Consider the following 57671-nt stretch of genomic DNA (forward strand, 5'->3'; position numbering starts at 1 on the left):
TGGTCGATCAGCTCTTGGGGAATGGATGGAAGGTCTCGCGGGGCCTCACGGCCCGGTTTCTTTTTGGTCGGCATACATGCACCTCTATCAACATGTTATGCCCGAACACAAAATTTATGACAGTCCCAGCCTGATGCCCATTTTTCTGTAGACCTGGTCCAAATGTGGGAGGGGGCTTGCTCCCCATAGCGTTGGGTCAGATACAAATAAGTTGCATGACCCACCGCCATCGGGAGCAAGCCCCCTCCCACATTTGGATATCCATTTTTCTGATAGGTATCACACTGCTTTTGCTTTGCTTTTGGGCCTTCAAAAGTGAGCCGCTGTAAGAGCGGAACCCTAAGCAGCCGTTACCGAAGCAATGGATATGTACACAACCAAACAAGCCCACCACCGCATAGGCATCGGAAAATTCCCACGCGCGCATGCCCTTATGCCGTCTATATCGCACAGGGCCGTAATGCTAGCGTGCGTGACCTACCGGAGGTCACCGAATGAACACTGCACTCAAAATCCTGTTGGCGGCATCAGCACTGAGCCTGTTCGGCTGCGGCACCGTCAATACAGTCATGCGCGAAGACCACGTCGCCGTGCAGGCGCTCAAAAAACAGAAAACCTACTGCCAGTCCATCACCCGCGTCTACAGCGGGGTCGCGTATGACCTGTGTCAACTGCACGCTCCCCCCTCGACCACCACCGGTGTGTGGGTGAATTTCGTGCCGCTGATCGTCATCGATGTGGTGGCCTCCGGCGTATTGGACACCCTCGTCCTGCCCTACACGGTCTATCGGCAAAGCACCGACGGCAGCCTCGAGCTGCGCTAGCGCCTTGCCGCTTACAGTTTCCTGCCTCTTTTAAGCTATAATCCCGCCCTTTAGCTGTTTCCTGCCCAGGCGGGAGGCACACTTTTTTCAGGCGCGATGCGCCTGCATGCAGACTAAAAGAGGCTAGACCCCTGTGGCATTGACGATTCTTGGCCTGTCCGGCGCCCTTAGCCATGATCCTTCCGCAGCCCTGTATATCGACGGCAAGCTGATTGCGGCCGCCGAAGAAGAGCGCTTCGTACGCGACAAACATGCAAAGAACCGCATGCCCTATGAATCGGCGAAGTTCTGCCTGGAACAGGCCGGCATCAAGCCTTCGGACGTCGATGTCGTGGCTATTCCGTTCGCGCCGATCAGCCTGTTCGGCGAGGCGCGCTGGCACTATGCCAAGCGTTATTGGTATGCCCCGGACCGCGCCCTCGATGCAATTCTGATGGGCAACCGTCGCTACAAGCGTTATCGCAACAAGATCGTCTGGTGCCTGGAGCAACTGGGCTTCGATCCGAAGAAAATCAAGATCGAACCGGTTGAACACCACCTGGCCCACGCGTCCAGTGCCTATCACTGCTCGGGCTTCCAGGAAAAAACCGCGATCCTGGGCATCGACGGCAAGGGCGAGTACGCCACCACGTTCTTCGGCTATGGCGAGAACGGCAAGATCCACAAGATCAAGGAATTCTACGACCCGGACTCCCTCGGTGGCCTGTACGGCGCGATCACCGAGTTCCTTGGTTTCGAGATGCTCGACGGTGAGTTCAAGGTCATGGGCATGGCGCCGTATGGCGATGCCAGCAAGTACGATTTTTCGCGCCTGGCCTCCTTTGAAAACGGTGAGCTGGTGATCAACACCGACTACGCCAACGTCATCGGCCTGCGCCGCTACAAAGAGAAGGGCAAAGGCTTCTACTTCTCGCCAAAACTGATCGAGTGGCTGGGGCCAAAGCGCGAAGGCGATATTGCCGACGAGCCGTACATCCACTACGCGGCCAGCATGCAGGCGTTGTTCGAGAAGCTGGCCTTGCAGATGATCGACCATTACCTGGGCGACATCCTCAAGGACACCGGCAAGCTGGCCTTCGCTGGCGGTTGCGCGCTGAACGTCAAGCTGAACCAGAAGATCATCGCCCGTGACGACGTGAAAGAGCTGTTCGTGCAGCCGGCCTCCGGTGATGCCGGCACTGCCGTTGGCGCTGCTGCTTACGTGTCCCACGCCCGTGGCGTGCCGGTGGAGAAGATGGAGCACGTCTACCTCGGCCCTTCCTACAGCAACGAAGACGTGATCGCCGCCTGCGCGAAACACGAGAGCAAGCCGGTGTGGCGCAAGATCGAAAACATGCCCAGGCGCATCGCCAAAATCATGGTCGACGGCAACCCGGTGGCCTGGTTTCAGGGCCGCATGGAGTTTGGCCCGCGTGCGTTGGGCGGTCGTTCGATCATCGGTTGCCCAAGCGCGACCGGCGTGGCCGACCGCATCAACCACCAGATCAAGTTCCGCGAGCGCTGGAGGCCTTTCTGCCCGTCGATGCTCGACACCGTGGCCCCGCAGATGATCAAGGTCGATCACCCGGCGCCGTTCATGACCTTCACCTTTGAAGTGTCGGAAGAATGGAAAACCCGTGTGCCGGAAGTGGTGCACGAAGACGGCACCTCCCGCGCCCAGGTGCTCAAGCGCGAGTACAACCCGCGCTACTACGACATGATGAAAGAACTCGAAGTGCTGACCGGCAACGGCGTGTCGCTGAACACCTCGCTCAACCGCCGTGGCGAAGCGATGATCTGCTCGCCCAAGGACGCGCTGGACATGTTCTTCGGCTCCGACCTGCAGTACCTGATCATGGAGGACATCCTCGTGGTCAAGGACGGTGTGGACCCTTATGACGCCGTGGTCTAAATGCTGAACCGCTTCCAGGGTTGGCGTGAGCGAGGCTGGGTGCCGGTCGAGGCCGAGGATTACGCTCAAGCCTGGCAGCGATTTGGTGGCAGCGTGGCGACCCATCCTCGGGTCGTCGAGCGTTTGGCCGGCCTGGCGCAGATTCCGGTGCGTTACCTGGGCTGGGAGCAGGACGGCGAACTCAAGGGCGCAATTGCCACCTGGGGGCGCGACCTGGCGCTGTCCAAGGACGTGCTCAAACGCTACGGGAAAAAAGGCCTGTTTGACCTCGGTAATGCCGAGATCATCCTGCCGATTGCCGCCGATGCGCAGTTGCCGGTGCGCCATCGCGGGCGCTACCTGTCGGCCTTGAACGAAGGGCGCGTCAGCACCCTCAAGCCCCAGGCCGAGCAACTGGCCATGGCGCGCACTCCCGAAGACCTGTCAAAGAAGTTTCGCTACAACCAGCGCCGCGAATTGCGCCTGCTGGAAGAGGCGGGCGGCGTGGTGCGGGCGGTGAGTGAGTTCTCCAGTGCGGAGCTGGCGGCCATTTATTGCGACCTGTTCCAGCGCCGCTGGGGCTTTGCCGCCACCGGCGCCGAGCGCCTGGCCGAAGTGCTGGCCTTGCTCCAGGCGTTTCTGGTGGGTTCGGTGCTGTTTCTCAACGATGCGCCGATAGCGGTGCAGTTGGTGTATCGCGTCGAGGCGCCCGAATGGGTCAGCATCGAATACGTCAACGGCGGCGTCGATCCCGAAACCCGTGCGTTCAGCCCCGGCAGCGTGCTGAGTTTTCTCAACACCCAAAGTGCCTGGGAGCAGGCTCGCACGCTCAACAAACCGCTGCGTTTCTCTTTTGGGCGCGCCGACCGCGAATATAAAGAGCGCTGGTGCAACCCGGTGCCGGTGTTCAGCCTATGAGCCGCAAACAGCAACTGCTCAAGCGTCATCGCCGCAACAAACGCATCGCCTTGCTGGCGGGCTTGTTGCTGTTGATCGCGGTGGGAGTGCTGGTGGCGTGGTGGCTGCCGCTGATCCTCGCAGTGCTGCTGTGGGTGGCCCACGAAGCCTGGTTTGCCGACCATCTGTTCTACTCGCCCAAGGATGACTACCAGTACCGCTTTGCGCCACACAGCCGTCACGGCCACCTGCGCCTGGAGGCCGGGTGTCTGCTGTCAGACACACCGCTGACGCTGGCGGGTGATGAAACCCTGATCGTCCAGGTGCAGCTTGAAAGCAGCTGGCTCGGACGTTTTCTCGATCCTGCGGTAGATGTGTCGGGCGATCGCCAGGCCTTCGAGCGCGGCGTGGCCGGCACGCGTTACCTCAACCTCACCGGTACAGCGGCGGCCCTGGCTGCGGGTGAGGTTCGCGTGCGTGGGCGATTCTGCCGCCTTGTCGGCCAGCCGACGCTTTGGGTGTTCCGCCAGCCGGACCCGGCGCGCCAACGCGTGATGGTGATCGCGCCCCATGCCGACGATGCCGAGCTGGCTGCGTTCGGCCTGTATGCCCAGGCGGATGAAAGCTGGATCGTCACCCTCACCGCCGGTGAAATCGAAGCCGAACATTATCAACAGATGGGCCTGCCGCAGGCCGATGCCGCGCGTTTGAAGGGACGTCTGCGCGCCTGGGACAGCATTGCCGTGCCGCGCTGGGCCGGAGTGCCCGAGGCGCAGTGCGTGCAACTGGGCTACTTCTGCCTGCAACTGCCGGCCATGCAGGCCGCGCCGGATCAGCCCCAGGCTTCGCGCGAGGCGCAATGCGCCGATACGCGGCTGTTTCGCCAGTTCAATGGCGTTGCGTTGCCCAGCGATGTGGACGGCTTGCCGACCTGGCACAACCTGATCGCCGACCTGCGCGCGCTGCTGCTCAAGGCGCGCCCTGAGGTGATCGTGTTGCCGACGCCAGTGCTCGATCCGCACCCGGATCACATCTGCGCCCATAACGCCGTCATCGATGCCTTGCAGGGCCTTGAGTGGCAGCCGAGCACAGTGCTGGGCTACGCCAACCATTTGCACGATAACGACCGCTGGCCCATGGGCGATTCGGGCGCCGGTGTGGCGTTGCCACCGCATTTCGATACCGACCGGGTGCTGCAGCCATATAGCCGGGTGCTCAGCCACAGTCAGCAGCAGGACAAGGCCATGGCGCTGGGCATGATGCACGACCTGCAACCGCGCGCGCCGTTCAAGCGCCGTGTCCGTCGCCTGTTGCAACAACTGCTGGCCGGTCGTGGTCCATCGCCCTACGGCGAGAACGAGTTTTTCCGCAAGGCCGTGCGCCGTCACGAACTGCTTTGGGTGCTGAAGCAGGACTGAAATTGACTTTATCGTCGGGCGGCTTGCAGCGGCCCGATTGCCCCATGGAGTGTTATGAAGCCTCGTTTCAAGGTTTTGCAATTACAGCCGGACTACAACGTCAAGCTCAACGATTTTGCCGACCTCGGTGAGCAGATCGTCAAGTCGTTGCCGCCTGAGCGTTTCGAGGTCACCTCGGCATTTCTGAGCGGGCACCCGCGGCCGGGCCAGCCGTTGAGCGTGGCCGATCATTCCAAGTATTTCCAATTTCCCGAGAAAGCCCTGAAGGGCATTCGCCTGGGCGCCATGTGGGCAATCTACAAGTATTGCCGTGAGCAGCAGTTCGACGTGGTCATCTGTAACCGCTTCAAGTCGGTGAACATGATGCTGTCGCTCAATCGCTGGCTGAAGATCCCGTTGTGCATCGGCATTTCCCATGGTTTTGGCGAGTATGAGCGCGCTTATCGCCGGCGCCAGACGCGCCGGTTGGTGAGCCCGGCCTGGCGGTTTGTCGGCGTGTCGGCGGCCGTGCGTGATTACCTGGTGGGTCTGGGCTGCGGTTTTACCCGCGAGAACACCACCTTTGTCACCAATGCCATCGACATTCCCCAGGCCGAGGCCCTGCAGTTGCCGCGCGAGCAGGCGCGCCAGGCGCTTGGGCTGGCGCCAGACGCCCGGATCATCGGTGCGTTGGGGCGACTGGTGCCGATCAAGGGCCACACGCACCTGTTGCAGGCGTTCGCACGGCTCAAGGACAAATACCCCAACGCGCAGCTTGGCATCATTGGCTCCGGCCGCGCGGAGGCTGACCTGCGCGCCGACATCGAGCGCCTTGGGCTCACCGGCCGCGCGCACCTGCTGGGCTTTCGCGAGGATGGCCTCCAGTACGTGCGCGCCTTCGATATCTGGACCATGCCGTCGCTGCAGGAAGGCCTCGGCCTGGCGCTGCTCGAAGGCATGAGCGGGCACCTGCCGGTGATCGCCTCCAACGTCCCGGCCATGCTGCCGCTGGTGGAAGGGGCGGGCGGCCTGTTCCACGAGCCGGGCAATGTCGAGCAACTCAGCGCGGCCCTGGACACGTACCTGGCGATGAGTGACGAGCAGCTGCGCGCCAAGGGCGAGCAGGTGTTTCGCTATCTCGAAGAGCATCACGCCCTGGCGGAATTCCAGCAGAAGTACCTGGACCTTATCGACACCGGTTTGAAACAAGTAGGTAGAGCATGACAACGCAACAACCCCTGGTCTCGGTCATTATCGCGTCCTACAACCATGGCCGGTACATCGAGCAGAGCATCCTCAGCGTGCTCGGTCAGACGTACCCGAATATCGAACTGCTGGTGGTGGACGATGGTTCCAGGGATGACAGCGTCGAGCGCATCCGGCGTCTGCAGGCCGAGCATGGCTTTGACTTCCAGGAGCAGCAGAACCAGGGCCTCACCGCCACCCTCAACGGCGCGATTGCGCGGGCCAAGGGTAGCCTGATCGCACCGTTCGGCTCCGACGACATCATGCTGGCTGACCGAATCGCCACCCAGGTGGCGTATATGCAAGACAAACCGAAGGTGGGCATCTGCGCCGGCAATATCGAGCTGATCGATGGCGACGGCAACCTGCACCCGGAGAAAAAACAGCGTCGCGACGTACCGTTTCGCAGCCTGGATTTCGATGACATGTTCATGGATCGCAAGCCGTTCCCGCCGGCGCCGACCATGCTGATTCGCCGGCATGTGCTGGAGGAGGTCGGTGGCTTCGACCCGCTGATCCCCCTGGAAGACTTGCTGATCCAGCTGAAGGTCACCGCAGCGGGCTACACCATCGACGCCCTTGGCGTGGTGATGGCGCAGTATCGCCAGCATGCGAGCAACACCTACAAGAACCATCGCTACATGATTGACAACATTCTCAAGACCTACGCCCACTTCAGCCATCACCCGGCCTATGACGCGGTGCGCTACAACTTCCTGAACTCGATGTTCCTCAAGACCGCCGACCGCGACCGACCGCTGGCACGGGAGATTCTCAAGCAGATCCCGCTCAAGTTCTGGGGCCGCAAGACCTTGCGTGGCCTGGTGCGGCTCTACCTGACGCCGCTGCGCGCCTAGGCGCTGGGCGCGGCCAGCACGTGCGCGCGGATCTTCGCCGTGGCGCCTGTGCTGGCAACCGTCGCGTAACCCTTGGTCAACTGTTCGAAGTGGGTGTCGAACAGCCAGTTGCGATCCTGCGGGTAGCGTTGCATATGGCGCAGGTTGCGCTGGCGCAGGGCGTTGCGCAGGGGCGATGGGAAGATGCGCAGGTCGGCAATGTCGATCAGGCCGAACTCACCGTCGTCCATCAGCAGGACGTTACCCAGGTGCAGCGAGCGGAAGTACACGCCGCGCTCATGCAACTGCGCCATGAACTGACCAAAACGCTCGATCAGCGACTCACGCAGGCTGCTGTCCAGGCTTTGCATGGCCTGGCGCAGTGTCAGGCCGGGCAGCGGCGAATAGGTGACGGCGCTGCCGCCATCGGTGAGGGCGTAGATCGCACGTATCTTCGGTGCGGGAATGCCCAGGCTGCGCAGCTGTTCGGCGTTGCTGGCGAACCGCTCGGAGTAGGGGTTGAAGCTGCCTGAGGTGTACCAGCGACGGGCGCGGAACACCTTGAGAAAGCGTCCGTCGACCAGGCGCAGAACCTTGGGCCCCAGGCCATCGGCCTCGATCACCTGGGCATCGCTGCACAGCTGTTCAAAAGCGACTGGCTTGAGGCTGTGCACGGGCAGGCGCAGCAGGCTGTGACGGCGTTGGGCAATGCTCAAGCCGGCGATCAGCGCCAGCGGAATCCACAGCAGGAACCAGTGCTCCTTGGGGCGCGACAGGATGCCGCCGCCTTCGGTCAGCCCCGCGCCGATTCCGTAGGCGAGCAGGGATGAGGCGAGTATGAACAGCGGCTGCGCGCGCTCCTTGCAGCTTTTGTACAGACCCCAGCCAAGCATGAATATCCACGGGATGAACCCGATGATGCCGACGTAATACAACACGCCGAGGGCGAAACTGTGCGGCTCGCGCAGCACGTAGCCGTCGGCCAGGGTCAGGTACAGCTCCGAATCGTAGCTGTGGCCGATCCACGGATGGGCTGCAATTCGCTCCAGCGACATGCTCCACAGTTCGAACCGAAATGAGCTGCCGCGTTGAGTGATCAGTTCCGGGTACACCAGCAGCAGCCCGGCGGCGCTCACCACAAGGGCCGCGATCAGCACGGCCGAGCGACGGTTGCGGCTGACAAAACTCATCCACAGGATGGCCAGGGTCATGGCGACCAGAGGTGTGCGCGAACCGGTCGCCAGTACCGCCGCCGTCATTACTGCCAGGCCCGGCACGCTGAACCACAGCACATGCAGGCGCCGTGTGGTCATGCACACGTACAGCCAATACACGCAGAAAAAGCCGAATATATGGGAGCTGAGCAGCGGGTTATCCAGAGCGCCACGGCCGCCAATCATGCGCATGCCGGGTTGGAAGCCTTTGACGAACGGCACCAGGTTGAACACACACATCACCAGGGCGATCACCGCGGCGGCGAAGAAGACCGGCTTGAACAGGTCGTTGCGATAATGCAGCAGCAGCCCGCAGCCGCCGAACAGCATGAAGGTGTTCAGCGGACGTTTGAACAAGTCGGTGTCGATGCTGGGCTCGGGGCTCCACAGCAGGCTGGTCAGGGCCCAGGCGGCAAACACCAGAAACGCGATTGCCAGCGGTTCGCGCAGCAGTTCCCGGAACTCCCTGGGGCGCTGGAACAGCATGAACAACGTCGGCACAGTAAACAGGAGGTAGACGATTCGATGCAGCACATTACGATTGGAGACAAAGAACAGCGCGCTCAGAAGAAGCAATAAGCCAATGGGCAAAATCCACATGACCAGAAAGTCGAAAACGCGATTTGAGCCATAATTGAGACGCTTGGAGTGCATACGCAAAAGCCATTCCAGAGAAAGAAAGCCGACCATCGTAAAGCAGGCGTTATTGGTTGTCGTCGGCAGCACGCGCGGGCGCGCGGGTCATGCCAGGTGCAAGTACAACAGAGAAGCTGTGCTAAAGTCAGCCTCCTTTTTCAAAACGCCGCGTGTTATGACCGATTCCAGTCCGAGCGCAAGCCCTTCGAGCTTGAAAATATACTTCCGTCTACTCAGCTATGTCAGGCCCTACGCGGGACTGTTTGCACTGAGTATCCTCGGATTTCTGATTTTCGCGTCGACTCAACCGATGCTGGGGTACATCCTCAAGTACTTCGTCGACGGCCTGTCCAACCCCGAAGCGGTGCTGTTTCCCAGCGTGCCGTACCTGCGCGACCTGCAGTTGCTGCAGGCCGTGCCACTACTGATTATCCTGATCGCGGCCTGGCAGGGCCTGGGTTCGTTCCTGGGCAATTATCTGCTGGCCAAGGTTTCCCTGGGGCTGGTCCACGACCTGCGGGTACAGCTGTTCAACAACCTGCTGACCCTGCCCAACCGTTATTTCGACAACCACAACTCGGGGCACCTGATTTCCCGCATCACCTTCAACGTGACCATGGTCACGGGGGCGGCCACCGATGCGATCAAGGTGGTGATCCGCGAAGGCATGACGGTGATTTTTCTGTTCGCCTCGCTGCTGTACATGAACTGGCGCCTGACGCTGGTGATGATCGCCATCCTGCCGCTGATCGCGGTGATGGTCAGCACGGCCAGCAAGAAATTCCGCAAGCAAAGCAAAAAAATCCAGGTGGCCATGGGCGACGTCACCCATGTGGCCTCGGAAACCATCCAGGGCTACCGTGTGGTGCGCAGCTTCGGGGGCGAAGTCTACGAGGAAAAGCGTTTTCTCAAAGCCAGTCAGAGCAACACCGACAAGCAGCTGCGCATGACCCGCACCGGCGCCATCTACACCCCGGCCCTGCAACTGGTGATCTACACGGCCATGGCCGTGCTGATGTTCCTTGTGCTGTACCTGCGTGGCGATGCATCGGCGGGTGACATGGTGGCCTACATCACCCTGGCCGGCCTGTTGCCCAAGCCGATTCGCCAACTGTCGGAAGTCAGCTCCACCATCCAGAAGGGTGTGGCGGGCGCCGAGAGCATTTTTGAACAGCTGGACGAAGACGTCGAAATCGACCACGGCACCATTGAACGTGACAAGGTCAGCGGCCGCCTGGAAGTGCGCAACCTGAACTTCACCTACCCCGGCACCGAGCGCCATGTACTCAAGGACATCAGCTTTACCGCCGAGCCTGGGCAGATGATCGCCCTGGTGGGCCGTTCGGGCAGCGGCAAGTCGACCCTGGCGAGCCTGATCCCGCGCTTCTATCACCATGAAAGCGGCGAGATCCTGCTCGACGGCGTGGAGATCGAAGACTACAAACTGCTCAACCTGCGCAAGCACATCGCGCAGGTCACCCAGCACGTGACGCTGTTCAGCGACACCGTGACCAACAACATTGCCTACGGCGACCTGGCCGGCGCGCCGAGGGCCGATGTCGAAGCGGCGGCGACCGATGCCAATGCCAAGGACTTCATCGACCAGTTGCCCAAGGGCTTCGACACCCAGGTCGGCGAAAACGGCGTGCTGCTGTCCGGCGGCCAACGCCAGCGCCTGGCGATTGCCCGGGCGCTGCTCAAAAACTCGCCGCTGCTGATTCTCGACGAGGCCACCTCGGCCCTCGACACCGAGTCCGAGCGCCACATTCAGGCGGCGCTGGACAAGGTCATGCAAGGCCGCACCACCCTGGTGATCGCGCACCGCCTGTCCACCATCGAGAAGGCCGACCTGATCCTGGTGATGGACGATGGCCGGATCGTCGAGCGGGGCACTCACGCTGAGTTGCTGGCGCAGAACGGCTACTATGCCCGCCTGCATGCCATGGGCCTGGATGCACCGTTGTCGGCCGACATCACCTGATTCGATGAGGGCACACAGGGCTTCTGTGTGAGGTTTATTGTGGGAGGGGGTTTGCTCCCGATAGCGGTGGATCAGCCAGCATTTATGCAAGCTGACACTCCGCCATCGGGAGCAAACCCCCTCCCACATTTGCTTGCGGGTGGATTCACTGCTCCACAAGCCTTCTATAACCCTGTGCTAATATCGCGCCCCTGTTCATTTTTGTAGTGGGTTGCTCCATGAAGTTGTCCATGCCGCGATTCGATCAAGCCCCTGTCTTGGTGGTCGGCGATGTCATGCTCGACCGTTACTGGCATGGCGGAACCTCACGGATTTCCCCTGAGGCGCCGGTGCCGGTGGTCAAGGTCGAGCAAATCGAAGACCGTCCAGGCGGCGCTGCCAACGTTGCCCTCAATATTGCCGCCCTCGGCGCCCCGGCCTCCCTTGTGGGTGTGACCGGCGACGACGAAGCCGCCGACAGCCTGGCCAACAGCCTGCGCGGTGCCGGGGTGCGTGCGCTGTTCCAGCGGATTGCCCATCAGCCGACCACCGTCAAACTGCGCGTGATGAGCCGTCACCAGCAATTGCTGCGTATCGATTTCGAAGAACCCTTCGCCACCGACGCCCTGGCCCTCAGCGGTCAGGTCGAGTCGCTGCTCGAAGGCATCAAGGTGCTGGTGCTCTCCGACTACGGCAAAGGCGCGTTGCAGAACCACCAGATGCTGATCCAGGCCGCCAGGGCCAGGGGCATTCCGGTACTGGCCGACCCCAAGGGCAAGGACTTCTCGATCTATCGAGGCGCTAGCCTGATCACGCCGAACCTCAGCGAGTTCGAAGCCATTGTTGGCGGATGCGTCGACGAACACGACCTGGTGACCAAGGGCGCGGCGCTGATGGCCGACCTCGACCTGGGTGCCTTGCTGGTGACCCGTGGCGAGCACGGCATGACCCTGTTGCGCCCCCACCATCCGGCCATGCACTTGCCCGCGCGGGCCCGTGAAGTGTTCGACGTCACCGGCGCCGGCGACACCGTAATCTCCACCCTGGCGGCGTCCATTGCCGCCGGCGAAGAACTGCCCCACGCGGTGGCCCTGGCCAATCTGGCGGCCGGTATCGTGGTCGGCAAACTGGGTACGGCGGCGATCAGCGCACCTGAGCTGCGCCGCGCCATCCAGCGCTCCGAGGGCTCCGAACGCGGCGTGCTGACCATCGAGCAATTGCTGCTGGCCATCGATGATGCGCGCGCGCACAACGAAAGCATTGTGTTCACCAACGGCTGCTTCGACATCCTGCATGCCGGTCACGTGACCTACCTTGAGCAGGCGCGCGCCCAGGGCGATCGTCTGATCGTCGCGGTGAACGACGATGCCTCGGTCAGCCGTCTCAAAGGTCCGGGCCGACCGATCAATAGCGTCGACCGGCGCATGGCCGTATTGGCCGGCCTGGGCGCGGTGGACTGGGTGATCAGCTTCTCGGAAGGCACGCCGGAAAACCTGCTGGCACAGGTCAAGCCGGACGTGCTGGTCAAGGGCGGCGACTATTCGGTCGATCAGGTCGTGGGCGCCGATATCGTCAGTGCCTATGGTGGCAAGGTCAAAGTGCTGGGCCTGGTCGAGAACAGCTCGACCACTGCCATCGTCGAGAAGATCCGCAACAATGAGTGAAACGTGCGTACTGATTACCGGGGGGGCGGGCTTTATCGGCTCGCACCTGGCCGATGCGTTGCTCGCCAAGGGTTACTCGGTGCGGGTGCTGGATAACCTGTCCACCGGCAAACGCAGCAACCTGCCGCTGGACAATCCGCGGGTGCAACTGCTGGAAGGCGATGTCGCCGATGCCGAACAGGTGGCCCAGGCCGCCGTTGGCGTAAGCGCTGTGGTGCACCTGGCCGCGGTGGCTTCGGTGCAGGCTTCGGTGGACGACCCGGTGGGCACGCATCAGAGCAATTTCGTCGGCACGCTGAATGTCTGTGAAGCCATGCGCAAGGCCGGCGTGAAGCGCGTGGTGTTTGCTTCCAGCGCGGCGGTGTACGGCAACAACGGCGAGGTTGCTTCGATTGACGAAGAGACCACCAAGGCGCCGCTGACGCCCTATGCCTCGGACAAGTTGGCCGGTGAACATTACTTTGATTTCTACCGCCGTCAGCATGGCCTTGAACCGGTGATTTTCCGCTTCTTCAATGTCTTCGGGCCGCGCCAGGATCCGTCATCGCCGTACTCCGGGGTGATCAGCATCTTCAGCGAGCGCGTGCAAACGGGCGCACCGATTGCCGTGTTTGGCGATGGCGAGCAAACCCGCGACTTCATGTACGTGGAAGATCTGGTGGATGTGCTGGTGCAGGCCATCGAAGCGCCGCAAGCGCCGTTGGGTGCGATCAACGTGGGATGGAACCGCACCACCACGCTCAAGCAGGTGTTGCAGGCGCTTGAGCAAGTGGTGGGCACGTTGCCGACGGTCACCTACGGCCCGGCGCGCTCCGGGGACATTCGCCATTCGCGAGCCAATAACCAACGATTGCTGACCAGCTTCAAGCTGCCTGAACCGACCCCGCTCAAGGTGGGCCTGGAGCGCTTGCTCAACGCCTGACCGCAATCCCTGTGGTCAGCGGGCTTGTTGTGGCGAGCGGGCTTGCCCCGCGTTGGGGTGCAAAGCGCCCCCAATCCAGCAAAACGCGGAGTACCTGATACGGCTCAGCGCCTGGTTTTGGGGCTGCTGCGCAGCCCAACGCAGGGCAAGCCTGCTCGCCACAGAGGCTTCAGTTTGCTGGGCGAGAGTGCCAAGTCGAAGAACTGGCGGGGGCTCTCACATTATTTTTTCTTCGGCACCATCTTGCGCAGCACGCGCTTGGCCAGACGCTTGAGTTTGGATTCCTTTTCCGGCTCTGCCAGGCCTTGCTGGCGCAGCCAGTCCTTCCAGCGAATCCGCTCGTCGCGTACCAGCCAGCCGTCCTGCTGGGCGAAGCTTTCCGCCAGGTACAGGCCCCGCGTGCTGGCCGGGTACAACTGGTCTTTCTTCAAGGTATAGAGCTCGGCCACTGGCTGGCCATCCTTGAGCGGCATCAGGTAGAGGTCCGGGCGCTGGCGGTCCAGGCGCGCGACCAGTTGATCACCTTCCAGCCGCTCATCCACATGGAACAGGCTCAGGGACTTGGCCTCCTTGGGCACTTCCAGGCGCAGGTCATAGATCAATTGCAGTGAGGCTGTGGGCAAGTGCACATAGGCCCGTGGGCGCTCGATCAGTTGCATGGTCGCGCAGCGTACCGGGCGGGCCGCGCCCGACAGCGGGCTCAAGCGAAACGGCAGCGCTTCGCGATAGTGCAGGGCGGCGGAGTAGGGCGCCGGCAGCCAGGTGTCGTTGAAGCGCCCGCCGAGCCAGCCTTCCGGGGTTTCCAGCAGGCATTCCTCGGCGATTTCCTGGATGGCGGTGTGCAGCGGCAGGTTCAGTTCGTGGGCGGGGACGTAGCCGGAGATCAGCTTGAGCACCACATCGCCACGGTCCTGGCGACGCTGGCGCACCAGCACCCAATAGTCCCTGTTTTGCCAGTGCAGCGTCAGGCGCACCGACACGCCCAGGTTGGCCAGCTCCAGGGCGAAACGCTCGGGGTCGGCCACCTCCACCGGCTTGCGCCGTTGCAGGGTCTGCGCAAAGTTGAGCGGCATGCCGACGCTCTGGTAGCTCAGGCCTTCGGGGCTGGCTTCGACGTGCAGCGGCAGGGTCTTGAAGTTACTCGGGTTCTTTCTTATGAGCGTTCGCGGCATGTCGGCTCCTTCTTGCGACGGGGTCGGCCGCGTCGGCGGCATCAGAGTTGACGAATGACCTGGGCAGCGGTCGCCACGTTATGGGCCAGGTGCAGCGGATTAATGGTCCCGACAATAGCACTGGCGACGCCCGTTTGCGCAAACAACAACATGAAACTGGCACGAATTGGATCCATTCCAGGGTCAAGGCACACATGGCCGCTGGCCAGGGCTTTTTTCACCAGAATGCCCCTGCCGTGGGCCGCTGCATAATCAATGACGGCTTTCTCGGATTGTTCGTTCAGATTGTAAGTGACCATCGCGCAGTCCCCCTGCTCCAGGGCCCTGATGCCACCTTCGACGGTTTTGCCGGAGAAGCCGAAACCGCGAATCTTGCCCTCTTTTTTCAGCGCGGCCAGGGTCTCATACACTTCGCAGTCGTTGAGGATGTGCAGGTCATTGCCGTCGGAATGCACCAGTACCAGGTCGATAAAATCCGTTTCAAGGCGTTTCAGGCTGCGCTCGATGGAAAGGCGCGTGTGGGCGGCGCTGAAATCGTGGCGAGAGACGCCGTTCTCGAACTCTTCGCCGACCTTGCTGACGATCACCCAGTCCTTGCGCTGCTCCCGCAGCAGCGGCCCCAGGCGCTCTTCGCTCAAGCCATAGGCCGGCGCGGTGTCGATCAGGTTGATGCCCAGCTGGCGCGCCTGGCGCAACAACATGCGCGCCTCCTCGTCATTGGGGATCTGGAAGCCATTGGGGTACTTCACGCCCTGGTCGCGGCCGAGCTTGACGGTGCCCAGGCCCAGCGGCGAGACCCGCAGGCCGGTGCTGCCGAGGGGGCGGTGCAGGTCGTGCAGGGTTGGCAGGCTCATGGCAACAGTTGCTCCCAGGCGGGTACGCCGATGGCAGGTTTTGGCAGGGCGGGCAGTGGCTCGCCGCCGGCGGGGCGGATGCCGTCACGTTCGAGGCTGTTGATTACGCGATCGGCAAAGTCCGGCGCCAGCGCCAGTTTGGTTGGCCAGCCCACCAGCAGGCGACCCTCTTCGGCGAGGAAGGCGTTGTCGGGGCGCACCAGGCCGGACTGCAAGGGCTCGGCGCGGTCGACGCGCAGGGTGGCCCACCGGGTCTGGCTCATGTCGATCCACGGCAGCAGTTGCGCCAGCTCTTTTTGCGCGGTGGCGATCTGTTCCTGTGGGGTGCGCGTCACGCCGTCGGCCTCGGCGATGTCGCCGCCCATGTACCACACCCAATTGCCGTCGGCGGCCGGGTGGGTGGTGATGGTGATGCGCGGTTTGGTGCCGCCGCCCAGGCAGTGGGCGTACAGCGGCTTGAGGCCGGGGCCCTTGGCGATGATCATGTGCAGCGGGCGTCTTTGCATGGCAGGAGTGCTCAGGCCCAAGGCCTTCAGCAGCTCGGCGGTACCGCCGCCGGCGCTCAACACGATGCGCTGGGCGCGGATCTCACGGCCATCCACCGTCAGACCCACCAGCGTATTGCCCTCGCGCAGCGGCTCGATCCGTTGCCCGGCGAGCAGCCCGTCACCGGCCAGTTGCGCCAGGCGTTCGATCAGGCTGGGCACGTCGACGACCAGTTCCGCCAGGCGATAGACCTTGCCCTTGAAGCGGCGGTCCTGCAGGGCCGGTGGCAGCGCGTCGCCCTTGACCTGATCGACCCGGCCGCGCACGGCCTTGCTGGCGAAAAAACTGGTGAGGTTGCCGGCCAGGGTGCCGGGAGACCACAGGTAGTGAGCCTCGGAGAGCAGGCGCACGCCGGACAAATCCAGCTCACCGCTGCCGGCCAAGGCTTCGCGCCAGCGGCGTGGCATGTCGGCAATCGCCTCGGAGGCGCCGGTCAGCGCGCCGTGCAGCGCATATTTCGCACCGCCGTGAATGATCCCCTGGGATTTCACACTCTGCCCGCCGCCCAGGGTGGCGCTTTCCACCACCACCGTGGAAAAGCCCTGGCGGCGCAGGCGCGCATTCAGCCAGAGGCCGGCAACCCCGGCGCCGACGATCAGGACGTCGGTGGAAATATCGGATGGCATGGGCGACCTCAGTGTTCAAGACAAGGGGCGCAGTATACAGGCTGTAGCGTGGCGGTCAGTGCCCGGCGGTTTTCGAGAACAGTTGGATCACTACCACGCCCAGCACAATCAGGCCCATCCCCAGCATTGCCGGCACATCGAGTTTCTGCCCGTAGATGAACAACGCCGCGATGCTCACCATCACAATCCCCATCCCGGCCCACACGGCGTACGCCACGCCCACCGGCACCGTGCGCACCACCAGGGTCAGCATCCAGAACGCCACGCCATACCCCACGATCACCAGCAGCAGCGGGATCGGCGTACTCCAGCCCTTGATGGCTTTCATGGACACGGTGGCGATCACTTCCGAGCAGATGGCGATGGCCAGATAGTAATAGGCGGCATTCATGGGGCAGTCCTCGGCGTGCGGCGGTATCAGGATGGGCATTCTATAGGCTCACTATTGAAAAAGCCGATAAACTCCGCCGCCATGAATAGAACTCTCTACAGCTGTCTGTTTTACCTGGCGCTGCCGTTGGTGGCTTTACGTTTGTGGCTGCGTGCACGCAAGGCGCCGGCCTATGCACAGCGCGTGGGCGAGCGGTTTTCCCTTGGCTTGCCGGCGATGCAGCCCGGCGGGATCTGGGTGCATGCCGTGTCGGTGGGCGAAAGCATTGCCGCAGCGCCCATGGTCCGTGGGCTGCTGGAGCGTTATCCGCAGTTGCCGATCACGGTCACCTGCATGACACCGACCGGTTCCGAGCGTATCCAGGCGCTGTTCGCCAACGAGCCGCGCATCCAGCATTGCTACCTGCCCTATGACGTGCCGTGCGCGGCAAAGCGCTTTCTTGATCGCGTGCAGCCCAGGCTTGCGGTGATCATGGAAACCGAATTGTGGCCCAACCATATCCACGCCTGCGCCCGGCGCGGCATTCCGGTGGCGTTGGCCAATGCGCGATTGTCGGCGCGCTCGGCCAAGGGCTACGCGCGGTTTGCCAGGCTCACCGCGCCGATGCTGTCAGAGATGAGCCTGTTGGCCGTGCAGACGCAAACCGAAGCCGAACGCTTCCGAAGCCTCGGCGCGCGAGCGGACACGGTGGAGGTGACCGGCTCGATCAAGTTCGACCTGACCATCGACCCGCAATTACCGGTACGCGCCGCGGCCCTGCGTGAGCAATGGGGCGCCACCCAGCGCCCGGTATGGATCGCCGCCAGCACCCACGAAGGCGAGGATGCGGTGGTACTCGCGGCTCATCGTCAACTGCTCGACAGCTATCCCAATGCGTTGTTGATTCTGGTGCCGCGCCATCAGGAGCGCTTCGGCCCGATGTTCGAGTTGTGCGAGCAACAGGGCTTTGCCACGGTGCGCCGTTCCAGCGGCGAACCCGTCACGGCGCAAACCGCCGTGTTGCTCGGCGATACCATGGGCGAGCTGCTGTTTCTGTATGCATTGGCCGACAGCGCTTTTGTCGGCGGCAGCCTGGTAGCGACCGGCGGGCATAACCCGCTTGAGCCGGCGGCGCTGGGGTTGCCGGTGATCATGGGGCCGCACCTGTTCAACTTTCTGGAGATCACCGCAATGATGCGCGAGGCCGGGGCGTTGCGTGAGGTGGATGATGCTGACGGTCTGGCCGAGGCGGTACGCCAGTTGTTCGAACTGCCGCAGGATGCCCGCCGCATGGCGCAGGCGGGGCTCAAGGTGATGCAGGCCAATCAGGGCGCGTTGCAGCGTTTGCTGGATGGCCTTGGCCGACTGATCAACTGACATAGCACAGATAAAAAGCTGTGGGAGGGTTGTCAGGACCCGGGCCGGGCCTTGAGCTGTTCGGCGGCGGCTTTGGCGAGGTCCGGTGGCAGGAAATCGCGGTCCGGGTTGTAGTCGGCCTTGAGGTAGCGCGTCAGTTCCTGCAGGTCACCCGGGTTCAAGGTACCCGATGCCTGCTTCAGGCGCAGGTTGTCGAGAATGTAGTCATAGCGGCTGTTGTTGTAGTTGCGCACCGACGCGTAGAGCTGGCGCTGTGAGTCCAGCACGTCGACGATGTTGCGCGTTCCCACCTGGTAACCGATTTCCGTGGCTTCCACCGCGCTCTGGTTGGAGATGATCGACTGGCGGCGCGCCTGCACCTGTTCCACATCGGTGTTCACCGCGCGGTGCAGGTTGCGCGTGTTTTCCACCACTTGGCGGCGCAGGCCTTCGCGCTGTTGCTCGGACTGGTCCAGGCGCGAATAGGACTCGCGCACCTGCGAGCTGGTAAGGCCGCCGCTGTAGAGCGGGATATTCAGGCGCAGGCCGACGGTGCGTTGCGACACATCGCCGCCGTAGGGAATCGGCAATTGGTTCGGATTGCCGAAGCCCAGCGCGTCGTTGTCACCCTTTTCGTACTGCGCCACCGCGTCGAGCGTAGGCAAGTGGCCGGCCTTGCGCTGGCGCAGGGTTTCTTCGGCGGCGGTGACGGCGTAGTTGCTGGCCAGCAGGTTGAGGTTCTGACGGCCGGCGGTTTCGACCCAGGCCTTGGCGTCGTTCGGCATCGGCGGCAGCACCGGCAGGCTGTGGACGATGCCCTGGATTGCGTTGTACTGGCGGTTGGTCAGGGTGATCAGCGCTTCGAAGGCGTCGTCGACCTGGCGCTGGGCGAGGATGCGGTTGGCGCGGGCCGTGTCGTAGCTGGCCTGGGATTGCAACACGTCGGTCTTGTCCGACAGGCCCACGTCGAAGCGCTCGTTGGACTGGTCCAGCTGACGCTTGAAGGCGTTTTCTTCGGCCTTGGTCGAGGCCAGGTTGTCCTGGGCGCGCAGCACCGTGAAGTAGCTTTCGGCGCTTTGCAGGATCAGGTTCTGCTCGGTCGCCGAGAGTTGCAGCGAGGCCTGCTCGTTGACCGCATGGGCGGCCTGCAGCTGGAACCAGCGGTCGGCGCGAAACAGTGGCTGGCTCAGGGTCGCGCGCCAGGAGTGGGCGTCGCGGTTGACGGTGGCCGCCGGCTGGTCGAGCTGGGTGCGCACATTATTGCTGTCGGCACCGGCCGAGAGGTTGGGCAGCAAGCCGGCGCGGGCCTGGGGCACCACTTCCTTTTGCGCGCCATATTGGGCGCGGGCGGCGGCCAGGTCGGCGTTGTTGTTCACCGCCTCCTGGTAGACGCTGACCAGATCGGTGTTGACGGACAAGGGCGCTTCAGCTGCCCAGACCCATCCATTGGTCGCACAAGACACGGCAAGGGCCAGTGAGAGTTTGCGCAGCATGAGGCGATCCCTGAATAAATATTACGCTGATAATTAATCGTCCAAGGCTACGGTGGCGCCTGTACAGCGTCAAGCCTTGAGACCGCTCTGGAGTGTAGTGGCGCGACCACGGCACAACAATCCCGCAATCACGCCATTCATCACGCCTGATCCACCGTTATTGGCAATTTGCCCACGCCATGGTCTAGACTGGCCGCGTTCTTGTCGGGGTGCCTTGTTGGAAGGCTGAGATCGGTAAATACCGGATCCCGTTGAACCTGATCAGGTTAACGCCTGCGTAGGGAACAAGATTTCTCGTCACCCGGCGAGTCCTCTTGTGCTTCGTCCGGGATGCTGTTCGACCATCGAACGCCCTCGTGCACAGAGCACAGCACTGCCATCAGTGCGTCCATCCGTCCCAGGTTCGCTCCGACAACAATCCACCGCCTGGATAAGTTGGAGAGCCTGTGATGAACACTGAACCAAAAAGCCAAAAATCAAAAAATGCCGTGCACCTGAGTGAATCGGCCAAGGTCGACTCCGGTTCCGTGCAGCCGTTTACCCGCTCGCAAAAGATCTACGTGCAGGGCTCGCGCCCCGATATCCGCGTGCCCATGCGCCAGATCAGCCTGGACGTGACGCCCACCGAATTCGGCGGCGAAATCAACGCGCCGGTGGTGGTCTACGACACGTCCGGCCCTTACACCGACCCCAATGTCATCATCGACGTGCGCAAAGGCCTGGCCGACGTGCGCTCGCCGTGGATCGAAGAACGCGGCGATACCGAGCGCCTGAGCTGCCTGAGCTCACGCTACGGTCAGGAACGCCTGGATAACCCGGAGCTTGCCTACCTGCGCTTCGCCCACCTGCAGAACCCGCGCCGTGCCAAGGCCGGCGCCAACGTCAGCCAGATGCACTACGCGCGCAAGGGCATCATCACGCCGGAGATGGAATACGTTGCCATCCGCGAGAACATGAAACTCGAAGAGGCCCGCGCGGCCGGACTGCTCAAGCAGCAGCATGCCGGGCACAGCTTTGGCGCAAGCATTCCGAAGATCATCACCCCGGAGTTCGTGCGCGAGGAAATCGCTCGCGGCCGCGCGATCATCCCGGCCAACATCAACCACACCGAGCTGGAACCGATGATCATCGGCCGTAACTTCCTGGTGAAGATCAACGGCAATATCGGCAACAGCGCCCTCGGTTCGTCCATCGAGGAAGAAGTGGCGAAGATGACCTGGGGCATTCGCTGGGGCTCGGACAACATCATGGACTTGTCCACCGGCAAGCATATTCACGAAACCCGCGAGTGGATCATCCGCAACTCGCCGGTGCCGATCGGCACCGTGCCGATCTACCAGGCCCTGGAAAAAGTCGACGGCATGGCCGAGGAGCTCACCTGGGAGCTGTTCCGCGACACCCTGATCGAACAGGCCGAGCAGGGCGTCGACTACTTCACCATCCACGCCGGCGTGCTGCTGCGCTATGTGCCGCTGACCGCCAACCGGGTTACCGGCATCGTCAGCCGGGGCGGGGCGATCATGGCCAAGTGGTGCCTGGCGCACCACAAGGAAAACTTTGCCTACACGCACTTCGAAGAAATCTGCGAAATCATGAAGGCCTACGACGTCAGTTTCTCCCTGGGTGACGGCCTGCGCCCGGGCTCGGTGGCCGATGCCAACGACGCCGCGCAATTCGGCGAGCTGGAAACTCTCGGCGAGCTGACCAAGATCGCCTGGAAGCACGACGTGCAAACCATGATCGAAGGCCCCGGTCACGTGCCGATGCAGTTGATCAAGGAGAACATGGACAAACAGCTCGAGTGCTGCGACGAGGCGCCGTTCTATACCCTTGGCCCGCTGACCACCGACATTGCGCCGGGCTACGACCACATCACCTCCGGCATCGGCGCGGCAATGATCGGCTGGTTCGGCTGCGCCATGCTCTGCTACGTCACGCCCAAGGAACACCTGGGCTTGCCGAACAAGGATGACGTGAAAACCGGGATCATTACCTACAAGATCGCGGCGCACGCGGCGGATTTGGCCAAGGGCCATCCGGGCGCGCAGATTCGCGACAACGCCTTGAGCAAGGCGCGCTTCGAGTTCCGCTGGGAAGACCAGTTCAACCTCGGCCTGGACCCGGACACCGCGCGGGCCTTCCATGACGAGACCTTGCCCAAGGAGTCGGCCAAGGTCGCGCACTTCTGCTCGATGTGCGGGCCGAAGTTCTGCTCGATGAAGGTGACTCACGAAGTGCGCGAGTACGCGGCCAACCAGCGCATTGAAGCGGTGGATGTGGACGTGGCCAGAGGCTTGGCGGAGCAGGCGGAGCGGTTCAAGCAGGAAGGCAGTCAGCTGTATAAAAAGGTCTGATTCGGGATTTTAGTGGTCTGTACCGGCCTCATCGGGAACAAGCCCCCTCCCACAGTTGAAATGCATGCCAACTGTGGGAGGGGGCTTGCTCGCGATAACCCTCTTGAAAACAACAAGTGCCTCTCAGAGACAATCTCCCTTGAACATTCAACCCAGCACCTATTCCCCCGACATCGCCGTGCCCGCCGACAAACGCGTCTTCGGCGCCCGCGACCTGTTCTCCTTGTGGTTCTCCCTCGGCATCGGTCTGATGGTCCTGCAAACCGGCGCGTTATTGGCGCCTGGCCTCGGTCTGTCGGGATCACTGCTGGCGATCTTCCTTGGCACCCTGGTCGGCGTGTTGCTGCTGGCTGCTGTCGGCGTGATCGGCAGCGACACCGGCCTGTCCGCCATGGCCGCGCTCAAGCTCAGCCTCGGCAGCCGGGGCGCGAGCCTGCCGGCGCTGCTCAACCTGTTGCAGTTGATCGGTTGGGGCTCCTTCGAAATCATCGTGATGCGCGACGCCGCCAGCCTGCTGGGCACGCGCGCGTTCAGCGACGGCAGTGTGTTCGCCAGCCCGTTGCTGTGGACCCTGTTCTTCGGCAGCCTGGCGACGTTGCTGGCGGTAAGCGGCCCGCTGACCTTCGTGCGGCAGGTGCTGCGCAAGTGGGGCATCTGGCTGCTGCTCGCTGCCTGCCTGTGGCTGACCTGGAACCTGTTCGCCAAGGCCGACCTCGCCGCGCTCTGGGCCCGGCCCGGTGATGGCTCGCTGCCGTTTGCGGTGGGCTTTGATATCGCCATTGCCATGCCGTTGTCGTGGCTGCCGCTGATCGCCGATTACTCACGCTTCGGCAAACGCGCGAAAAGCGTGTTCGGTGGCACGGCGCTGGGGTTCTTCATCGGGAATGTCTGGCTGATGAGCCTGGGCGTGGCCTACACCCTGGCGTTCGCGCCGAGCGGTGAGGTCAATGCATTGCTGTTGGCGCTGGCCGGCGCGGGTCTGGGCATTCCGCTGCTGCTGATCCTGTTGGACGAGTCGGAAAACGCGTTTGCCGATATTCACTCGGCGGCGGTGTCCAGCGCGATGCTGGTGCGCTTGAAGGTCGAGCACCTGGCGCTGGCTATTGGGGTGGTCTGCACCTTGATTGCCTGCGTTGCGCCGTTGGCCCAGTACCAGAACTTCCTGCTGCTGATCGGTTCGGTGTTTGCGCCGCTGTTTGGCGTGGTGCTGGTGGATCACTTCATCCTGCGCCGTCGCGGCCAGGGGGCGGTCGTTGAACTGCGTTGGCCGGCCTTGGTGGCGTGGCTGGGGGGCATTGCCACTTACCACCTGCTGGCCAAGCTGTATCCGGACATCGGCGCAACCCTGCCGGCGCTGGTGCTGGCAGGGGGGTTGCAGTTTGTCCTGGCTCGCGCCTTCAGCGGCGTGCGGGCATCAGCTCAGGCTTGAGGATGCCTTCCAGGCGCGAGTAGGGGATCTGCAACTCGACGTGGCCCAGGGCGTACGGCGCGATGGTGCTGGTGGGGTACTTGAGGATCACACCGCCGTAGGTCAGCGCCACGTTCGGGGTCTTCTGGAAAGGGTATTTCTTCACGAACTCCGGCTCCAGGCTCAGGCGCGTGCTGATCAGCCAGCTGTTGTGCGCCACCTGGGCAGCTTTCCAGAGGGCCTCTTCCTTGCCGGGCAGCAGCATGTCGGTGAGCGAGAGGGCCTTTTGCTGCTGGCGCGAATAGTTGATGAAGGCGCGGCCGGGTTCTCCATGAGTGGCGCCCTGGTCCAGGTAGCTGGACAGTTCGATAATCACCAAGCCGTCATGCTGCTCGCGTACCTTGGCCTGCAAGTACATGCTGTTGCGCGGGGCGGCGGTCTTCAGGAACTGTTCGCGATAGGTGTCCAGGCTGGTCGGCAGCGGGTCGCTGGCGTTGGTTTGAGCCATTTCCAGCAGGCGCTGTTCGATCAGCGCATCCAGCTTGGGCTCCTTGGCAAAATGCACGGTGTCGATGTTCACCAGCGGGCAATCAGTGCTGGTGCAGCCCGGCTTGCTTTGCTCGCTGGCGTCGCGGGTGGCTTCCAGAGGCGTGTGCCACGCGGGTTGGAACAGGCTCTGGCAGGCGCCGAGGGTCAATGCGATACACGCCACGGAGGCGATTTTCAAGAGCGACATGTAGGGTCTTCTTCCGTCGATAAGAGCGAAATTCGTGGAGCTTCGACTACCGGCAAGGCAGTCAGTTCGCACTAAGCTGATTAGAGTGAGTTTGACGCCAGCCGTCTATCCCGGCAACTGGAAAGGGGCTGCATCCGAGGGCTGGAGCGCGTTAGGATGGCGCCCATTGCGCAGGCTTATCGAGGATGGGACATGACGGGTATTGCGAAATCGACGCCGAGCACAATCGAAATTGTTCAGCGCGACAATGCTTATAAAGGCTTCTACAAGCTCGATCGCGTGCAACTGCGCCACGAAAAATTCGATGGCGGCATGAGCCGAGTGATCAACCGCGAAGTGTTCGTGCGTCACGATGCTGTCTGCGTGCTGCCCTACGACCCGCAACGCGATGAAGTGGTGCTGATCGAGCAGTTTCGCGTCGGCGCCATGGGGCGTACCGATAACCCGTGGCTGGTGGAAATGGTTGCCGGGCTGATCGACAAGGACGAAGAACCGGAGGAGGTTGCACACCGCGAAGCCGAGGAGGAAGCTGGGCTGACGTTCTCCGCGCTGTGGCCGATCACCAAGTATTTCCCGTCGCCCGGTGGCAGTACCGAATTTGTGCACCTGTTCCTGGGCCGTTGCGACAGCGCGGGAGCCGGTGGCGTCCATGGACTGGAAGAAGAGGCAGAAGATATCCGCGTCACGGTGTGGGCGTTTGAAGACGCCCTGCAAGCCGTGCGCGACGGCAGAATTTCCAACGCAGCCAGCATTATCGCCCTGCAGTGGCTCGCGCTTAACCGCGCGGAAGTGAGGGGGTTATGGCAGTAAAGGCACGGGAACGCTATCGCGTTGACCTGATCGGGTTGCAAGCGGCCTGCGAGGCCAACTATGCGCGGCTGATGCGCCTGCTTCCCGACATGCGCCACGCCCCCGAGGCGCGGCGCATCGGGGTGACCCACGGCGACCAGATGCTCGGCGTGCTGGCCCTGGAGGTCATCGTCAACTGCCCCTATACCACCACCCTGCGCGTGCGCCAGGAACACAGCCTGCCGTGGCTGCCGGTGCCGCAACTGGAAGTGCAGGTGTACCACGATGCGCGCATGGCCGAAGTGATCAGTGCCGAGCATGCGCGGCGTTTTCGCAGCATCTATCCCTACCCGAATGTGTTCATGCACCAGCCCGATGAGAAAGCACAGCTCAATGTGTTCCTCGGCGAGTGGTTGAGCCATTGCCTGGCCCTGGGCCATGAGTTCGCAGTGGTGCGCTAGACCCCGCTTCAGCATAATGCCCACAAATGTTCATTTACTGTGATTGCCAGGGAGAGCGCCTTGCCCCGCGTACCCACTGTGAACCCTGACACTGCCTTGCTGGTGCAACTGTCCGACAGCCATTTGTCTGCCGACGGCGACAGCACGTTGCTGGGCATGAATACCCGTGACAGCCTGCATCGGGTGGTCGCGCTTGTGCGCGAGCAGCAGCCCTGTGTCGATCTGGTGTTGGCCACGGGAGATTTGTCCCAGGACGGCACGCTGGCGTCGTATCAGCAATTTCGCGCTACGACCGCGCCGCTTGGCGCACCGACGCGCTGGATTCCAGGAAACCACGATGAACCGCAGGTCATGATCCAGGCCGCCGTGAACAGCGACCTGCTGGACCCCGTGGTCGATGTCGGCAACTGGCGCATCACCCTGCTCGATTCCGCCGTGCCCGGCTCGGTGCCGGGCTACCTGGAGGACCAGCAACTGCAACTGCTGGCCCAAGCCTTGAGCGAAGCGCCTGATCAACATCACCTGGTGTGCTTTCACCACCATCCGGTGCCCATCGGCTGCGCGTGGATGGAGCCCATTGGTTTGCGCAACCCGGAAGCATTGTTTGCCGTGCTCGACCGCTTCCCCCAGGTCAGGGCGGTGCTGTGGGGGCATGTGCATCAGGAAATTGACCGGGCGCGCAATGGTGTGCGTCTGCTGGCATCGCCGTCCACCTGCATCCAGTTCGCGCCGGGCAGCGAGGATTTTGCGGTCAGCGAGCAGGCGCCGGGCTACCGTTGGCTGCGCCTGCATGCCGACGGACGGTTGGAGACCGGGGTGGAGCGTGTCACAGACTTTGCGTTTACTGTCGATTACGGCAGTAACGGTTATTAAAAGCTGCAAACACCCAATAAACGTGGGAGGGGGCTTGCTCCCGATAGCGGTGGATCAGCCGGCACCTGTACGCCCTGACCCACCGCTATCGGGAGCAAGCCCCCTCCCACATTCTGCCCATATTCCCTGTAAACTGCGCCTCTTTGGCTGAGTCACGGAGAGCCCTGGCATGTCCGCTTCGATCCTGTATATCCACGGTTTTAACAGCGCGCCGGTCTCCAACAAGGCCAGCCAGTTGAAAACCGTGATGGACAGCCTTGGCCTGGCCGATCAATTGCGTGTACCGGCCCTGCATCACCACCCACGCAAGGCGATTGCTCAATTGGAAGAGGCCATTGCGCAGCTCGGGCGGCCATTGCTGGTCGGCAGCTCACTCGGCGGCTACTATGCAACCCATCTCGCGCAGCGCCATGGCCTCAAGGCGCTGCTGGTCAACCCGGCGGTCAGCCCTCATCGGATGTTCGACGGTTACCTGGGCCCCCAGAAGAACCTCTATACCGATGAAACCTGGGAACTGACCCACGACCACGTCACGGCGCTGGCCGAACTGGAAGTGCCGGCGCCCCAGGATGCCGCGCGTTATCAGGTGTGGTTGCAGACCGGGGATGAAACCCTGGATTATCGCCTCGCCCAGCAGTACTACCGGGCCTGTGCCTTGCGCATCCAGGCCGGCGGCGACCACGGTTATCAGGGCTTCGCCCGGCAATTGCCGGCGTTGCTCAGCTTTGCCGGCATTGGCGCAGATCAGTATCAATCCTTCGATTTCAGCGCATTGTGAAATCCCAGGGTACTTTTTTAATCGCAAGACTCTAGACGAGACCCCATGGCCACTCCCAGCGCTAGCTCTTATAACGCAGACGCCATCGAAGTCCTCTCGGGCCTCGACCCGGTGCGCAAACGCCCCGGCATGTACACCGACACCAGTCGGCCGAACCACCTCGCCCAGGAAGTCATCGACAACAGCGTCGACGAAGCCTTGGCCGGGCACGCTAAATCGGTGCATGTGATTCTTCACGCCGACCATTCCCTGGAAGTGTCCGACGATGGTCGCGGCATGCCGGTGGACATTCACCCCGAAGAGGGCGTGTCGGGCGTCGAGCTGATCCTCACCAAGCTGCACGCCGGTGGCAAGTTCTCCAACAAGAACTACCAGTTCTCCGGTGGCCTGCACGGCGTGGGCATTTCGGTGGTCAACGCCCTGTCCACGCAGGTCAGGGTCAAGGTCAAGCGTGACGGCAACGAGTACGAAATGACCTTTGCCGATGGCTACAAAGCCACCGAGCTGCAAGTGGTCGGCACCGTCGGCAAGCGCAACACCGGCACCAGCGTGTACTTCGCGCCGGACCCGAAATACTTCGATTCGCCGAAATTCTCCATCAGCCGCCTCAAGCATGTGCTCAAGGCCAAGGCCGTGCTGTGCCCGGGCCTGCTGGTCATTTTTGAAGACAAAGGCACCGGCGAGAAGGTCGAGTGGCACTATGAAGACGGCCTGCGCTCCTACCTCGAAGACTCGGTCAGCGACTTCGAACGCCTGCCCAACGAGCCGTTCTGCGGCAGCCTGGCGGGTAACAAGGAAGCGGTCGACTGGGCGCTGCTGTGGCTGCCCGAGGGCGGCGACAGTGTGCAGGAAAGCTACGTCAACCTGATCCCCACGGCCCAGGGCGGCACCCACGTCAACGGGTTGCGTCAGGGCCTGCTCGATGCCATGCGCGAATTCTGCGAATACCGCAGCCTGCTGCCGCGCGGTGTGAAGCTGGCGCCGGAAGACGTGTGGGAGCGCATCGCGTTCGTGCTGTCGATGAAAATGCAGGAACCGCAGTTTTCCGGGCAGACCAAGGAGCGCCTGTCGTCCCGTGAAGCGGCGGCGTTTGTCTCCGGTGTGGTCAAGGATGCCTTCAGCCTGTGGCTCAACGCACACCCGGAGCTGGGCCTGGCCCTGGCGGAACTGGCGATCAACAACGCCGGCCGTCGCCTCAAGGCCAGCAAGAAGGTCGAGCGCAAGCGCATCACCCAGGGCCCGGCACTGCCCGGCAAACTGGCCGATTGCGCCGGGCAGGACCCGATGCGCTCCGAGCTGTTCCTGGTGGAGGGTGACTCCGCCGGCGGTTCGGCCAAGCAGGCGCGGGACAAGGAATTCCAGGCGATCCTGCCGTTGCGCGGCAAGATCCTCAACACCTGGGAAGTCGATGGCAGCGAAGTGCTCGCCAGCCAGGAAGTGCACAACATCGCCGTGGCCATCGGCGTCGATCCGGGCGCGGCGGACATGAGCCAGCTGCGCTACGGCAAGATCTGCATCCTCGCCGACGCCGACTCCGATGGTTTGCACATCGCCACCCTGCTATGCGCGCTGTTCGTGCAGCACTTCCGCCCGCTGGTGGATGCCGGTCACGTGTACGTCGCCATGCCGCCGCTGTACCGCATCGACCTGGGCAAGGAGATTTTCTACGCACTGGACGAGGCCGAGCGCGACGGCATCCTCGATCGCCTGGTCGCCGAGAAGAAACGTGGCAAGCCGCAGGTCACGCGATTCAAGGGCCTGGGCGAAATGAACCCGCCGCAGCTGCGCGAAACCACCATGGACCCCAACACCCGGCGTCTGGTGCAGTTGACCCTGGAAGACTTCGCCGGCACGTCGGAAATGATGGACATGCTGCTGGCAAAAAAACGCGCTCCGGATCGCAAAGCCTGGCTGGAATCCAAAGGCAACCTGGCCGAGGTACTGGGCTGATGCGCACAGGCATCGCCCTGGCGATCCTGATGGTGAGCGCTCTGGTGACCAGCGAGGCGGTGGCCGCTCCCGTGGCGGAGCTCAAACTGGTGTCCGAGCACGCCGTGGACGGCATGCGCGGCGGTAACCTGTCGGGCCTGGCACTGTGCGGCAAGGATTTATGGACGGTGTCCGACCGCGACGACGAGCAGATCTATCGCCTGGATATCGGCGCGCCCGTGTGGCAGGCCGAAACGGTAAAGATCGAGGTGCCACCGGTGCCCGAGTCCGGTTTGCCCTGGGGCTTGCGCTCGCGCACCACGGCGGCATCGTTCATTCGCGGCGGCGACCTGGATTTTGAAGGCATCAGCTGCGATGCCGCGGGTAACCGCTACATCGTCAGCGAAGCCCATGCGGCGGTGCTGCAGGTGCCGGTGGACGGCGCGCCGCAATGGCTGCAGATCGCCCCGCGCATGGTGCGCGAAGCCCGGGCCAGCGGCATGTTGCTGCACTTCAATGCGCTGTTTGAAGGCCTGGCGGTGAACCCCGAGGGCAACCAGATCTGGCTCGCCGCCGAGCGTGAGCGGCGTGGGCTGATGTCCATCAAACGCCCGCACAGCCTGTGGGACTGTGACGGCGCCTGCGTGTTACTCAGCGAAGCCGGCCAGGAAGTGCAGCCGGCCCAGTTCACCAACGCGAAGGCGGTGTCCAGGGATTTTGCCGACCTGGCGCTGTTCAAGGGCAAGCTGTTTACCCTTGAGCGCAATGCGTTCCAGATCTGCCGGCGTGACCCGGTTACGGCCAAGGTTGAGCGGTGCTGGTCGTTTGCCGACGAAACCCTCAAGCCCGAGCGGCGCTACGCCCAGCCCTATGGCCTGGCTGAAGCCCTGGTGATCGACGAAGACGGTGCCTGGTTGGGCATCGACAACAACTTCGGCCCGCGTGCCGATGGTGAAAAACGCCCGGTGGTCTACCGTTTTGCCGCCCCGGCCGGTGGCTGGAGTGCCCAGCCATGAACAATCCAACACTTGAATTGACCCGGCGCAGCGGCCTTGCCACCGCGCCTTACCAGACCATGATGAGGCCCGCATGAGTGACATCCTCGCAGACAGCTTAGATGGCGTAGAACGCCGATCGCTGGCTGACTTCACCGAAAATGCCTACCTCAACTATTCCATGTACGTGATCATGGACCGGGCCCTGCCGCATATCGGCGACGGCCTCAAGCCCGTGCAGCGGCGCATCATCTACGCCATGAGTGAGTTGGGCCTGGACGCCGATTCCAAGCACAAAAAGTCGGCGCGTACCGTCGGTGATGTGCTCGGCAAGTTTCACCCCCACGGCGACTCGGCGTGTTATGAAGCGATGGTGCTGATGGCCCAGCCGTTCAGCTACCGCTACACGTTGGTGGACGGCCAGGGCAACTGGGGCGCGCCGGATGATCCCAAGTCCTTCGCGGCCATGCGTTACACCGAAGCGCGTCTGTCGCGCTACTCCGAAGTGCTGCTCAGCGAGCTGGGCCAGGGCACGGCAAACTGGGGGCCGAACTTTGACGGCACCCTTGACGAACCGCTGGTGTTGCCGGCACGTTTGCCGAATATCCTCCTGAATGGCACCACCGGCATCGCGGTCGGCATGGCCACTGACGTGCCACCGCACAACCTGCGTGAAGTCGCCACTGCCTGCGTGCGCCTGCTCGACGAGCCCAAGGCCACGGTGGAGCAGCTGTGCGAGCATATCCAAGGCCCGGATTACCCGACCGAAGCGGAAATCATCACGCCGCGCGCCGATCTGCTGAAGATGTACGAGACCGGCAAGGGATCGGTGCGCATGCGCGCCGTGTATCACATCGAGGACGGCGACATTATTGTCACCGCGCTGCCGCACCAGGTCTCCGGGGCCAAGGTGCTCGAGCAGATTGCCGCGCTGATGCAGGCCAAGCCGTCGAAACTGCCGCAGGTTGCCGACCTGCGTGACGAGTCCGACCACGAAAACCCGTGCCGCATCGTGATCATCCCGACCAATAGCCGGGTCGACCACGAAGTGCTGATGCAGCATCTGTTCGCCAGCACCGACCTGGAGTCCAGCTACCGGGTCAACGTCAACATCATCGGCCTGGACGGCAAGCCGCAGCTGAAAAACCTGCGCAACCTGCTGGTGGAATGGCTGGAGTTCCGCGTGCAGACCGTGCGTCGCCGTCTGCAATTTCGCCTGGACAAGGTCGAGCGCCGCCTGCACCTGTTGGACGGTTTGCTGATCGCCTACCTCAACCTGGATGAAGTGATCCATATCATCCGTACCGCCGAGCACCCGAAAGCCGAGCTGATCGCGCGTTTCGAACTGAGCGAGATCCAGGCTGACTACATCCTCGACACCCGCTTGCGCCAGTTGGCGCGACTGGAAGAAATGAAGCTGCGCGACGAGCAGGATGCGCTGCTCAAGGAACAGGCCAAGCTGCAAGCGCTGCTGGGCAGCGAAGCCAAGCTCAAGAAGCTGGTGCGCAGCGAACTGATCAAGGACGCCGAAACCTATGGCGACGACCGCCGCTCGCCGATTGTCGAGCGCGCCGAGGCCAAAGCCCTGACAGAAACCGAGCTGTTGCCTAACGAGAAAATTACCGTCGTTCTGTCGGAAAAGGGTTGGGTTCGTTCCGCCAAGGGGCATGATATTGACGCCACCGGCCTGTCGTACAAGGCTGGCGATGGCTTCAAGACCGCTGCGGCCGGGCGTTCCAACCAGTTTGCGGTGTTTATCGACTCAACGGGGCGCAGCTATTCGGTGCCGGCCCATACCTTGCCGTCTGCACGTGGGCAGGGCGAGCCGCTCACCGGGCGTCTGACGCCGCCGCCGGGGGCGAATTTCGAGTGCGTGCTGCTGCCCGATGACGACTCGCTGTACGTGATCGCGTCCGACGCCGGTTACGGTTTCGTGGTCAAGGGGGAAGACCTGCAGGCCAAGAACAAGGCGGGCAAGGCGCTGCTGAGCCTGCCGAACAATGCCAAGGTGATTCTGCCGCGTCCGGTGGACAATCGCGAAAGCAACTGGCTGGCCTCGGTGACCACCGAAGGGCGTCTGCTGGTGTTCAAGATCAGCGATCTGCCGCAGTTGGGCAAAGGTAAGGGCAACAAGATCATTGGTATTCCAGGGGAGCGGGTGGCCAGTCGCGAAGAGTACGTGACCGATATCGCGGTGATCCCTGAAGGTTCTACCCTGGTGCTCCAGGCCGGCAAGCGCACGTTGTCGCTGCGCCCTGACGACCTTGAACACTACAAGGGGGAACGGGGTCGCCGTGGTAACAAATTGCCGCGTGGCTTCCAGCGTGTGGATGCTTTACTCGTGGAAACGCCCGTTTAACCCGGTTTAGAGCCCTTGATCTAGGATTTAACCGGTAGATCGGTGCTTTGGCGCTGGAGTCATGGCGCATATTCACGGATGATATGGCCTTTCCAGCGCCGGCGTGGCCGAGCGTGTTTAAGTTATTTTTAGTATTACATTGTGGTTCGCCTTGTGGCAGCCACCTGGATGGGATGATGACTGCTCCACGCCTTCCTCTATTTTTGATGCTCGCTGGCCTGTTGGGGCTGGCGGGTTGCAGCACGCACCAACCGGTGTCGCTGTACCAGCTGGACAGCGGAAGTCCGGCTCAGCCCGCACAAACGGCTGGCATGGCTGTATTACTGGGCCCGGTGGTGGTCGCCGACTACCTGCAACGCGAAACCCTGCTGCAACGTCAGAACGACGGCAGCCTGCAAGGTTCCCTGGATGGTCGTTGGGCGGGCAGCCTGTCGTCTGACATCAACCAGTTGATGTTGCGCCAGGTGGCCGGTCAGCTCGACAGCCAGCGCGTGGTGCTGGCGCCTGCGCCCACTGGTTTTACCCCGGATGTGCAGGTGTTATTGACCATTACCCGGCTTGACTCCGGCAAATCGCAGCCGGCGATTCTCGATGCTCAGTGGCGCTTGATCGACCGCCGGGGTCAGGTGCGCGATAACCGTATCGTGCATCTGCAGGAAGAACATGCCGGCACCACCGCGTCCCAGGTTCAGGCCCAAGGGGTGTTGTTGCAGCAGTTGGCGCAGCAGTTGTCGGTGGCCCTCAAGCCATTGGCCAACCAGCCGCCAATTGCCGAAGCCACACGCAGGCAGGCTCCGGCACAAGCCAAGCCGGCCGCTCCGGAAAAGCCGAAGATGCCGATGGCCACGCCGATTCGTACAGATATGGAAGTGTTCAGGTTCTAAGCCCAAGCCGCTTCCACAAAAAGGCCCGCTGAGTAAGCGGGCCTTTTGTTTGGCCAGGATTCAAGCCCTTGCCCCTGGCCAAATGTGGGAGGGGGCTTGCTGGTTTTACCGTGTTGTTCAGGACTTGCTGCGGGTCTCATGCATCCGCGCCAGCTGACGCTCCAGCATCGATGGGTAGGGCTCCATCAACCGCTCCACGCAGCTCGCTCCCTCGGGGCTGGCAATCGGGCGAATGCGCGCGCGCTGGCGGATCAGCCCGTCTTCACTGATCTTGCGTTCCACCAGCAGCAGGTTGCGGCTGTGTTGGGACAGTGCCAGCGCATCCTGAGCGATTTCGGTCAGCAGCAAGTCGATCTGGCTCATGCCGAACAGATCGTCGCCGACCGTCAGGCCCAGCTGCAATTGCAGGGTGATGCCGCTGTCGGCCACTTCTATCTGCAGTTCATGCCCCAGGGCGCGCAGCAGCTCACCGCAGCAAATGGCATTGGTCAGATAGTCCTCACCGCTGTCTTCGCTGTGGAACAGCATCAGCGTGCTGCCATCGTTCAGGGTGTGCAGTTCGCTCTGGTACAGCGAGGCGGCCTGGTCGAGGCAGTCGCGATAGCGTTCCAGCAGTTCGGTCAGGCGGGCGCGGGGCAGGCGGCGCAGTTGCTCCTGGGAGCCCAGTTGCACGGCGAGCACGGCGCTGTGCTGCGGTTCGGTGTTTTTCACCACTGCCGCTTTTGGTGCCGCCGCAGGGTTGGCCGCCGACGTGTCGCGCAGGTCGGCGAACGGGTCTTCGTCGTCCAGTTCGTCTTCCTGGGCCTTGATCACCTGACGCGGTGCGGGCTTGGCGCTGGCGACCGGGGCGCTTTCGTCAAAGCCTGGGTCGCGCAGGTCACGGACTTCAAACTCGGGTTCGTCGTCGTAGTCGGTGTCGTCGTACTCGGGCTCGGGTTCAACCGCGGGCGCCACCGGCTCCGGCGCAAAGCTTGCGTGGAGCTGGCGCGCGAGGTCGCCGATTTCATCCTGGCGGTCGGTGGCCGGCGTGTGCTCGTCGATATCGCGCAGCCAGATGCGCAGTTGCATCAGCGGCGTGGAGATATGCCGACCCAGGCGCAGACTCAAGGCCAATGCCAATGCCAGCAGAATCGCGCTGAGGATGCCCATGCTTTGCAGGCTGATGGTCATCGGCTGCTGGAATTGCTGCATGTCCAGGCTGATGCGCAACTGGCCCGCCTTCACATCCTGAAACGTGATATTGCTCTGATACAGGCCTTCGGCTTCGCCCAGCAGGCCGTTCTTCGGCCGTTGCCCGGCTTCGGCCATGATCCGGTTGTCCACGCTGTAGATGGCAGCATGGGCCACCAGCGGGTTCTTGGTCAGATTGTTGAGCAGCACGTTGAGGCTGAGGATGTCGTTGGACACCAGCAGCTCGGTCGCCGAGGTGGCGGTCTGGGTCGTCAGGCTCTCGCCCAGGGCGTCAGCCTGCTCGTGCATGGCCTGCTTGAACTGCAAGCCCATCACGCAGGCGTAGATCACCAGCGCCAGGGCGACCAGGATCACGTTATGGCTGGCGATGCGTAATGCTATCGGCACACGGCGATGGCGCAGTGCCCGGAAGATCAGCAGGAAGAAGTTATCGGTTTTTACTGGCGTGGGCCGGTTCACTTGCGCTCGGCTCTTGGTCCGTGAAGTTGACGCGCAGTATAGCGACAGGCCCTGTACCGGCAAAGCGCTCGCTGTGCCCGATGGTCACTGAAAGTGGGTAGAATGCGGTTTTTTTCCAGCCTGGGGGTGCGCCTTGCGCGAAATTGTCCTGATAAACATCACCGGCGTTGATCGCCCGGGCCTTACTGCGGCCATCACCGGCGTTCTGGCCCAGGGTGGTGTGAACATTCTCGACATCGGCCAGGCCGTGATTCACGACACCCTGTCGTTCGGCATCCTGGTGGAAATCCCGAGCGAAGAACGGGCTGCGTCCCTGCGTACGGAAATGCTGTCTACCGCGCAAACACTGGATCAACAGGTGCGTTTCACCCCGCTGTCCGAAGCGGACTACCAGCGCTGGGTGGACGGCCAGCGTGATAAGCGCCATATCGTTACGCTGCTGAGCCGCAAGGTCACGGCCGAGCAGTTGCAGCGCGTCAGCGCGATCACCGCCCATCACGCCTTGAATATCGACCATATCGACCGTCTGTCGCGGCGCATGCCTCTGGACACGCCGACCGACCTGGACAAGGGCTGCATCGAGTTCTCCGTACGCGGCGAACCGGCCGACCCGCGGGCCCTGCGCGCTGAATTTCTCAGCGTGGCGCAGGAATTGAACGTCGATATCGCCTTCCAGGAAGACTCGCTGTACCGGCGCAACCGCCGTCTGGCGGTGTTCGACATGGACTCCACGCTGATCGAGGCTGAAGTTATCGACGAACTGGCCAAAGCCGCTGGTGTAGGTGAACAGGTCTCGGCCATTACCGAACGCGCCATGGCCGGCGAGCTGGACTTTCGCGCCAGCTTCAAGGAACGCCTGGCGTTGCTCAAAGGGCTGGATGTCGGCGTACTGGACGCCATCGGCGCCTCGCTGCGCTTGACCGAAGGCGCCGAAATCCTGTTCGCCGAACTCAAGCGCCTGGGCTACAAGACCGCGATCCTGTCCGGCGGCTTCACCTACTTTGCCAAGCAATTGCAGGCCAGGCTGGGTATCGACTATGTGTTCGCCAACGAGCTGGAAGTGGTGGACGGCAAGGTGACCGGCGTGGCGGTCGAGCCGATTGTCGACGCGCAGCGCAAGGCTGATTTGCTCAGGGAGCTGGCGCACAAGGAAGGTTTGCGACTGGAACAGACCATTGCGGTGGGCGACGGCGCGAATGACTTGCCGATGCTGGCGATTGCTGGCCTGGGTGTGGCGTTCCGCGCCAAGCCGTTGGTGAAGCAATCGGCCAAACAGGCGATTTCGACGCTGGGGCTGGATGGGGTGTTGTATCTGCTGGGCTTTCGCGACCGCGACGGGCAGGTTTAAGCGGTTTCCAACTGCAGGCATGCAGTAAAAATGTGGGAGGGGGCTTGCTCCCACATTCAGAGCGGTGTCAGGCTTTGGGTGAGCCGATACCCTGGCCCATCTGCACCGGCGAGCCGGCCACGAGTTCCTGCGCCCACGTCACCTGATCCGGCCCAAACAGCACGATTGCGGTCGAACCCAGCTTGAAGCGACCCAGTTCAGCGCCTTTCTCCAAATGAATCGGCGCCCGCGCGGCTTCGTCATAACGGAAGGTTTTCAGCGCACGCTTGGGCGGCGTAACCAGGCCCGCCCACACGGTCTCAATCGACGCCACAATCATCGCGCCCACCAATACCACCGCCATCGGGCCGCGCTCAGTGTCGAAAATGCAGGCAACACGTTCGTTACGGGCAAACAGCTCGGGGACGTTTTCGGCGGTGGTCTGGTTGACCGAGAAGATGCGCCCCGGAATGTAGACCATCTCGCGCAGGGTGCCGGCCAGTGGCATGTGCACCCGGTGGTAGTCCTTGGGCGACAGGTACACGGTGGCGAAGTCACCGCCCATGAACGGCGCAGCCACCGCCGCGTCACCGCCCAGCAGCTCCAGCACGCTGAAGCTGTGGCCCTTGGCCTGGAAGACCCGGCCGTGTTCGATCGGACCAAGCTGGCTGACCGCGCCGTCGGCCGGGCTCAGTACCGCGCCCGGCGTCTGGTCCAGTGGGCGCGCGCCGTCTTTCAAGGCGCGGGTGAAGAAAGCGTTGAAGTGCTCGTAAGCCGTCACGTCTTCCACCAGGGCCTGGGACATGTCCACCTGATAGCGCTTGGCGAACCAGGTGGTGAAGGCATTCTTGAACCAGCGCACGCGGCACTCGGCAATGCAGCCGGCCAGGCGCGACAGCAAGTGGTGCGGCAGCAAGTACTGGCTGAGGATAAACAACTGCTTTTTCATTAATTGTCCTTAAACCTTAAATCTCAACGGGGGTGTCGGGGTGGTTGCCCCATTCGCCCCAGGAACCGGCATAACCTTTGACTCGCGGATAACCGAGCGCCTTGGCCACCAGGTAGGTGAAGCCAGAGCGGTGGTGAGTCTGGCAGTGGGTGATGATTTCCTTGTCGCGGGTAAGCCCCAGGTCTTCGAGGATCTGCGGCATGTCGCGGCGAATGCGCAGGTTGCGCGCCTTGTCCATGCCAGCGGTCCACTCGAAGTTGACGGCACCGGGGATGTGGCCGCCCTTGGCTGCCAGCACCTTTTCGCCGGAATACTCCAGCGGGCCGCGTGCGTCCCAGATGCCCAGATCGGCAGCGCCGAGGCGGCTTTGCAGGTATTCGCGGGTGGCGGTGGGGCCGTCGTGCAGCGTGAGGCTGACCGGGCCGCCGGCCGGGGCGGGCACTTCGGTTGAGAGCGGGTAGTGCTCTGCCTGCCAGGCCAGCAGGCCGCCGTCGAGGTAGTGGTACTTCTGGTGGCCGATCACGTCGAGCAGCCAGATGAAGCGCCCGGCCCAACCGCCGCCTTCGTCGTCGTACACCACGTAGGTGGCGTCCGGGGTGTGGCCCAGTTCGCCGAACAGCTTCTCCAGTTCGGCCTTGTCCGGCAGCAGGCCGGGCGCCGGTGGCTGGCCCAGTTGGGTGCGCTTGGGGTCAACGAAATGCGCGCCGGGGATATGCCCTTCGGCGTAGCGGGCGGCACTGGTGAGGTCCACCACAATCAGGTGCTCGGCATCCAGTTGACCAAGCAGGTCGCTGGACTCGATCACCAGCGGCAAGCCAGAGAAGTCAGGCATGTGAGGTCTCCTGGGCACAAAAGTGGGTGATAAAGGAGGGCGATTGTAGCGCAAGCATCAGGCGCTGCGGTTGGTAAAGCAGTGCAGGGCTTTCTCGGTGCATTGGGCGGTTTTGCCGAAGGCCTGCACGGTGGTTTCCGAAAAAGGCCCGCCGCCCTGGTCGGCGATCATCAGCATCACTACCTTGCCATTGCAGCTCAGCGAGCGCAGCAGCAGGTGCTCACCGGCGAACAGGCGGCGCAGGATCGGCGGCAGCAAGGCCGAGAATTGCGCATGGTTGTCGGGCGTGAGGCGCACCTGGGCGGACTTTTCCAGCAGGCGCTGCAGCAGCGTGCTGTTGACCACGTCCAGGCTCAGGTTGGTCGCGTCCCTGGGCAGGCCGTCGACTTGATGTACGCGTAAAGTGCTCTGGGCGCGATCCGTCATCAGCAGCATCACCCGCTGCATGCCGCTGGCCACCAGCGCGTCCCGGGCGCAGGTGGTCAGGTGCATCGCGTTGGCGAAGCGGCTCGGCTCCTGCAGCAACTCGGTGCAGTGCCTGCGCCACACGGCGAGGGCTTCGGCGGTGGGCGGTGGCGCCGGCAGCAGGCCGCGATGGACCTTCTGCACATGCCATGGCCAGATCAGCGACAGCGCCGGATGCCAGAGGTCGGGCATCAGGGTGGTACGGGCGCTGGTGACGGCTTGCTGGTGTGCCTGTTGTTGCACATCGGCCAGCGGCTCTTGCAGGTACAGCGCGGTGAGGTACTGCCAGCGCTCGGCGTGCGGGCAGGTCCAGGACTCCTGGGCCGACATCGCCAGGCCGTTGGCCAGCAGCACGGTATTGGCCGGCTGGTTGAGCCAGCGGCGCAGGTTGGGCTCGGCGTCGAGCAACTGTTGGTGGCGCAGCGCGTCATCTTCGCGGGCGATGCGCAAGGCCTTGACCAGCAGGCGTTTCTCGTTGCGCAGCAGCGTATAACCCTGGGACACCCAGACCGGCAGGTGCCAGGCTTCGGTCAGCCCCAGACACAGGTCCAGAAGGCGCACGCCGAACACCTGTTGCTCGACCGCGCGGGCGCTCTCGCCTTTATGGATGACCCGCAGTTCCCATTCTTCCAGCAGCTTGGGATAGGCCACGGCCATCGGCCACAGCGGCGACAGAAACAGCAGGCTGCCCCAATGGATGTCCTGCCACAGGCGCGCCAGGCGGCTGGCGAACAAGCCGCTGGCCTGCTGGGACGCGTGCTGGCTCACCAGCAGCAATTGGCGCAAGGCCAGCGGGATTTCCTGGGCGGGCACCGAGGGCAGCCGCGCGAGCAGTTCTTCGGCGCGCTTGAGGCCCAGGCGGTTGAGCGCCACTTCGAGGTTTTCCGCCGGTTCCGTCATGCTGCCCTGGGTATGGCTGTTGGCTTCGCGCATCACGCTAAGCACCAGCGCCGGGCTGTTTTGCATCAGCTCGGCAATATCTCGCAACGAACTGCGGCTGTCGCGAATGGCCTTGCACACGCGCTCATGGGCGGCCTGGGGCACGGGCAGCAGCACGTCGTCCAGGCGCTTGATCCAGGCGGCGAGGGTGGCGGGTTTGGCACTTGGGACGCTGGTTTCATTAGCCATCATTGGGGCGCGATCATCACTTGCGTTCAAGATGCCCGGAACGGGCTGAGTTGGCTTTTCGCCTTAACGGGCTATAGTCTGGCGCAGTTTTGCCGATAAGTAGAACAAGAGTTTTCAGCTGCACCCATTATGTCCATGAACCCGACGGCGCAAGTACAGATCCCCTATGGCTAAAATTATCGGCATCATTGTCGTCATCGCGAGCGTGCTCGGTGGGTACGTCTTGTCCCACGGTAAAATTGCCGCATTGATCCAGCCTTTCGAAGTGCTGATTATCGGCGGCGCCGCGTTTGGCGCATTCCTGCAGGCCAACCCCGGCTACATGACCATGCACGTGATCAAGAAATCGGTGGGCATGTTCGGCTCGCGCTTTTCTCACACCTTCTATCTGGAAGTGCTGGGGCTGGTCTACGAGATCCTCAACAAGAGCCGTCGCGAAGGCATGATGGCTATCGAGGGCGACATCGAAGACGCCGCGGCGAGTCCGATCTTCGCCAAGTACCCGGCGGTGCTCAAAGACGAGCGCATGACCGCGTATATCTGTGATTACCTGCGCATCATGTCCTCCGGCAACATGGCTCCCCATGAGCTGGAAGGCCTGTTCGACATGGAGTTGTTCAGCCTCAAGGAAGAGCTGGAGCATCCATCCCATGCCGTGACCGGCGTCGCCGACGGCATGCCCGGTTTCGGTATCGTTGCGGCGGTGCTCGGCATCGTGGTGACCATGGCTTCCCTTGGCGAAGGTGACCAGGCGGCCATTGGCATGCACGTGGGGGCGGCGCTGGTGGGGACCTTCTTCGGTATCCTGGCGGCCTACGGCTTCTTCGGTCCGCTCGCCACCTGCCTGGCCCACGACGCCAAGGAAGAAGTGAATCTGTACGAAGCGATCAAGGCCAGCCTGGTGGCGTCGGCCTCCGGCATGCCGCCGTCGCTGGCCGTGGAATTCGGGCGCAAGGTGCTCTACCCCAAACATCGCCCGAGTTTCTCCGAGCTGGAGCAAGCGGTTCGCGGTCGCTAAGCCATGGAAAACAACCAGCCGATAATCATCAAGCGCGTCAAGCGCTTCGCTGCGGGGCACCATGGTGGCGCCTGGAAGATCGCCTTCGCCGACTTTGCCACGGCGATGATGGCGTTCTTCCTGGTGCTGTGGTTGATGTCCACCGCCACGCCCGAACAGAAGATCGCCATCGCCGGTTACTTCAAGGACCCGATCGGCTTCTCGGAAAGCGGCACGCCTTTTGTGATCGACCTGGGTGGCTCACCGCAGTTGGCGCCGGAGCGCACCATCAACCCGGAGGTACAGACCGAGTCGCCGCAGGACAAGATTCCCGTGGAGCGCGATACCGTCGAGAGCATGGCCGAACAGGTCGAGCAGGAACGCCTCGAACTGTTGCTGCAGGAGTTGCAGAACAAGGTCGAAGAAAACCCGCAGTTGCTCAAGTTCAAGGATCAGATTTCGTTCGAGATCACCCCGGAAGGCCTGCGCATCCAGATCACCGATGCCGCCAACCGGCCGATGTTCGATTCCGGCAGCGCACGTCTGAAACCGTACTTTGAAGACATCCTGCTGGCCATGGCCGACACCATCAAGGCGGTGCCGAACAAGATCAGCATCAGCGGCCATACCGACGCCAAGCCGTACGCGGGCCAGGGCGACTTCGGCAACTGGGAGCTGTCGGCCAACCGCGCCAACGCCGCCCGGCGTGCGCTGGTCGCCGGCAGTTACCCCGACCCGCAAGTGGCACGCGTGGTGGGGTTTGCCTCCTCGCAGCTGTTTGATCACAAGGACCCCTTCAATCCGGTCAACCGCCGCATCGATATCGTCGTACTGACCAAAAAGGCCCAGCGCGCGATTGAAGGCGACCAGCCGCCACCGGCACCCGCCCAGGGTGAAGGCGCACCGGGTGAAGTGCCCACCGACCCGAACGCGATTCCGCCAGGGCAGGAGCCGTTACCGGCCCATGAGCTGCGCCAGAAGCTGAATTTGTTTGATGATGGCGGAGTGAAGGATCCGACGGTGCCTGGGACGGGGTCCTAGGCGCAATGGACCAGGGGGACCCACGACTCATTTTATCTGTCTCAGGAAAATGCCTGGTCAGTAACTGCTCTCAGGCAAGCTCGCAATAATCGACCGATAGCTGTTCATCCGCTGCTGCTGCACACGTCCGTCTTCCAGTGCCTTGAGCAATGCGCACCCTGGCTCGCGGTCGTGTTTGCAGTCGCGGAAGCGGCAGGTGCCGATCAGGTCGTTGAACTCGATGAACCCCGCTTCCACATCGCTGCGGCTGACATGGCCCAGGCCGAATTCACGAATGCCGGGGGAGTCGATCAGCTCGCCGCCGCCCGGGAAGTGGAACAAGCGTGCGGTGGTGGTGGTATGCGTGCCCTGGCCGGACAGCTCCGACAGCGGGCCGACGCGGGTGTCGACGTCCGGCAGCAGGCTGTTGACCAGTGACGACTTGCCCACGCCCGATTGGCCGACGAACACGCTGATACGCCCGTCCAGCTGCTGTTGCAGCTGTTCCATGCCGTCACCGTGATGGGCCGACACTTCCAGCACCGGGTAACCCAGGGTGCGGTACACCGCCAGCAGCGCGTTGAGCGCGGGGGCGTTCTGGTCGTCGATCAAGTCGAATTTGTTCAGCAGCAGCAGCGGGCGAATGCCGGCATGCTCGGCTGCGACCAGGTAGCGGTCGATCAGGTTGGCATGGGGCTCGGGCAGCGGGGCGAACACGATCACGATCATGTCGACGTTGGCCGCTACCGGCTTGAGCTGACCACGGCTGTCGGGACGGCGCAGCTCGGTGGTGCGCGGCAGTTGGGCGACGATGACGCCGATGCCCTGATTGCCGGCACGCCACACCACCTTGTCGCCGGTGACCAGCGCCGGCAGGTTGGCGCGCAAGTGGCAGCGTGACACTGAACCGGCGAGTTCGCCTTCCAGCGCCTCCACTTCGACCTGCACACCAAAGTGCGCGATCACCAGGCCCGTCTGTTCGGGGCCAAGGTCGCCGCCTTCTAGCGCTTCCACGGCGGAGGATTCACGTTTGGCGGCGCGCGCGGCGCGTTCGCCTTGAATCTTTTCGATGCGCCAGTTTTGGCGACGATTGAGCTGGCGTTTGGCCATTGGTGTTCCGTGTCGATAATACAAAGATAGGGTGAAACGGTCGCGAGTCTAGCACGCCGCCGCCTGCTAAACTGCGCCGCTACGCCAAGGTGCCAAGAGAATCAAGCCATGCTGAACCCACAGAACCTGATTTGGATCGATCTGGAAATGACCGGTCTGAACCCCGACACCGACGTCATCATCGAGATGGCGACGATTGTCACCGACAGCAACCTCAACACCTTGGCCGAAGGTCCGGTGATCGCCATCCACCACAGCGACGCGGTACTGGCCACCATGGATGAGTGGAACACCCGCACCCACGGCAATTCCGGGCTGACACAGCGCGTGCGCGACAGTCGCATCAGCATGGCCGAAGCCGAAGCCGAAACCATCGCGTTTCTGGAGAAGTGGGTGCCCAAGGGCAAGTCGCCGATCTGCGGCAACAGCATCTGCCAGGATCGGCGTTTCCTCTATACGCACATGAAGGGGCTGGAGAGTTACTTCCACTATCGCAACCTGGATGTGTCCACCCTGAAAGAGCTGGCCGCGCGCTGGGCGCCCGAGGTTAAAGACAGCTTCCATAAAGGCAGCACGCACCTGGCGCTGGACGACATTCGCGAGTCGATTGCCGAGTTGCAGCATTACCGCAAGCATTTCATCAAGGCTTGAAGATGTATTGACTGGCCTGGCGCTATCGGGAGCAAGCCCCCTCCCACATTGATGTGCGAACGCAGTCAAATGTGGGAGGGGGCTTGCTCCCGATGGACGCGACTCGGTCACCTTTGATGCCCATGCAAGGACCGCCCGCATGCTGCTGATGCTCTACCTCATCGCCATCACCGCCGAAGCCATGACCGGCGCCCTGTCCGCCGGTCGGCGCGGCATGGACTGGTTTGGCGTGGTGCTGATTGCCTGTGTGACGGCACTGGGGGGCGGTTCGGTGCGCGATGTGTTGCTCGGTCACTACCCGCTGACGTGGGTCAAACACCCGGAATACTTGATACTGACTTCGATTGCAGCACTGGTGACGATCTTCGCCGCGCCGCTGATGCGCCGTCTGCGCTCGCTGTTCCTCGCGCTGGACGCCGTGGGGCTGGTGGCTTTTACCCTGATTGGCTGCATGACCGCCCTGGAAATGGGCCATGGCATGCTGGTGGCTTCGGTCAGCGGCGTGATCACCGGAGTGTTCGGCGGCATCCTGCGGGACATCTTCTGCAACGACATTCCGCTGGTCTTCCGCCGTGAGCTGTACGCCAGCGTGTCATTCCTCGCCGCGTGGTTCTACCTGCTTTGCCTTTACCTGGAATTACCCAGCGAACAGGCCATTCTGCTGACACTGTTCAGCGGATTTCTGTTACGCCTGCTGGCGATCCGTTTTCACTGGGAAATGCCCAAGTTCGTCTATAACGACGACGTTCATTGACGTTCGGCGTGCTGTTTCAGCGCCCATTCCACATGCTCGCGCACCAGCTCTGAAGGGTAGTCGCGCCGCGCTTTCAACGCCTCCAGCACCGGAATGCTCGACGGCGCATTGCCCAGGCCCACTGCCAGGTTGCGCAGCCAGCGCTCATAACCGGCGCGCCGCAGCGGTGAGCCTTCGGTGCTGCTGAGAAATCTGTCCTCGTCCCACAGGAACAGTTCGGCCAGCCCTGCGTTATCCAGATTGTGCCGTGGCTTGAAATCGCTTTCGGCGGTGGGCCGGGCGAAACGATTCCACGGGCAAACGATCTGACAGTCATCGCAGCCAAACACGCGGTTGCCGATCAGCGGGCGCAGGTCCTCGGGAATCGCGCTCTTGAGTTCGATGGTGAGGTAGGAAATGCAGCGCCGGGCGTCCAGCACATAGGGGCCGACGAAGGCATTGGTCGGGCAGATATCCAGGCACGCCGTGCAGCGGCCGCAATGTTCGGTGCTGTGGGGCGCGTCCACCGGCAGCGGCAGGTCCACGAACAGCTCGCTGAGGAAGAAGTAGCTACCGGCCTTGCGATTGAGGACCAGGGTGTTTTTACCGATCCAGCCGAGCCCGGCCTGTTCGGCGATGGCTTTTTCCAGCACCGGCGCGCTGTCGACGAAGGCACGAAAGCCGAACGGGCCGATCTGCGCCTGAATGCGCTCGGCCAGTTGCTGCACACGCTTGCGGATCAGCTTGTGGTAATCACGGCCCAGGGCGTAACGCGAGATGTAGGCTTTTTCCGGCTGTGCCAGCAAGTGGGCCATCTGAGTGTCACCGGGCAGATAATCCATGCGCAGCGACACCACGCGCAGGGTGCCCGGCACCAGCTCATCGGGATGGGAGCGTTTGCTGCCATGGGCGCCCATGTAATCCATCTCGCCGTGATAGCCCGCGTCGAGCCAGCGTTGCAGGTGCTGCTCGTGCTCGGCGAGGTCCAGGCCGCTGATGCCCACTTGTTGGAAGCCCAGCTCGCGGCCCCAGTCCTTGATCGATTGGGCAAGCGCGGGGAGGTCGGAGGTAATGACAGGCATGAGACAGGGGAAACCACGGGTTAGATAGGTATAATTCTGCCAGACATCGGAGCTTGAAGACGCATGCCTCAGACAAAAGACGAAATAACCGACGTTCAGCCACTGTTGCCCGGTCATTTGCCGCAACTGCCTGCACGTTCCCCGGATGCCCATAAAGGCCAGTTTGGTCATCTGCTGGTCATTGGCGGCGACCATGGATTTGGTGGCGCCGCGCTGCTGAGCACCGAAAGCGCCCTGCGCAGCGGCGCCGGCATGGTTTCCCTGGCGACCCGGCCTGCGCATGTGCCGGCGGCGCTGGCGCGACTGCCGGAAGTCATGACGCTGGGCGTGAGCTCGGCCAACCAGTTGATGGGCCTGTTGGAAAAAACCTCGGTCATCGTCATGGGTCCGGGCCTGGGTGAGTCGGCCTGGGGCAGAAGCCTGTTATCGGTGGCGGCCAACGCCAAACGGCCGCAGGTGTGGGACGCGGACGCACTGAACCTGCTCGCTGCAGGCCATGTCGACTTGCCGGCCAATTGCGTGATCACCCCCCATCCGGGCGAGGCCGCGCGTTTGCTGGGCATTACCACCGCCGAGGTTCAAGCTGATCGCCTCAATGCGGCACTCGCGCTGAGCCTCACATTAAATGCCGTGGTTATTCTCAAAGGAGCTGGCAGTCTGATTGCAAGCCCCGATGGGGACGTTGCCCGCTGTGACCAGGGCCATCCCGCCATGGCTGCGCCCGGTCTGGGTGATGTATTGGCCGGGTTGGTGGGTGCATTGCTGGCCCAGGGCATGCCGGCTTATGACGCCAGCTGCCTGGCGGTGTGGCTGCACGCTACGGCAGGTGATCGCCAGGGCACCTTCGGTCGCGGGCTGGCGGCCAGCGACCTGATCCCCGCCATTCGTCAATTGCTGGAGGAGCAGTCGCCGTGTCTGACGTAACCCTGTTCCTGGCCGATGAAGATGCCATGGTGGCGCTTGGGAATCGTATCGCCGCCGTCACGGCAGGCGCCGGGCTGATCTTCCTCGAAGGCGACCTCGGCGCGGGCAAGACCACGTTGTCGCGGGGGATTATCCGTGGGCTGGGGCACGCTGGCGCGGTGAAAAGTCCCACCTTTACGCTGGTCGAACCCTACGAGATCGGCGACGTGCGCGCCTTTCACTTCGACCTGTATCGCCTGGTCGACCCCGAAGAGCTGGAATACATGGGCATTCGCGATTACTTCGACGAAGATGCGCTGTGCCTGATCGAGTGGCCAGATAAAGGTGCAGGCTTTTTGCCAAAGCCTGACATGACCATTACCATTACGCCGCATGAAACAGGACGTCAGCTGAAGTTGTTGCCCCAGAGCGCGCGTGGCCAGTCGTGGTGCGCCGCTTTGGCATTGGAATTCAAATAATTGGTGGGGTTAGGTATGCGCTTTCGCGCGTTGGTTGCTGTCGTGGGAGTGTTGCTTGCGGCAATGACTGTCAATGCTCTGGCTGCTTCACAGGTGAAAAGTGTTCGCCTGTGGCGAGCGCCGGATAACACGCGACTGGTGTTCGACCTGTCTGGCCCTGTCCAGCACAGCGTCTTTACCCTGGCGGCGCCTGATCGCCTGGTGATCGACATCAACGGCGCGACCCTGGCCGCACCGCTCAAGGTGTCCACCGCCAACACACCGATCACCGCCATGCGCTCGGCCCAGCGTACGCCCACCGACTTGCGCGTGGTCATCGACCTGAAAAAGGCCGTGACCCCGAAAAGCTTTTCCCTGGCGCCCAACGCCCAGTACGGCAACCGGCTGGTGGTCGACCTGTTCGACAATGCCGCCGACGCCAACCCGACGCCTGCGCCGACGCCGAGCGTGGCGACGGTGCCCGCCGTGCCGGTCAACCCGTCGCAACCGCAGGTGAAATTGCCGCCGCCGCCGCCCGCGCCGCCGGGCAAGCGCGACATTATTGTGGTGATCGACGCCGGCCACGGCGGTGAAGACCCGGGGGCCTCCGGCTCGCGCGGCCAGCATGAAAAAGACGTGGTATTGGCCATCGCACGCGAGCTGCAGCGCCAGGTCAACGGCATGAAGGGCTATCGCGCCGAGCTGACCCGCACCGGCGACTACTTCATTCCATTGCGCGGCCGTACCGAAATCGCGCGCAAGAAGGGCGCCGACCTGTTCGTTTCGATTCACGCCGACGCCGCGCCCTCCAGCGCCGCCTTTGGCGCCTCGGTGTTTGCCCTGTCCGATCGCGGTGCCACGTCCGAAACCGCACGCTGGCTGGCTGACAGTGAAAACCGTTCCGACCTGATCGGCGGGGCGGGAAACGTGTCCCTCGACGACAAGGACAAGATGCTCGCCGGCGTATTGCTCGACCTGTCGATGACCGCTTCGCTGACCTCCAGCCTCAATGTCGGCCAGAAAGTCCTGAGCAACATCGGCCGGGTCACCTCGCTGCACAAACAGCGTGTGGAGCAGGCCGGGTTCATGGTGTTGAAGTCGCCGGATATCCCGTCGATTCTGGTGGAAACCGGGTTTATCTCCAACGCCAACGAAGCCTCCAAGCTGGCCAGTGCCAGCCATCAGCAGGCCCTGGCGCGTTCCATCAGTGCCGGCGTGCGTCAGTTCTTCCAGCAGAATCCGCCGCCGGGTACCTACATTGCCTGGCTGCGTGATTCCGGCAAAATCGCCCAGGGCCCGCGCGACCATCGCGTGCAGCCCGGCGACACCCTGGCCATGCTGGCGGTGCGCTTCCAGGTCTCGCCCGCCACGTTGCGCAGCGCCAATAACCTGAAGACCGATGAACTGAAAGTCGGCCAGGTGCTGACCATCCCCGGCACTGAATTGGCGGCGCAGTAATGAGCGAGTCCTTGTTGAACAGTGGCTCGCGCATTGAATTGCTCAGCCCGCGCCTGGCCAACCAGATTGCCGCCGGTGAGGTGGTTGAACGCCCGGCGTCGGTGATCAAGGAACTGCTGGAAAACAGCATCGACTCCGGCGCCAAACGCATCGATGTCGACGTGGAGCAGGGCGGCGTCAAGCTGCTGCGCGTACGCGACGATGGCAGTGGTATCTCCTCGGATGACCTGCCACTGGCCCTGGCCCGTCACGCCACCAGCAAGATCCGCGACCTGGAAGACCTGGAGCGGGTGATGAGCCTGGGTTTTCGCGGCGAGGCCCTGGCGTCGATCAGCTCCGTGGCGCGCCTGACCCTGACCTCGCGCACCCGCGATGCCGAACAGGCCTGGCAAGTGGAAACCGAAGGCCGCGACATGGCCCCGCGCGTTCAGCCGGCGGCGCATCCGGTGGGGACGTCGGTGGAAGTGCGCGATCTGTTCTTCAACACCCCGGCCCGGCGCAAGTTCCTCAAGGCCGAGAAAACCGAATTCGATCACCTGCAGGAAGTCATCAAGCGCCTGGCCCTGGCACGTTTCGACGTGGCGTTTCACCTGCGTCACAACGGCAAGACCATCCTCAGTCTGCACGAAGCCCATGACGATGCCGCGCGTGCCCGGCGGGTCTCGGCGATCTGCGGCGCGGGTTTCCTGGAGCAGGCGCTGCCGATCGAGATCGAGCGCAATGGCCTGCGCCTGTGGGGTTGGGTGGGGCTGCCGACGTTCTCGCGCAGCCAGGCGGACTTGCAGTATTTCTTCGTGAATGGCCGTGCGGTGCGCGACAAGCTGGTGGCGCATGCGGTGCGGCAGGCGTATCGCGACGTGTTGTTCAACGGGCGGCATCCCACCTTTGTGTTGTTCTTTGAGGTCGACCCTTCGGTGGTCGACGTCAACGTGCACCCGACCAAGCATGAAGTGCGCTTCCGCGATGGGCGCATGGTGCATGACTTCCTGTATGGCACCTTGCACCGCGCCCTGGGCGATGTGCGTCCGGACGATCAACTGTCGGCGCCGATCGTGACGGCAGTGGTGCGGCCGACCGGCCCCGAGGCCGGCGAGTTCGGGCCGCAGGGCGAAATGAGCCTGGCGGCCAACCTGCTGCAATCGCCGCAGCCACAGCCTTCGTACAGCGCGCCCGGCTCGGGCGCTGGCGCGGGCTATCAGTATCAATACACGCCGCGCCCGCAATCGACCGTGCCGGTGGCCGAGGCCCAGGCAGCCTATCGCGAATTTTTCGCGCCGCTGCCGGGTGCCGAGCCGGGCGCCGCCGTTGCGTTGCCCGAAGGTGGCGGTGATATACCGCCGCTGGGTTATGCGCTGGCCCAGCTCAAGGGCATCTACATCCTTGCGGAAAACGCTCACGGCCTGGTGCTGGTAGACATGCACGCCGCCCACGAGCGGATCATGTACGAGCGCCTCAAGATCGCCATGGCCAGCGAAGGCCTCAGCGGCCAGCCGCTGCTGGTGCCCGAATCCCTGGCCGTGAGCCAGCGCGAAGCCGACTGCGCCGAAGAGCACCATGGCGTGTTTCAGAAGCTCGGTTTTGAACTGCAACGCCTGGGCCCGGAAACCCTGGCGATCCGCCAGATTCCGGCGCTGCTCAAACAGGCCGAGGCCAACCGGTTGGTGGCCGACGTGCTGGCCGACCTCATGGAATACGGCACCAGTGACCGTATCCAGGCGCACATCAATGAGCTGCTGGGCACCATGGCCTGCCACGGCGCGATCCGCGCCAATCGCCGCCTGGCCCTGCCGGAAATGAACGGTCTGCTGCGCGACATGGAAAACACCGAGCGCAGCGGCCAGTGCAACCACGGCCGACCGACCTGGACCCAGATGGGCCTGGACGATCTGGACAAACTGTTCCTGCGCGGCCGCTGATGAGTGCCTTGCCCCCCGCGATCTTCCTGATGGGCCCCACGGCCGCCGGCAAGACCGACCTGGCCATCGAGCTGACCAAGGTGCTGCCGTGTGAGCTGATCAGTGTCGACTCTGCCCTGGTTTACCGGGACATGGATATCGGCACCGCCAAGCCTTCCAAGGCGCTGCTGGCCGAGCATCCCCATCGCCTGATCGACATCCTCGACCCGTCGATGAGCTATTCGGCTGCGGATTTTCGCACTGACGCCCTGGCAGCCATGGCCGACATCACCGCGCGGGGCAATATCCCGCTGCTGGTGGGCGGCACAATGCTCTACTACAAGGCTTTGCAGGAAGGGCTCGCCGACATGCCGCCCGCCGATGCCCAGGTGCGCGCCGAACTTGAGGACGACGCTGCCCGCCTTGGCTGGCAAGCCCTGCACGACCAATTGGCGGCCGTGGACCCGGTGTCTGCCGCGCGCATTCACCCCAACGACCCGCAGCGCCTCACGCGCGCGCTGGAGGTCTGGCGTGTGAGCGGGCAGACCATGACTGAACACAGGCTGAAACAAACTGCGCTAAGTGCTGATGCAGACGCGTCGGGTCAATCACAATTGCCCTATACTGTCGCGAATCTGGCCATTGCCCCGGCAAATCGCCAGGTGCTGCATGAACGAATTGCGCAAAGATTCACGATTATGTTGGAACAGGGGTTTGTGGACGAGGTCGTAGCTTTGCGTTCCCGAGGTGACCTGCATGCCGGGCTGCCTTCGATACGCGCTGTAGGCTATCGCCAGGTCTGGGATTATCTGGATGGCAAGCTGACGTCAGTCGACATGCAGGAGCGGGGCATCATCGCCACGCGCCAATTGGCGAAGCGCCAGTTCACCTGGTTGCGCAGCTGGAGCAAATTGCACTGGCTGGACAGCCTGGACAGCGACAATCTGTCACGCGCCTTGAAATACCTGGGGTCGGTCTCCATATTGAGCTGAGTCCCTGTAATTGCCGTCTATCCTTGGGGGTGTGACGGCCATAAGCTACCCATTTCTCGATTTTTCATTATTTATCCTTAAAGGAGTGCGGCACATGTCAAAAGGGCATTCGCTACAAGACCCTTACTTGAACACTTTACGTAAAGAGAAAGTGGGGGTTTCCATCTACCTGGTCAACGGTATCAAGCTGCAAGGCACGATCGAGTCGTTCGACCAGTTCGTGATCCTGCTGAAAAACACCGTCAGCCAGATGGTTTACAAGCACGCTATCTCGACAGTCGTCCCCGTTCGTCCAATCCGTCTGCCTAGTGCAGCGGGTGATGATGCAGCTGACGCTGAGCCAGGTAACGCCTGATAGGAGTCTCCTTTGTTCTTTGAGCGCCACGGTGGTGGTGAGCGAGTGATCCTCGTTCACTTGGATGGACAGGACCCTGAGGCGCGCGAAGATCCGCAGGAGTTTCAGGAGTTGGCAAATTCGGCCGGCGCCGAGACCGTTGCGTTTTTTAACGTGCCGCGTCATCGGCCAACCGCCAAATACCTGATCGGCAGCGGCAAGGTCGAGGAGCTGCGCGACCTGGTCCACGCCGAAGAAGCCGATCTGGTGATCTTCAATCACACCCTCACGCCCAGTCAGGAACGCAACCTCGAACGTGTCTTCGAGTGTCGCGTGATCGACCGCACCGGTCTGATTCTCGATATTTTTGCCCAGCGCGCCCGAACCCATGAAGGCAAGCTGCAGGTCGAACTGGCCCAGCTTGACCACATGAGCACGCGCCTGGTGCGCGGCTGGACTCACCTTGAGCGTCAGGGTGGCGGTATCGGCATGCGTGGCCCGGGTGAAACCCAGCTCGAAACCGACCGACGCCTGCTGCGGGTGCGCCTGCGCCAGATCAAGGGGCGCCTGGAGAAGGTTCGCAGCCAGCGCGAGCAATCGCGTCGGGGCCGTTCGCGTGCGGATATTCCCACCGTGTCGCTGGTGGGCTATACCAACGCCGGCAAATCCACACTCTTCAATAATGTGACGAAGTCGGACGTGTACGCGGCCGACCAACTGTTCGCCACCCTTGACCCGACCTTGCGCCGCCTTGATATAGGCGACCTGGGGCCGATTGTCCTGGCCGATACGGTAGGTTTTATTCGCCACTTGCCCCACAAACTGGTTGAGGCCTTTCGGTCTACGCTCGAAGAGTCCAGCAACTCCGACCTGCTGCTGCATGTGATCGATGCGGCCGAGCCTGACCGCATGCTGCAGATTGAACAAGTGATGGTGGTACTGGGCGAGATTGGTGCCCAGGACTTGCCGATCCTCGAGGTCTATAACAAACTCGATTTGCTTGAGGGCGTTGAGCCACAAATCCAGCGCGACGAGAACGGCGTACCCCAACGGGTATGGCTGTCGGCGCGCGATGGCAGTGGTCTGGAGCTGCTTGAACAAGCGATTGCCGAACGGCTCGGCAGTGATTTGTTCGTCGGCACCTTGCGCTTGCCGCAACGTTTTGCTCGACTGCGTGCACAGTTTTTCGAACTGGGCGCGGTACAGAAAGAAGAACACGACGAAGAAGGTGTCAGCTTGCTGGCCGTTCGGTTGCCGCGCTCGGAGCTCAATCGGCTGGTCAGCCGCGAGGGTGTGGTGCCGGAGGAGTTCATCGAACAACACACTTTGCAATAAAAGCCTCCTAAAGCGGTTGTGCCGCAGTGGCAGGCATTCTGTAGCATTGGTCGGCGCGCCGTGGGCGCGTCTTTGCTTTATCAGATGGAGAGCGCTATGGCTTGGAATGAGCCGGGTGGCAACTCGAATAATCAGGATCCTTGGGGTGGTAAGCGCCGCAATAATGGCGACCGCAAGGGGCCACCAGATCTCGACGAGGCCTTCCGAAAGCTGCAGGAAAGCCTGAATGGGTTGTTCGGTGGTGGAAAAAAACGGGGTGGTGACGACGGCGGTCGCACAAGCAAGGGCGGTGGCTATGGCCTGCTGGGCCTGGGTCTTGTCGTGCTGGCGGCCGTTTGGCTGTACAGCGCCGTTTACGTGGTGGACGAGCAGGAGCAAGCCGTGGTGCTGCGCTTCGGCAAGTACTACGAGACGGTCGGGCCGGGCCTGAACATCTACTTCCCGCCGATCGACAAGAAGTACATGGAGAACGTTACACGTGAGCGTTCCTATACCAAACAGGGCCAGATGCTGACCGAAGACGAGAACATCGTCGAAGTGCCGCTGACCGTGCAGTACAAGATCACCAACCTGCAGGACTTCGTGCTGAACGTCGACCAGCCGGAAATCAGCCTGCAACACGCCACCGAAAGCGCCTTGCGCCATGTGGTGGGTTCCACCGCCATGGACCAGGTGCTGACCGAAGGCCGTGAGTTGATGGCCAGCGAAATCAAGGAGCGCCTGCAACGGTTCCTCGATACGTATCGCACCGGTATCACCGTCACCCAGGTGAACGTTCAAAGCGCAGCCGCACCGCGTGAAGTGCAGGAAGCCTTCGACGACGTGATCCGCGCCCGTGAAGACGAGCAGCGTTCGCGCAACCAGGCTGAAACCTACGCCAACGGCGTCGTGCCGGAAGCCCGTGGTCAGGCCCAGCGTATCCTTGAAGATGCCAACGGCTACCGTGACGAAGTGGTCTCGCGCGCCAAGGGTGAGGCGGATCGCTTCACCAAATTGGTCGCCGAGTATCGCAAGGCGCCCGAGGTCACCCGTGAGCGTCTGTACCTGGACACCATGCAGGAAGTCTTCAGCAACACCAGCAAGGTTCTCGTGACCGGCAGCAAGGGTGGGCAGAACAACCTGCTGTACTTGCCGCTGGACAAGATGATCGAGGGTGGTCGTAGTGGCACCAGCGCGCCGTCCACCGGTTCGAACGCCGCTGCCAACGAAGCGAGCGCCCGTGCGGCCGCTGACCTGCTGCAACAGCAAACACGTACCAGGGAGAGTCGTTGATGAGCAATAAATCGCTGACCGCCCTGATTGTGGGCGTCGTCGTGGTCATCGCTGCCTGGAACTGCTTCTACATCGTCGCTCAGACCGAGCGCGCGGTGCTGCTGCAATTCGGTCGCGTGGTCCAGGCGGATGTCCAGCCCGGCCTGCATGTGAAGGTCCCCTACGTGAATCAGGTGCGCAAGTTCGACGGTCGCCTGATGACCCTGGACGCACCGACGCAGCGCTTCCTGACCCTGGAAAAGAAAGCCGTAATGGTCGACGCCTACGCCAAGTGGCGCGTCAAGGATGCCGAGCGGTACTACACCGCGACTTCGGGCCAGAAGCAGCTTGCCGATGATCGTCTGTCGCGGCGTCTCGAATCGGGCCTGCGCGACCAGTTTGGTAAGCGCACCCTGCACGAAGTGGTATCCGGTGAGCGTGATGCGCTGATGGCGGATATCACCCGCTCGCTGAACACCATGGCGGAAAAGGAATTGGGTATCGAAGTGGTCGATGTGCGCGTCAAGGCCATCGATCTGCCCAAGGAAGTGAACCGCAGCGTGTTCGAACGCATGAGCACCGAGCGTGAGCGTGAGGCGCGTGAGCACCGTGCCAAGGGTAACGAACTGGCTGAGGGGATCCGTGCGGATGCCGACCGTCAGCGTCGTGTCCTGCTGGCGGAAGCCTATCGCGAGTCTGAAGAGGCGCGCGGTGATGGCGATGCGCAAGCGGCGGCGATCTATTCCAAGGCTTATGGCCAGGACCAGGAGTTCTACGCGTTCTACCGTAGCCTGCGTGCCTACCGCGAAAGCTTCGCGAACAAGACCGACGTCATGGTGCTGGACCCAAGCAGCGAGTTTTTCCGCTACCTGGAAAAATCCAAGTAATCAGCTCGTCACTGTGCAGGAACCACTCCGTCGGGCGGCTAAAATGCCTGGCGGGGTGATCCTTTCAGAAAACGGGTGTATGATGCGGCAGCCGGGAAATTCCCGGCTTTTTTGCGTCTGCATGTTTGATTGTTGATGGCCGCGCAGACGCCACCGGTTTTTCGAGGAAAGTGCCCGACGAGGCCATTTGCAGGCCGTTCGTCACGTCGCTCTTGCGCGTGGTTTATGCAAGGGGCGGGTGTTTTCTGCTTCACTCAAGGCTCGGCCGAGGGCTGGCCGCCCGGATCAAAGGGGAATGGCGTAATGGCAACGGTAGACCGCTGGCTGCTGCCAGATGGCATCGAAGAAGTACTGCCACCAGAGGCTGCGCGCATTGAAATCGCGCGTCGCCAGGTGTTGGATCTGTTCCAGAGCTGGGGTTACGAGTTTGTCGTGACTCCCCATATCGAGTACCTGGAATCCCTGCTGACCGGCGCGGGCCAGGACCTGGATCTGCGCACCTTCAAGGTTATCGACCCGCAATCGGGCCGGCAGATGGGCTTTCGTGCCGACATCACGCCACAGGTTGCGCGCATCGACGCGCACACCCTGCGCCGCGAAGGCCCAAGCCGCCTGTGCTACGCCGGCAGCGTGCTGCATGCGCAGCCGCGTGCCTTGTCGTCCTCACGCAGCCCGATCCAGCTGGGGGCCGAGCTGTATGGCGACGCTAGCCCGAGCAGCGACGTTGAAGTGATCAGCCTGATGCTGGCCATGTTGCAACTGGCAGACGTGCCGGATGTGCACATGGACCTGGGCCACGTGGGTATCTACCGTGGTCTGGCCCGAGCGGCCGGGTTGTCCGGCGAAGTGGAGCAGCAGTTGTTCGATGCCCTGCAACGCAAGGCCATCGATGAAGTCATTGCCCTCACCGAAGGCGTGCCTGCAGACCTCGCCGGCATGCTGCGTGCGCTGGTCAACCTGTGCGGTGGCCGTGAAGTGCTGGACGCCGCGCGTGAGCGCCTGGCCAATGCGCCGGTGTCGGTATTGGCCGCACTGGACGACGTGCTGGCCATCGCCGAGCAGTTGTCGGCGCGTTTCCCGCAGTTGCCGCTGTACTTTGATCTGGGCGAGTTGCGCGGCTACCACTACCACACCGGTGTGGTGTTCGCCGTGTTCGTACCGGGTGTTGGCCAGGCCATCGCCCAGGGCGGTCGTTATGACGATATCGGCGCTGACTTTGGTCGCGCGCGTCCGGCAACCGGCTTTTCCACCGATTTGAAAACCCTGGTGACCCTGGGGCGTGCTGAGGTCGAGCTGCCGTCTGGTGGCATCTGGATGCCCGACAGTACGGACGCGGCACTCTGGCAGCAGGTTTGCCAGTTGCGCAGTGAGGGTCAGCGTGTCGTCCAGGCCTTGCCTGGGCAGCCATTGGCCGCCGCCCGTGAAGCGGACTGCGACCGGCAATTGATTCAGCAGAACGGGCTTTGGCAAATATCGCCACTGGCTTCTTGAGTTTTCCTGCCGGCCATCGCCGGCACCAAGTTTGCGCGAATGAGGACAAGTGTTATGGGTAAGAATGTCGTAGTCCTGGGCACCCAATGGGGTGATGAGGGCAAAGGCAAGATCGTTGATCTGCTGACCGAACATGCTGCCGCCGTAGTGCGCTATCAGGGCGGCCACAACGCTGGCCACACCCTGGTCATCGATGGCGAAAAAACCGTCTTGCACCTGATCCCGTCGGGCGTATTGCGCGAAGGCGTGCAGTGCCTGATCGGCAACGGCGTGGTGGTGGCCCCCGACGCCCTGCTGCGCGAGATCACCAAGCTGGAAGAGAAAGGCGTACCGGTGCGCGAGCGCCTGCGCATCAGCCCGTCCTGCCCGCTGATCCTGTCCTTCCACGTTGCCCTGGACCAGGCCCGTGAAAAGGCGCGTGGCGAGCTGAAGATCGGCACCACCGGTCGCGGTATCGGCCCGGCGTACGAAGACAAGGTTGCCCGTCGTGGCCTGCGTGTGGGCGACCTGCTCAACATGCCGCGCTTTGAAGACAAGCTGCGTGAACTGGTGGATTACCATAACTTCATGCTGGTCGGTTACTACAAAGAGCCGGCCATCGAGTTCGACAAGACCCTGGCCGAGTGCAAGGAATACGCCGAGCTGCTCAAGCCGCTGATGCTGGACGTGACCGCCGAGCTGCACGACCTGCGTCGCGCCGGCAAGGACATCATGTTCGAAGGCGCCCAGGGCTCGCTGTTGGACATCGACCACGGTACCTACCCGTACGTGACCAGCTCCAACACCACTGCCGGCGGCGTTGCCACCGGTTCCGGCGTTGGCCCGATGTTTCTGGATTACATCCTGGGCATCACCAAGGCCTACACCACTCGCGTGGGTTCGGGACCTTTCCCGACTGAGCTGTTCGACGCCGTGGGCGCGCATCTGGCCAAGCAGGGTCACGAATTCGGCGCCACCACCGGCCGTGCCCGTCGTTGTGGCTGGTTCGACGCCGTTATCCTGCGTCGCGCCATCGATGTGAACAGCATCTCCGGCATCTGCCTGACCAAGCTGGACGTACTCGACGGTCTGGAAGCCATCAACATCTGCATCGGCTACAAGGATGCGCAAGGCAATGACGTGGCACCGACCGACGCTGACAGCTACGTAGGCCTGCAGCCGGTGTACGAAGAAGTGCCGGGCTGGAGCGAATCGACCGTGGGCGCGAAGACCCTGGAAGAGCTGCCGGCCAACGCCCGTGCCTACATCAAACGCGTTGAAGAGTTGATCGGTGCG

49 protein-coding genes and 1 riboswitch (1 of these 50 running past the window's edge) are annotated in these 57671 nt (G+C 62.6%); of the genes, 36 read left to right on the top strand and 13 right to left on the bottom strand.

From position 1 onward, the window contains the following. The first annotated feature begins 494 nt into the window (after window positions 1-494). The 6 genes from TU79_RS23400 (at window position 495) to TU79_RS23425 (ending at window position 7090) form a co-directional block, all read left to right on the top strand. Window positions 495-824, top strand: coding sequence for a YceK/YidQ family lipoprotein (locus TU79_RS23400; protein WP_057010210.1), 330 nt, complete (start codon window positions 495-497; stop codon window positions 822-824). A 133-nt stretch (window positions 825-957) separates the two neighbouring features. Further along, the gene (locus TU79_RS23405; RefSeq protein ID WP_057010211.1) at window positions 958-2715 is read left to right on the top strand and encodes a carbamoyltransferase family protein; all 1758 of its coding nucleotides are present in this window, start codon (window positions 958-960) and stop codon (window positions 2713-2715) included. Then, window positions 2716-3612 (top strand): antimicrobial resistance protein Mig-14, encoded by an 897-nt coding sequence (locus TU79_RS23410; protein ID WP_057010212.1) that lies wholly within the window; start codon window positions 2716-2718, stop codon window positions 3610-3612. Continuing rightward, a complete protein-coding gene (locus TU79_RS23415; RefSeq protein WP_057010213.1) occupies window positions 3609-5009 on the top strand; it encodes a PIG-L deacetylase family protein in 1401 nt (466 codons plus the stop codon). Before TU79_RS23410 ends, TU79_RS23415 begins: the two co-directional genes overlap by 4 nt. A 54-nt stretch (window positions 5010-5063) precedes the next feature. Continuing rightward, window positions 5064-6212, top strand: a complete 1149-nt coding sequence (locus TU79_RS23420; protein WP_057010214.1) for a glycosyltransferase — start codon at window positions 5064-5066, stop codon at window positions 6210-6212. Then, a complete protein-coding gene (locus TU79_RS23425; protein WP_057010215.1) occupies window positions 6209-7090 on the top strand; it encodes a glycosyltransferase in 882 nt (293 codons plus the stop codon). The genes TU79_RS23420 and TU79_RS23425 overlap by 4 nt, the downstream gene beginning before the upstream one ends. Here TU79_RS23425 and TU79_RS23430 read toward each other — a convergent pair. After that, window positions 7087-8937, bottom strand: a complete 1851-nt coding sequence (locus TU79_RS23430; RefSeq protein ID WP_057010216.1) for an O-antigen ligase family protein — start codon at window positions 8935-8937, stop codon at window positions 7087-7089. The two genes, TU79_RS23425 and TU79_RS23430, sit on opposite strands and share 4 nt — an antisense overlap. A 157-nt stretch (window positions 8938-9094) precedes the next feature. Here TU79_RS23430 and msbA point away from each other — a divergent pair, with 157 nt between their 5' ends. The 3 genes from msbA (at window position 9095) to TU79_RS23445 (ending at window position 13465) form a co-directional block, all read left to right on the top strand. After that, window positions 9095-10900: a lipid A export permease/ATP-binding protein MsbA gene (msbA, locus tag TU79_RS23435; RefSeq protein WP_057010217.1), complete on the top strand. Its 1806-nt coding sequence runs from the start codon at window positions 9095-9097 to the stop codon at window positions 10898-10900. A gap of 218 nt (window positions 10901-11118) precedes the next feature. Continuing rightward, window positions 11119-12543 carry a bifunctional D-glycero-beta-D-manno-heptose-7-phosphate kinase/D-glycero-beta-D-manno-heptose 1-phosphate adenylyltransferase HldE gene (gene hldE, locus TU79_RS23440; protein ID WP_057010218.1) on the top strand — a complete coding sequence of 475 codons (1425 nt, stop codon included), beginning with the start codon at window positions 11119-11121 and terminating at the stop codon, window positions 12541-12543. Then, entirely contained in the window at window positions 12536-13465 is a 930-nt protein-coding gene (locus TU79_RS23445; RefSeq protein ID WP_057010219.1) for an NAD-dependent epimerase/dehydratase family protein, read from the top strand. The genes hldE and TU79_RS23445 overlap by 8 nt, the downstream gene beginning before the upstream one ends. Before the next feature lie 221 nt (window positions 13466-13686). Here TU79_RS23445 and TU79_RS23450 read toward each other — a convergent pair whose 3' ends face one another. From TU79_RS23450 to TU79_RS23465, 4 genes are read right to left on the bottom strand one after another with little or no spacing between them, the layout of a single operon-like run. After that, the gene (locus tag TU79_RS23450; protein ID WP_057010220.1) at window positions 13687-14637 is read right to left on the bottom strand and encodes a hypothetical protein; all 951 of its coding nucleotides are present in this window, start codon (window positions 14635-14637) and stop codon (window positions 13687-13689) included. A 41-nt stretch (window positions 14638-14678) separates the two neighbouring features. Then, the gene (locus TU79_RS23455; RefSeq protein WP_057010221.1) at window positions 14679-15491 is read right to left on the bottom strand and encodes an aldo/keto reductase; all 813 of its coding nucleotides are present in this window, start codon (window positions 15489-15491) and stop codon (window positions 14679-14681) included. Then, window positions 15488-16663 carry an NAD(P)/FAD-dependent oxidoreductase gene (locus TU79_RS23460; RefSeq protein WP_057010222.1) on the bottom strand — a complete coding sequence of 392 codons (1176 nt, stop codon included), beginning with the start codon at window positions 16661-16663 and terminating at the stop codon, window positions 15488-15490. The genes TU79_RS23455 and TU79_RS23460 overlap by 4 nt, the downstream gene beginning before the upstream one ends. A 55-nt stretch (window positions 16664-16718) precedes the next feature. Then, window positions 16719-17054 carry a DMT family transporter gene (locus tag TU79_RS23465; protein WP_003188013.1) on the bottom strand — a complete coding sequence of 112 codons (336 nt, stop codon included), beginning with the start codon at window positions 17052-17054 and terminating at the stop codon, window positions 16719-16721. A gap of 81 nt (window positions 17055-17135) precedes the next feature. On the opposite strand from TU79_RS23465, the gene waaA reads away from it, so the two are divergent. Beyond that, entirely contained in the window at window positions 17136-18410 is a 1275-nt protein-coding gene (gene waaA, locus TU79_RS23470; RefSeq protein WP_057010223.1) for a lipid IV(A) 3-deoxy-D-manno-octulosonic acid transferase, read from the top strand. A 32-nt stretch (window positions 18411-18442) separates the two neighbouring features. Here the strand turns inward: waaA and TU79_RS23475 are convergent, their stop codons facing one another. Next, entirely contained in the window at window positions 18443-19882 is a 1440-nt protein-coding gene (locus TU79_RS23475; RefSeq protein ID WP_057010224.1) for a TolC family outer membrane protein, read from the bottom strand. A gap of 195 nt (window positions 19883-20077) precedes the next feature. Continuing rightward, window positions 20078-20183, top strand: a riboswitch (TPP riboswitch). 148 nt (window positions 20184-20331) lie between these two features. Between TU79_RS23475 and thiC the strand changes: the two genes are divergently transcribed. Further along, window positions 20332-22236: a phosphomethylpyrimidine synthase ThiC gene (gene thiC, locus TU79_RS23480; protein WP_057010225.1), complete on the top strand. Its 1905-nt coding sequence runs from the start codon at window positions 20332-20334 to the stop codon at window positions 22234-22236. Window positions 22237-22375: 139 nt separating this feature from the next. After that, window positions 22376-23665 (top strand): putative hydroxymethylpyrimidine transporter CytX, encoded by a 1290-nt coding sequence (gene cytX, locus TU79_RS23485; protein ID WP_057010226.1) that lies wholly within the window; start codon window positions 22376-22378, stop codon window positions 23663-23665. On the opposite strand, the gene TU79_RS23490 is transcribed toward cytX, so the two are convergent. After that, window positions 23634-24380, bottom strand: a complete 747-nt coding sequence (locus TU79_RS23490; protein ID WP_057010227.1) for an RsiV family protein — start codon at window positions 24378-24380, stop codon at window positions 23634-23636. The genes cytX and TU79_RS23490 overlap by 32 nt on opposite strands. A 192-nt stretch (window positions 24381-24572) precedes the next feature. Between TU79_RS23490 and TU79_RS23495 the strand changes: the two genes are divergently transcribed. The 8 genes from TU79_RS23495 (at window position 24573) to TU79_RS23530 (ending at window position 33448) form a co-directional block, all read left to right on the top strand. Beyond that, window positions 24573-25190 carry an NUDIX domain-containing protein gene (locus tag TU79_RS23495; protein WP_057010228.1) on the top strand — a complete coding sequence of 206 codons (618 nt, stop codon included), beginning with the start codon at window positions 24573-24575 and terminating at the stop codon, window positions 25188-25190. Beyond that, complete coding sequence (locus TU79_RS23500) at window positions 25181-25630, top strand: DUF1249 domain-containing protein (protein WP_053139340.1); 450 nt, start codon at window positions 25181-25183, stop codon at window positions 25628-25630. The genes TU79_RS23495 and TU79_RS23500 overlap by 10 nt, the downstream gene beginning before the upstream one ends. 60 nt (window positions 25631-25690) lie before the next feature. Continuing rightward, the gene (gene cpdA / locus TU79_RS23505; protein ID WP_057010229.1) at window positions 25691-26503 is read left to right on the top strand and encodes a 3',5'-cyclic-AMP phosphodiesterase; all 813 of its coding nucleotides are present in this window, start codon (window positions 25691-25693) and stop codon (window positions 26501-26503) included. Window positions 26504-26672: 169 nt separating this feature from the next. Continuing rightward, window positions 26673-27281: a YqiA/YcfP family alpha/beta fold hydrolase gene (locus TU79_RS23510; RefSeq protein WP_057010230.1), complete on the top strand. Its 609-nt coding sequence runs from the start codon at window positions 26673-26675 to the stop codon at window positions 27279-27281. A gap of 45 nt (window positions 27282-27326) precedes the next feature. Continuing rightward, the gene (parE, locus tag TU79_RS23515) at window positions 27327-29231 is read left to right on the top strand and encodes a DNA topoisomerase IV subunit B (RefSeq protein ID WP_057010231.1); all 1905 of its coding nucleotides are present in this window, start codon (window positions 27327-27329) and stop codon (window positions 29229-29231) included. Continuing rightward, a complete protein-coding gene (locus TU79_RS23520) occupies window positions 29231-30226 on the top strand; it encodes an esterase-like activity of phytase family protein (RefSeq protein ID WP_057010232.1) in 996 nt (331 codons plus the stop codon). Before parE ends, TU79_RS23520 begins: the two co-directional genes overlap by 1 nt. A 73-nt stretch (window positions 30227-30299) precedes the next feature. Continuing rightward, window positions 30300-32564: a DNA topoisomerase IV subunit A gene (gene parC, locus TU79_RS23525; RefSeq protein ID WP_057010233.1), complete on the top strand. Its 2265-nt coding sequence runs from the start codon at window positions 30300-30302 to the stop codon at window positions 32562-32564. A gap of 173 nt (window positions 32565-32737) precedes the next feature. Continuing rightward, complete coding sequence (locus TU79_RS23530; RefSeq protein WP_057010234.1) at window positions 32738-33448, top strand: PqiC family protein; 711 nt, start codon at window positions 32738-32740, stop codon at window positions 33446-33448. A 117-nt stretch (window positions 33449-33565) separates the two neighbouring features. Here the strand turns inward: TU79_RS23530 and TU79_RS23535 are convergent, their stop codons facing one another. Continuing rightward, a complete protein-coding gene (locus TU79_RS23535; RefSeq protein ID WP_057010235.1) occupies window positions 33566-35098 on the bottom strand; it encodes an AhpA/YtjB family protein in 1533 nt (510 codons plus the stop codon). Between the two features lie 133 nt (window positions 35099-35231). On the opposite strand from TU79_RS23535, the gene serB reads away from it, so the two are divergent. Continuing rightward, window positions 35232-36446 carry a phosphoserine phosphatase SerB gene (serB, locus tag TU79_RS23540; protein WP_057010236.1) on the top strand — a complete coding sequence of 405 codons (1215 nt, stop codon included), beginning with the start codon at window positions 35232-35234 and terminating at the stop codon, window positions 36444-36446. Between the two features lie 67 nt (window positions 36447-36513). On the opposite strand, the gene asd is transcribed toward serB, so the two are convergent. Genes asd through TU79_RS23555 form a run of 3 tightly spaced genes read right to left on the bottom strand, consistent with a single transcriptional unit; the run spans window position 36514 to window position 39799 of the window. Then, entirely contained in the window at window positions 36514-37374 is an 861-nt protein-coding gene (gene asd, locus TU79_RS23545; protein ID WP_057010237.1) for an archaetidylserine decarboxylase, read from the bottom strand. A gap of 16 nt (window positions 37375-37390) precedes the next feature. Further along, window positions 37391-38206, bottom strand: a complete 816-nt coding sequence (locus tag TU79_RS23550) for a rhodanese-like domain-containing protein (protein ID WP_057010238.1) — start codon at window positions 38204-38206, stop codon at window positions 37391-37393. A gap of 57 nt (window positions 38207-38263) precedes the next feature. Then, window positions 38264-39799, bottom strand: coding sequence for an HDOD domain-containing protein (locus tag TU79_RS23555; protein ID WP_057010253.1), 1536 nt, complete (start codon window positions 39797-39799; stop codon window positions 38264-38266). Between the two features lie 166 nt (window positions 39800-39965). On the opposite strand from TU79_RS23555, the gene motA reads away from it, so the two are divergent. Beyond that, a complete protein-coding gene (gene motA / locus TU79_RS23560; RefSeq protein ID WP_057010239.1) occupies window positions 39966-40817 on the top strand; it encodes a flagellar motor stator protein MotA in 852 nt (283 codons plus the stop codon). A 3-nt stretch (window positions 40818-40820) separates the two neighbouring features. Continuing rightward, window positions 40821-41837 carry a flagellar motor protein MotB gene (gene motB / locus TU79_RS23565; RefSeq protein WP_057010240.1) on the top strand — a complete coding sequence of 339 codons (1017 nt, stop codon included), beginning with the start codon at window positions 40821-40823 and terminating at the stop codon, window positions 41835-41837. Between the two features lie 57 nt (window positions 41838-41894). On the opposite strand, the gene rsgA is transcribed toward motB, so the two are convergent. Next, complete coding sequence (rsgA, locus tag TU79_RS23570) at window positions 41895-42926, bottom strand: small ribosomal subunit biogenesis GTPase RsgA (RefSeq protein WP_057010241.1); 1032 nt, start codon at window positions 42924-42926, stop codon at window positions 41895-41897. A gap of 108 nt (window positions 42927-43034) precedes the next feature. On the opposite strand from rsgA, the gene orn reads away from it, so the two are divergent. Both orn and TU79_RS23580 read left to right on the top strand, forming a co-directional pair. Then, window positions 43035-43577 (top strand): oligoribonuclease, encoded by a 543-nt coding sequence (gene orn, locus TU79_RS23575; RefSeq protein WP_003236257.1) that lies wholly within the window; start codon window positions 43035-43037, stop codon window positions 43575-43577. A gap of 139 nt (window positions 43578-43716) precedes the next feature. Further along, the gene (locus TU79_RS23580; protein WP_057010242.1) at window positions 43717-44331 is read left to right on the top strand and encodes a trimeric intracellular cation channel family protein; all 615 of its coding nucleotides are present in this window, start codon (window positions 43717-43719) and stop codon (window positions 44329-44331) included. Here TU79_RS23580 and queG read toward each other — a convergent pair. After that, a complete protein-coding gene (gene queG, locus TU79_RS23585; RefSeq protein WP_057010243.1) occupies window positions 44325-45392 on the bottom strand; it encodes a tRNA epoxyqueuosine(34) reductase QueG in 1068 nt (355 codons plus the stop codon). The genes TU79_RS23580 and queG overlap by 7 nt on opposite strands. Window positions 45393-45455: 63 nt before the next feature. On the opposite strand from queG, the gene TU79_RS23590 reads away from it, so the two are divergent. From TU79_RS23590 to TU79_RS23640, 11 genes are all read left to right on the top strand, one after another. Then, window positions 45456-46316, top strand: coding sequence for an NAD(P)H-hydrate dehydratase (locus TU79_RS23590; RefSeq protein WP_057010244.1), 861 nt, complete (start codon window positions 45456-45458; stop codon window positions 46314-46316). Beyond that, entirely contained in the window at window positions 46304-46774 is a 471-nt protein-coding gene (tsaE, locus tag TU79_RS23595) for a tRNA (adenosine(37)-N6)-threonylcarbamoyltransferase complex ATPase subunit type 1 TsaE (RefSeq protein ID WP_057010245.1), read from the top strand. Before TU79_RS23590 ends, tsaE begins: the two co-directional genes overlap by 13 nt. Window positions 46775-46789: 15 nt before the next feature. Further along, on the top strand, window positions 46790-48211 hold the full coding sequence (locus tag TU79_RS23600; RefSeq protein WP_015373631.1) for an N-acetylmuramoyl-L-alanine amidase: 1422 nt from the start codon (window positions 46790-46792) through the stop codon (window positions 48209-48211). After that, the gene (gene mutL / locus TU79_RS23605; RefSeq protein WP_057010246.1) at window positions 48211-50127 is read left to right on the top strand and encodes a DNA mismatch repair endonuclease MutL; all 1917 of its coding nucleotides are present in this window, start codon (window positions 48211-48213) and stop codon (window positions 50125-50127) included. Before TU79_RS23600 ends, mutL begins: the two co-directional genes overlap by 1 nt. After that, window positions 50127-51098 carry a tRNA (adenosine(37)-N6)-dimethylallyltransferase MiaA gene (gene miaA / locus TU79_RS23610; RefSeq protein WP_057010247.1) on the top strand — a complete coding sequence of 324 codons (972 nt, stop codon included), beginning with the start codon at window positions 50127-50129 and terminating at the stop codon, window positions 51096-51098. Before mutL ends, miaA begins: the two co-directional genes overlap by 1 nt. A gap of 94 nt (window positions 51099-51192) precedes the next feature. Beyond that, a complete protein-coding gene (hfq, locus tag TU79_RS23615; RefSeq protein WP_003171355.1) occupies window positions 51193-51453 on the top strand; it encodes an RNA chaperone Hfq in 261 nt (86 codons plus the stop codon). Between the two features lie 12 nt (window positions 51454-51465). Next, on the top strand, window positions 51466-52767 hold the full coding sequence (hflX, locus tag TU79_RS23620; protein ID WP_057010248.1) for a ribosome rescue GTPase HflX: 1302 nt from the start codon (window positions 51466-51468) through the stop codon (window positions 52765-52767). Between the two features lie 96 nt (window positions 52768-52863). Next, window positions 52864-54039 (top strand): FtsH protease activity modulator HflK, encoded by a 1176-nt coding sequence (hflK, locus tag TU79_RS23625; RefSeq protein WP_057010249.1) that lies wholly within the window; start codon window positions 52864-52866, stop codon window positions 54037-54039. After that, window positions 54039-54905: a protease modulator HflC gene (gene hflC / locus TU79_RS23630; RefSeq protein ID WP_057010250.1), complete on the top strand. Its 867-nt coding sequence runs from the start codon at window positions 54039-54041 to the stop codon at window positions 54903-54905. Before hflK ends, hflC begins: the two co-directional genes overlap by 1 nt. Window positions 54906-55208: 303 nt before the next feature. Next, window positions 55209-56396: an ATP phosphoribosyltransferase regulatory subunit gene (locus TU79_RS23635; protein ID WP_057010251.1), complete on the top strand. Its 1188-nt coding sequence runs from the start codon at window positions 55209-55211 to the stop codon at window positions 56394-56396. 54 nt (window positions 56397-56450) lie between these two features. Beyond that, window positions 56451-57671, top strand: partial view of an adenylosuccinate synthase gene (locus TU79_RS23640; RefSeq protein WP_003236236.1) — the 5' portion only. It continues 69 nt past the right edge of the window; only the first 1221 of its 1290 coding nucleotides appear in the window; the start codon lies at window positions 56451-56453; the stop codon falls past the right edge of the window.

This window comes from Pseudomonas trivialis (assembly GCF_001439805.1).
Lineage (GTDB): Bacteria > Pseudomonadota > Gammaproteobacteria > Pseudomonadales > Pseudomonadaceae > Aquipseudomonas > Aquipseudomonas trivialis.

What these genes read in the sequence shown, in the direction of transcription:
- miaA (WP_057010247.1), top strand. Translation starts at nt 50,127, where the DNA reads ATGAGTGCCTTGCCCCCCGCGATCTTCCTGATGGGCCCCACGGCCGCC.
- parE (WP_057010231.1), top strand. Translation starts at nt 27,327, where the DNA reads ATGGCCACTCCCAGCGCTAGCTCTTATAACGCAGACGCCATCGAAGTC.
- TU79_RS23460 (WP_057010222.1), bottom strand. Translation starts at nt 16,663, where the DNA reads ATGCCATCCGATATTTCCACCGACGTCCTGATCGTCGGCGCCGGGGTT.
- TU79_RS23490 (WP_057010227.1), bottom strand. Translation starts at nt 24,380, where the DNA reads ATGTCGCTCTTGAAAATCGCCTCCGTGGCGTGTATCGCATTGACCCTC.
- parC (WP_057010233.1), top strand. Translation starts at nt 30,300, where the DNA reads ATGAGTGACATCCTCGCAGACAGCTTAGATGGCGTAGAACGCCGATCG.
- TU79_RS23410 (WP_057010212.1), top strand. Translation starts at nt 2,716, where the DNA reads ATGCTGAACCGCTTCCAGGGTTGGCGTGAGCGAGGCTGGGTGCCGGTC.
- TU79_RS23445 (WP_057010219.1), top strand. Translation starts at nt 12,536, where the DNA reads ATGAGTGAAACGTGCGTACTGATTACCGGGGGGGCGGGCTTTATCGGC.
- TU79_RS23555 (WP_057010253.1), bottom strand. Translation starts at nt 39,799, where the DNA reads ATGGCTAATGAAACCAGCGTCCCAAGTGCCAAACCCGCCACCCTCGCC.
- TU79_RS23590 (WP_057010244.1), top strand. Translation starts at nt 45,456, where the DNA reads ATGCCTCAGACAAAAGACGAAATAACCGACGTTCAGCCACTGTTGCCC.
- TU79_RS23580 (WP_057010242.1), top strand. Translation starts at nt 43,717, where the DNA reads ATGCTGCTGATGCTCTACCTCATCGCCATCACCGCCGAAGCCATGACC.
- orn (WP_003236257.1), top strand. Translation starts at nt 43,035, where the DNA reads ATGCTGAACCCACAGAACCTGATTTGGATCGATCTGGAAATGACCGGT.
- motB (WP_057010240.1), top strand. Translation starts at nt 40,821, where the DNA reads ATGGAAAACAACCAGCCGATAATCATCAAGCGCGTCAAGCGCTTCGCT.
- thiC (WP_057010225.1), top strand. Translation starts at nt 20,332, where the DNA reads ATGAACACTGAACCAAAAAGCCAAAAATCAAAAAATGCCGTGCACCTG.
- TU79_RS23465 (WP_003188013.1), bottom strand. Translation starts at nt 17,054, where the DNA reads ATGAATGCCGCCTATTACTATCTGGCCATCGCCATCTGCTCGGAAGTG.
- TU79_RS23415 (WP_057010213.1), top strand. Translation starts at nt 3,609, where the DNA reads ATGAGCCGCAAACAGCAACTGCTCAAGCGTCATCGCCGCAACAAACGC.
- TU79_RS23520 (WP_057010232.1), top strand. Translation starts at nt 29,231, where the DNA reads ATGCGCACAGGCATCGCCCTGGCGATCCTGATGGTGAGCGCTCTGGTG.
- rsgA (WP_057010241.1), bottom strand. Translation starts at nt 42,926, where the DNA reads ATGGCCAAACGCCAGCTCAATCGTCGCCAAAACTGGCGCATCGAAAAG.
- TU79_RS23635 (WP_057010251.1), top strand. Translation starts at nt 55,209, where the DNA reads ATGGCAACGGTAGACCGCTGGCTGCTGCCAGATGGCATCGAAGAAGTA.
- TU79_RS23495 (WP_057010228.1), top strand. Translation starts at nt 24,573, where the DNA reads ATGACGGGTATTGCGAAATCGACGCCGAGCACAATCGAAATTGTTCAG.
- motA (WP_057010239.1), top strand. Translation starts at nt 39,966, where the DNA reads ATGGCTAAAATTATCGGCATCATTGTCGTCATCGCGAGCGTGCTCGGT.
- msbA (WP_057010217.1), top strand. Translation starts at nt 9,095, where the DNA reads ATGACCGATTCCAGTCCGAGCGCAAGCCCTTCGAGCTTGAAAATATAC.
- waaA (WP_057010223.1), top strand. Translation starts at nt 17,136, where the DNA reads ATGAATAGAACTCTCTACAGCTGTCTGTTTTACCTGGCGCTGCCGTTG.
- TU79_RS23455 (WP_057010221.1), bottom strand. Translation starts at nt 15,491, where the DNA reads ATGAGCCTGCCAACCCTGCACGACCTGCACCGCCCCCTCGGCAGCACC.
- asd (WP_057010237.1), bottom strand. Translation starts at nt 37,374, where the DNA reads ATGAAAAAGCAGTTGTTTATCCTCAGCCAGTACTTGCTGCCGCACCAC.
- TU79_RS23530 (WP_057010234.1), top strand. Translation starts at nt 32,738, where the DNA reads ATGATGACTGCTCCACGCCTTCCTCTATTTTTGATGCTCGCTGGCCTG.
- hflK (WP_057010249.1), top strand. Translation starts at nt 52,864, where the DNA reads ATGGCTTGGAATGAGCCGGGTGGCAACTCGAATAATCAGGATCCTTGG.
- hldE (WP_057010218.1), top strand. Translation starts at nt 11,119, where the DNA reads ATGAAGTTGTCCATGCCGCGATTCGATCAAGCCCCTGTCTTGGTGGTC.
- TU79_RS23425 (WP_057010215.1), top strand. Translation starts at nt 6,209, where the DNA reads ATGACAACGCAACAACCCCTGGTCTCGGTCATTATCGCGTCCTACAAC.
- TU79_RS23500 (WP_053139340.1), top strand. Translation starts at nt 25,181, where the DNA reads ATGGCAGTAAAGGCACGGGAACGCTATCGCGTTGACCTGATCGGGTTG.
- TU79_RS23550 (WP_057010238.1), bottom strand. Translation starts at nt 38,206, where the DNA reads ATGCCTGACTTCTCTGGCTTGCCGCTGGTGATCGAGTCCAGCGACCTG.
- TU79_RS23600 (WP_015373631.1), top strand. Translation starts at nt 46,790, where the DNA reads ATGCGCTTTCGCGCGTTGGTTGCTGTCGTGGGAGTGTTGCTTGCGGCA.
- TU79_RS23430 (WP_057010216.1), bottom strand. Translation starts at nt 8,937, where the DNA reads ATGCACTCCAAGCGTCTCAATTATGGCTCAAATCGCGTTTTCGACTTT.
- TU79_RS23420 (WP_057010214.1), top strand. Translation starts at nt 5,064, where the DNA reads ATGAAGCCTCGTTTCAAGGTTTTGCAATTACAGCCGGACTACAACGTC.
- TU79_RS23400 (WP_057010210.1), top strand. Translation starts at nt 495, where the DNA reads ATGAACACTGCACTCAAAATCCTGTTGGCGGCATCAGCACTGAGCCTG.
- TU79_RS23450 (WP_057010220.1), bottom strand. Translation starts at nt 14,637, where the DNA reads ATGCCGCGAACGCTCATAAGAAAGAACCCGAGTAACTTCAAGACCCTG.
- TU79_RS23475 (WP_057010224.1), bottom strand. Translation starts at nt 19,882, where the DNA reads ATGCTGCGCAAACTCTCACTGGCCCTTGCCGTGTCTTGTGCGACCAAT.
- hfq (WP_003171355.1), top strand. Translation starts at nt 51,193, where the DNA reads ATGTCAAAAGGGCATTCGCTACAAGACCCTTACTTGAACACTTTACGT.
- queG (WP_057010243.1), bottom strand. Translation starts at nt 45,392, where the DNA reads ATGCCTGTCATTACCTCCGACCTCCCCGCGCTTGCCCAATCGATCAAG.
- TU79_RS23510 (WP_057010230.1), top strand. Translation starts at nt 26,673, where the DNA reads ATGTCCGCTTCGATCCTGTATATCCACGGTTTTAACAGCGCGCCGGTC.
- mutL (WP_057010246.1), top strand. Translation starts at nt 48,211, where the DNA reads ATGAGCGAGTCCTTGTTGAACAGTGGCTCGCGCATTGAATTGCTCAGC.
- hflC (WP_057010250.1), top strand. Translation starts at nt 54,039, where the DNA reads ATGAGCAATAAATCGCTGACCGCCCTGATTGTGGGCGTCGTCGTGGTC.